We start from the raw sequence: 57671 nt of genomic DNA, 5'->3' as shown, positions 1-57671 counted from the left end.
TTAAAACGTAGCCTAATTGGTCGTAAAAAGAATCATGTAGCTACTGCCAAAGCTTTAGGGTTAACAAAAACTTATAAAACCGTTATAAAACCTGATAATGAAGCTATTCGTGGAATGCTCCAAACAATTAGTCACTTAGTAGAAGTAAAAGAAGCTTAAATCTAGTATACTAGTATAAGGAGGTGCCAATATGAAATTACACACATTAAAACCCGCTGAAGGTGCGCGCAAGGAACGTAACCGTGTAGGTCGTGGACAAGGTTCAGGTAACGGTAAATTAGCTGGTCGTGGACAAGGCGGACATAAACAGCGTTCAGGTGGCGGTGTACGGTTAGGATTTGAAGGAGGACAACAACCTCTATTCAGACGTTTACCAAAACGTGGTTTCACTAATGTTAATCGTAAAGACTATGCAATTGTTAATCTTGAGACATTAAATATGTTCGACGAGGGAACCGTTGTATCACCGGCTTTATTGATTGAATCAGGTGTTATTAAAAAAGAATTATCAGGAGTAAAAATCTTAGGTGAGGGTAACTTAGAGAAAAAATTGACTGTTCAAGCTAGCAAGTTCTCTAAAACTGCAGAGGAAGCTATTACTGCAGCTGGCGGTTCAATCGAGGTGATCTAATGTTCACATTTATTAAGAATGCTTTTAGTTCGCGAGATGTTAGAAGAAGAATTCTTTTCACCTTGTTTATTTTAGCAATCTTTAGATTAGGATCGCATATCCCTATGCCAGGAGTAAATGCGAAAGTTTTAGATTCAATAGCAAGTAATGGTCTTTTGGGGCTCTTAAACACATTTGGTGGAGGAGCCTTAGGCCGGTATTCACTGTTTGCTATGGGAGTCTCGCCTTATATTACAGCTTCCATTATTGTTCAACTCTTACAAATGGATATTATTCCAAAGTTTACTGAATGGGCCAAGCAAGGTGAAGTGGGACGACGTAAATTAAACCAGTGGACGATATACTTAGCCATAGTCATAGGCTATATCCAATCAGCTGGTCTTTCATATGGTTTAAACCGTATGTCCGGTTTAGGTTTAATTAAGAATCCACAACCTTCCACCTATTTAACAATTGCTCTTGTCTTAACAGCTGGCAGCATGTTACTCGTTTGGTTAGGTGAACAAATTACACGTAAGGGTGTCGGTAATGGAATTTCTATTTTAATTATGTCAGGTATTCTAGCACAAATTCCACAGGAAGTTGTCGCTTTTGTGAATACGATGATCATTGGAGCTGGCGATAAATTGGGAATCAATATTCTAATTGGTTTAGGAGTTGTTCTAGCTCTTATTGTTATGACAACCATTGTCGTCATAATGGAAAGGGCTCAGCGTCGCATCCCGATCCACCACTCCAAAAAAGTATCTGGCGCTAGACATATGGCGCATTTGCCGCTAAAAATTAACTCTGCTGGAGTTATTCCAGTCATCTTTGCGACATCATTTTTAACTACGCCTCAAACGATTATCGGTTTAATTAATCCAAATCCTGAAGGTGGCGTGATGGAATTACTTAGCAAGGTATTAAACATTCAGCATCCGTATGGTGCGGTATTCTATACAATTCTTTTAATCGCATTCACCTTCTTCTATTCATTAATTCAAGTGAATCCAGAAAAGGTAGCTGAAAACTTACAGAAACAAGCTGCATATATTCCGAGTGTACGGCCAGGAAAAGATACTGAAGATTACATTACTCGTTTAATTAATCGCTTGAGTGGTGTAGGTTCAATTTACTTAACAGTGATTGCACTATTACCAATTGTCGTGAGCTTCATTTGGAAAGTTCCCGCTAATATTGCTTTGTCAGGTACAAGTTTGCTAATTGTAGTTGGAGTAGCGATTGAAACAGCTAAGCAAATTGAAGGTCGTATGATTAAACGTCGGTATCAAGGTTTCTTGAATTTATAATTGCGTAATAGACAAATATAAAGGATGATTAATTAATGAATATATTATTAATGGGTTTACCTGGGGCTGGTAAAGGAACTCAGAGTGAACAAATTACTCGAGACTATCCGGTTGTCCATATTGCTACTGGCGATATATTCAGGCAAGCGATTAAAGATGAGACGCCACTAGGACTAGAGGCGAAATCATATACCGACAATGGTAATCTCGTTCCAGATGAAATTACTAACGGACTTGTTAAAGAACGTTTAAATCAAAGCGACGTAAAAGAAAATGGCTTTATGTTGGATGGCTATCCAAGAACTTTACAACAAGCCCGCGCTTTAAGTGACAACCTTGAAAGCCTCGATTCTAAAATCGATGCCGTTATTTACATTGATGTGGCTCCTGAAGTTCTAAAAGAACGCTTAAGTGGAAGAATTATCTGTGGATCTTGTGGAGCGAGTTACCATAAGATTTATAATCCACCAAAAGTAGAGAACACATGTGATTCATGTGGCGCTCATGACTTCTATCAACGTGAAGATGATAAACCTGAAAAAGTTGCTCATCGTATTAATCTCCAAATGGAATCGATTCAACCAATTCTAGCTTATTACGAAGAACTTGGATTGTTGCACCGAGTGAGTGGAGAAAATTCTATCGATCAAGTTTATAGCAAGATTCAAGAAGTGTTAAGTAAATTATAAAACTTCGTCCATAGGAGGTAAGTGAATGGCAAAAGATGATGTAATTGAAGTAGAAGGTATTATTATGGAAACTCTACCGAACGCTATGTTCAAGGTAGAACTTGAGAATGGTCATGAAATATTAGCACACGTCTCTGGTAAAATCCGTATGAATTATATCCGTATTCTACCTGGAGATAAAGTCACTGTTGAATTATCCCCTTATGACCTTTCTCGTGGCCGCATTACCTATCGCTTTAAGTAGTCTACGAAATAAGGAGGAGTATAATGAAAGTTAGAGCATCAGTAAAACCAATTTGTGAAAAATGCAAAGTTATTCGCCGTAAAGGAAAAGTTATGGTGATTTGTCAAAATCCAAAACACAAACAACGTCAAGGATAATAATTAAGAAGGAGGAAATTGCATGGCTCGTATTGCAGGAGTAGATATTCCCCGCGAAAAACGTGTGGTTATTTCTTTAACGTATATCTTCGGTATCGGCAACTCAACTGCTAAGAAAATCTTAGAAGAGGCAAATGTTTCTGAAGATACACGTGTAAAAGATTTAACGAACGACGAATTGGATCGTATCCGTGAAATCATTGATAAGATTCGTGTTGAAGGAGACTTACGTCGTGAGGTCAGCATGAACATCAAACGTCTTCAAGATATTGGTTCATTAAGAGGTATCCGTCATCGTCGTAACTTACCTGTACGTGGACAAAACACTAAAAATAATGCACGTACTCGTAAAGGTCCTAAGAAACCAATTAGATAGAACTTAACAAAGGAGGTTAAAATTCATGGCAAAACAACAAGCACGTAGAGGTCGTCGTCGTGTTAAAAAGAATATTGAAAAAGGAATTGCTCATATTCGTTCAACCTTTAACAATACGATTGTTATGATCACTGATGTGAATGGAAATGCTGTTTCATGGTCATCAGCTGGATCACTTGGATTCCGTGGTTCGAAGAAAGCAACTCCATTTGCAGCGCAAATGGCATCTGAGGTTGCAGCTAAAGGAGCAATGGATCATGGCATGAAGACAGTCGAAGTAACTGTTAAAGGTCCAGGTTCAGGTCGTGAGTCTGCAATCCGTTCATTACAAGCAACTGGATTAGATGTTACAGCTATTCGTGATGTTACACCAATTCCACACAACGGATGCCGTCCACCAAAACGTCGCCGTGTATAATGATAATTGTGTAGAATCCGTTTAGAAACGAAATTATCATCGCGACAAACGTTTTGAAAGGGGCAAATAATCGATGATCGAAATTGAAAAACCAGATATTAGAACGATTGAAATCAGTGACGATGCTAAGTATGGTAAAATTGTCGTTGAGCCACTTGAACGTGGTTATGGAACAACCCTTGGAAATTCATTACGTAGAATTTTGTTATCTTCATTACCAGGATCAGCGATTACAAGTGTTCAAATTGAAGGCGTAGTTCATGAATTTGCTACAATAAAAGGTGTGGTTGAAGACGTTCCAACCATCATTTTGCATTTAAAAGAAGTAGCTTTCAATACACATACAGAAGAAGATAAGGTGATCGAATTAAATGTTGCAGGTCCTAAAACAGTAACAGCAGCAGATATTATTCATGATAATGAAATCGAAATCCTAAACCCTGACTTGTATATTTGTACCTTAGCAGAAGGTGCTCAATTGAATATGCAAATGAATGTGTCAAATGGTCGTGGATTTGTTCGAAGTGAACATAATAAGCGAGAAGATACACCAATTGGTGTATTGCCGATTGATTCGATCTACACTCCAATCAAAAAAGTAAACTATCAAGTTGAAAACACTCGGATTGGACAGCGAAATATTTATGATAAGCTTACATTGGATATATGGACCGATGGGTCAATAAGTCCAGAAAAAGCTCTAAGTTTAGCTGCAAAAATTTTAACTGAACATTTAAATATCTTTGTAGATTTGAATGATGAAGCACGTAATACTGAAATTATGGTAGAAAAAGAAGAAGCAGAAAAAGAAAAAGTTCTTGTCATGACGATAGAAGAACTTGATCTGTCTGTTCGATCTTATAATTGTCTAAAGCGTGCCGGAATAAATACAATTCAAGAGCTAACTAATAAATCCGAAGCTGAAATGATGAAGGTTCGTAACCTCGGCCGTAAGTCATTAGATGAAGTGAAAAATAAATTAGCTGGTTTAGAATTAAGCTTACGTGAAGAAGACTAGTAGAGAGTAAAGGAGGAAACTGAATGTCATATCGTAAATTAGGTCGTACGAGTTCACAACGTAAGGCTTTACTACGTGATTTAACGACAGATGTGATTATCAACGAGCGTATCGAAACAACTGAAGCCCGCGCTAAAGAAGTTCGTAAGACAGTTGATAAAATGATCACTCTGGGTAAAAAAGGTGATTTAGCTTCTCGTCGTCGTGCAGCAGCATTCTTACGCAATGAAATTGCAGATGCTCGTATCGAAGGTGATGAGGTAGTGGTTGAGACTGTATTAAATCGTGTGTTTGATACTTATGCTGAGCGTTACGCTGAACGTAATGGTGGATACACACGTATCCTTAAGAAAGGTCCTCGTCGTGGCGACGGTGCACCGATGGTTATCTTAGAGCTAGTTTAAGATAACGCTATTTCTTAAGTTGACTAATTCACTTTGATGATGGAGAGTGTTATGATTTCAAGAGATAATCGAGGAGTCTAGCTCTATAGCAACCAATATAATTGGTGGATTGGGATTAGCCGAATTTCTAATCTCAATCCTGCTATCATCTTCAAGTGTTTTTTTTATACATAAAACTTGTATTAATAGTTAAGGAAAGCAAACGACTTTAACTATTAATATAAGAATATCTTTTAAGGAGACAATAATGAAAGAAGAAATTATCCGAATCGATTCAGTTTCTTTTCAGTATCCTGGCGCCGAGAAAGACGCTATTAAGGATATCTCTTTAAGTATCAATAAAGGGGAATGGGTAGCGCTCATTGGTCCGAATGGATCGGGCAAGTCTACTCTTTCAAAGACGATTAATGGTCTTCTAGTGCCTTACGAAGGAGAAATATACGTTAAAGGCATGAAGTTACAAGAAGAGACTGTTTGGGATATTCGTCGATCAGTTGGTATGGTCTTTCAAAACCCTGATAACCAATTCGTCGGTGCGACTGTCGAAGATGACGTGGCCTTCGGTCTTGAAAATAACGGGGTTAATCGTGAAGAAATGAAAGTTCGCGTAAAAGAAGCTGTTCAACAAGTCCGAATGCTTGATTTCTTAAAAAAAGAGCCAGCAAGACTTTCAGGTGGGCAAAAACAAAGAATTGCCATTGCTGGAGTTGTTGCTTTACGTCCAGACATTATCATCATGGATGAATCAACGGCTATGTTGGATCCTTTAGGACGTAAAGAAGTGGTCGAAGTCGTTCGAGAAATCAAAGAAAAGTATGGATTGACGGTCATTTCCATTACTCATGATATTGATGAAGCCAGTCTAGCTGATCAAATCATCGTTTTAAAAGAAGGAAAAGTAATTTATAAAGATATTCCTGCTAACATTTTTTCTATGGGCACATCCCTAATTGAAATGGGTTTAGATCTTCCTTTTGCTGAGAAATTACGTTTGCAACTAAAAGAAAAGGGAATGGATGTCCCAGACTACTACTTAACAGAGGAGGAAATGGCAGAATGGCTATCTCAATCGTATTTGAACAAGTAGATTTCACTTATTCGCCAGGAACCCCCTTTGAAGTTCCTGTACTTAAAGGGATTGATTTAGAAATCCCACAAGGAAAAGTCACAGCTATTATAGGTCATACAGGATCAGGTAAATCTACCCTTATCCAACACCTAAACGTCTTATTAAAACCAACTAGGGGCAAATTGATTGTTGACGGTCGGGTGATCACATCCGAATCAAAAGATAAAAACCTTAAAGCACTAAGAAAAAAAATCGGTGTAGTTTTTCAATTTCCCGAAAGTCAACTCTTTGAAGAAACAGTGTTAAAAGATGTTATGTTCGGTCCACAAAATTTTGGTGTTTCTAAAGAAGAAGCCGAGCGAATTGCCCGTGATATGCTAAGTTTAGTGGGAATCGATGAAGAACTTTTTGAGCGGTCACCATTTGATTTAAGTGGAGGTCAAATGCGGAGAGTTGCTATCGCCGGTGTACTGGCATTGCAACCAGAAGTTTTAATTTTAGATGAGCCAACGGCTGGTCTGGATCCACTGGGACAAATCACCATGCTGGAAATGTTTATGCAATTGCAAAAGGACTATCATCTTTCTCTCGTATTAGTTACTCATCAGATGGATGATGTGGCCAAGTATGCCGATAATGTGGTGGTTTTGGAAAATGGCCAGATTGTTAAGCAAGGAACTCCTTCAGAAGTATTCTCTGATCCCGAATGGTTGAGAGAAAAGCAATTAGGTTTACCACAGACTTTAGCGTTTATTGATTTATTAGATGATAAAATTCCTGAAGATCTCATGAAAAAAATTAAGCAATCTCCTCTAACAGTAGAACAACTAGCAGAGATTCTAATTGACATTAATCATCAACAAAATGATTGGGAGGCTAGCGCTAATGAATGATAAGATATTAATCGGTCGCTATATTCAAATTGATTCATGGATTCATGCGCTCGATCCTCGCACTAAATTGATTGCTACTTTCTATTTTATTTTACTTGTTTTTTTTGCAAATAATGTAGTAGGATATGGAACTTTATTTCTAGTATTGTTAATAGGCATCAAATTGAGTCGGTTGAAGCTTAGTTTTTTCTTTAAGGGATTAAAGCCTATGCTATGGATTATTCTTTTTACGGTCATTTTTCAGATATTGTTTACAACAGGAGGACAGGTTTATTTTAATTGGGGACCCATTTCGATTACATCGCTAGGATTATTAGGCGGCTTTTATATCTTTATGCGTTTGTTCTTAATTATTATGATGTCAACCATTTTAACTTTAACAACTGCTCCGCTTGAGTTAACTGATGGTATTGAACATCTGTTGCGTCCTTTAACACATTTTGGATTTCCATCGCATGAAGTAGCCTTAATGTTGTCAATTGCCTTACGTTATGTACCGACACTTTTAGATGAGGCTCAAACTATAATGAATGCTCAACGTTCAAGAGGAGTGGATTTTGATGAAGGGTCTATGATGGAACGGATGAAAGCAATTGTTCCTATACTTGTTCCACTATTTGTTTCCGCTTTTAATCGAGCAGAGGAACTAGCTACGGCCATGGAATCACGTGGGTATCATGGTGCTGAGGGGCGAACAAAGTACCGTTACTTAGATTATGATCGCAACGACGTGATTGTTTTAATTGTCATGATTTTAATCACCGTAATCATTCTAACTATTCGGTTTTATATTTAATTTAAAACCACAATCTTATTGCACCCTAAACCTAGTGTTTAGGGATTTTTAATAGTTTAACAATATTAAAATCAAGCCCTTACAATTTAATAAAACACTCATTTATTTCTTATATTCACTATCAAATTTAAAAAAAATCTGTTAAAATGTATCCATATGAAAACGTTTGAGGAGGAATTTTATGAATAATCGATTGAAGGTGCTTAGTTCTTGTGGGCTTGCGTTAATGATGATGGCACAGGCTAATCAAGTTAATGCTGAAGAACAAGAAGTAAAAGTGGATCAAGTTCAGCTTCAAGAAAACAGTCATCAACAGACTACTAGGGAGTCGGATCAAAAAGTTACCACGAATTCAGTGGAGGAAAAACAGCAAGCGAAAGAATTTTCAAATGAAAAATTGAAAGCGATTCCTAAAAAAGAGATCATAGAGACAAGTGAAATAGTGGAGACATCAACTTCAATTGAAAAAACTGAGACTATTGAAAACACTGAGATAGTTGAAACAAGTGAAACGGTTGAAACAAGTGAAGCTGTTGAAACAACAGTCTTAGAAGAAACAGCAGAGCCAACTAAAACAACAGAAGCTAAAGATGATGAAGCAGTAGCCGAAGATAAAGTTAAGATAATTGTGCGCACCAATAACCTAGCAGCTATTGATCGAGCAGACTATCGTGACGAGACACTCTATCAGTTAGCTATTAAAGAAAGTGAAGAAGAAGTAAAGAAAACCATCAAAGAAATTACTGATCTTCTCGCTGGTCAAGGGCTTACTTTAGAAGGTGAACAAGAATATTCAGCTTCATTTACAGGTTTCTCAGCTGTAGCTAACCAAGCTACAATTGATCAACTTAAGTCGATGACTCAAGTCTTGTCTGTAAATGTATCGCAAAGTTACACACGCCCAGTAGCCGAAGCTAATATGATTAATTCTGGTCCTTTAATTGGAATGGATTTATTAGCTGATTACCAAACAGAATATAAGGGTGAAAACATTGTTGTGTCAGTTATTGATACAGGCTTTGATCCTTATCATCGTGATTTCATTTTAGCTGATGATATCGAAAAACGTTATGATGAAGCAGAAATGAATGAAATGATTCAAAAATTAGGATTACCAGGTAAATGGTACTCTAATAAAATTGCATATGGTTATAATTATGCTGACAATGTAGACACTTTACAGTCTAAAGATGAGCATGGAAACCACGTAGCTGGTACGATTGGAGCGAATGGTGACCCAGAAGAGGGTGGTATTCGTGGAATCGCGCCACATGTACAATTACTATTAATGAAAGCCTTCTCAGAAGATCAAGTAAACGCAACAGTTTATGAAGACATTTGGATGAAAGCGTTTGATGATTCGGTTAAATTAGGTGCTGATATCATTAATATGTCTCTAGGTATGTCAAGTGGCTTTAACATTATGGGTGATACTCCAATGGCAAAAGCCGTTCAAAACGCTCGCGATAAAGGAATTCTTCCAATGATTGCAGCAGGTAATGACCGTAACGCTACTTGGGGGACAGATTATACTCAACTAGGTAAAAATCCAGATAATAGCACGATGGGCTATCCAGCCAGTGTGGATCCTTCCATGTCGATTGCTTCATTCGATAACTTAAAAGAAATGAAACGCTATGTTCAAGTAAAAGCAGGAGAAGAAGTTAAATACTTCCCAGGCTCCTTTACCTATCCTGAAGGATTCAGTGAAGAATTACCACTTGTAGAATTTGGCAAAGGTAATGTAGAAGATTACGAACTGTATAAAGATACCAACAATGCAGAGGTCGATTTTACTGGGAAAATTGTTCTGGTCCAACGTGGGGATGCTTCATTTAATGAGAAATATCAGTTAGCTAGAGAACGCAATGCGGCAGGACTAATTATTTATGATAATTTAGAAAGCCCTTATACTATGGAAATGACAGGTTTAGAGAATTTAGATATTCCAATTATGTTTGTGACTAAGGAGTCTGGACAGAAGCTTAAGGAAATTGCTAGTTCTAATCAAGATGCCCTTTTCAAAATTTCTAAAGAACTACAAGCATTTGATGCTTTCACGGCAGGTAATCTCAGCGAGTTTTCTTCTTGGGGGCCTTCTACAGACTTACTATTAAAACCGGACATCGCCGGACCAGGTGGTTTCATTTATAGTTTAATGAGTGATGATCGTTATCAGAATATGTCGGGAACATCGATGGCAACACCTCACTTATCGGGCATGGCTGCTCTTGTAATGCAAAGACTTTATGATGAAGGTATTTTAGTCCGTAATGGGAAAGAAAAAGATCCATTACAGGATGACTTAGCAATGCTGATTTTAATGAATACAGCCGTTCCAAAGTTAAATACACTTGAAGAGGGTGCTTCTTATTACACTCCTATTCAACAAGGTGCAGGTCTTGCGAATATCAAAAAAGCCTTAGATAATCTTGTGACTGTTGTGGCAACTAATGAGACAGATACAAAAGAAGACGGAAAGCTTGAAATAAAAGAAGTTCAAGATCAATTTGTAGCTAATCTAAAACTGAAAAACTATGGTAAAGACGATCAGACCTATACTGTTTCTTATGTTTTATTAAAAGATAAGATTAATGAAGAAGGTCGCTATACAGAAACAACCGAAACGATTAAGGAAGAGAGTTTAGGTGAAATTACTGTTAAAGCTGGTCAAACAGCAACAATGGAACAAATCATTTCAACTATGGGTATCGATCAAAATCAATACGTCCAAGGATACTTCTTCTTCAAGCCAGTTGATTCTAAAGCCACTGAATTGTCATTGCCTTTCTTTGGTTTCAAGGGGGAATGGGATAAATTACCGATTATTGATGAAATGATTGATTTTGCCGACGCTAAAGATGTCAACTTCTTACCGATTGAATACGAGGATGGTAGTGTCGACAAAACAGCCTTTGTTCGTAAGCGTTTAGAACAGGGTTGGGATTACTTTAATGCATGGCGAGTTGAAGATGATAAGGTGATTTTTGTTAATAGTAATGAGAAAGATGGCTTTGAAAACAAAGTAACGCCGAAATTAGCTTTCTTACGTGACGCAGTCGATGTAACTTTCCACGTGGAAAATGCTGCTGGAGAAAAAATACGTGATCTTTCCATCATCAATCGTATGTTTAAAGTTGCTCGTTTATACCAAGATCAATATCGATTCTTACAAGATCCTTGGGGAACTGGCTGGGATTTCACCGATACATTTGGTGAGAAAGTAGATGAAGGTGAATATTATTATGTAATCGAAGCACAAATTGATGCGCCAGATGCTGAAAGACAGCGTTATGAGTATAAGTTTGTACTAGATAATAGTGATGCTATGTTAGAAGCCAAACGTGAACAAAACAAAGTAACTTTATCAGTAGAAGATAACTTATCTGGCATTTTTGCAGTAGAGGTTTATAGTGGCGATCAACCTGTATCTTGGCAAGAAGTTAATAAGAATGATAATCCACAATTACTAAAAGAAACATTTACAATTAATCTAGAAGAAGGTTTTGAAGATAAAGACTTAGATATTTGGGTATATGACAACGCTCGAAATATTAAACAATATCGCTTATTAGCTGATGGTACTTTAGAAGAAGTCGAAAGAGGATCTGATATTAAACCAGGAGAAGAACCAGAAGCAGAGGTAACTGAAGAGAACAAAGCTTATGGTGAGGCTCCGAGCAATCCAGAAGAATATATTGCAGAAAAAGGCTTAGATACAACCGACTTACCATCAATTGTTACTAATAGCCCTTGGTACTTCCAGCCATATGGTGAGTATCAAGAATTCATTGACCTTTCAGGTGAAATCTCAAATTATAATGAGCTTCATTATTTAGAGTATCGAGTGAGTGACGAAGACGGAAATATCATTATAGAAAATCACCCAGTCGCTTTTGAAGAAATAGAGGGTATGATCTACTTTAAGGAAGATATATCTACTGAGAAGTTAACCGAAAATAAAGTTTACAGTATTGAAATGATTGCTTATGTTAAGAGTCCTAACGATAAATTAGTTAAGCAGCAAGTGGCTCAAAGAATAAGACGAGATATTGAAGCGCCAAAACTTAAAGTTAACCAAGTCTTTGGTCCAGATAAGGATTTATTATACTTCGAGATCGACTTCAGTGATAACATGAACTATGTTGAATTATGGGCGGATAATGACATGATCGGTCGCGTAGATAAGACATTCGATTCACTATTAAATCCTATCCCAGTCGAAGGAAAAGTTTTATATACTATTCCTAAATCTAAGTTAGGAAAAGAGCTAACCTTTACTGTTTATGATGACTTTGGTAATGAAAGTGAAGCAACATCTATCCCAGTTCAATTAAGAGATTTAAAAGCTATTCCATTTAAAGTTGTGAAACGTTTTAATGCAGATTTAGCTGTGGGTGAAATGAACGTTGTCCAAGAAGGTCAAGAAGGAAAAGCTAATATCGATGAAGATGGTGAATTAGTTATTCTTATAGACGCGACTGATAAAGTTGTGGAATATGGTCCAGTAGAAATTGATTTTGAAACGGATAAAAAATCAGACTCTTATTTATTAGAAGGAATCGAATTAACTATTCAAGAAGGAGTTAAAGGGTTGTTGAATCCGTTAACCGGAGAAGTTATTCGTCCGGCTCAAACAGAGATCATTCTAATGGGTACTAAGGTAAATGATGAGCATTTAAGTCCGAAAGAACCATCCAGTCCAACTGATCCAACAAAACCAGAACAAGCAAAAGAAGACGAATTATCAGAAGAAATTAAAAACTTCAATGCTTACTTTGAAATGTTTAAATATAAGTTAAAGAATATCGAAGATTATCGTAAGCCTAAAGATTTTGATCTTAAGAAAGCTCAAGCTTTAGTGAATGAAATTGAGGCAAGTAACTTAAACGATTTAACAAAAGCTCAATTATTAGAATTGCAAAATCTTGTAATGGGATATTCTAAAGACTTGAAGCCTAAGGCTGGTTCAAGACCACAGCAAGGTGAAAGTTTTGATAAGAATCAAGGTGTAGGATCTGATGCTGAAGGCGCTAGCGTCTTACCAGCTACTGGAGAAACGAGTCAGCATGCTTATCCTATCGTAGCAACAATACTTTCCTTCTTAGGTTTAGGCAGCCTTGCGTATTCAAAGAAAAAATTAAAAGATTAATAACACATTACTTTTTTCTCTCTCATTCAAATTGAATGAGAGAGTTTTTTTGTTAGGCAACCATTAGCCTTTATAATGAAGAAAAGAATGTCTATAATTAAATGAGATGGAAAGGAGTGGGAGTTTGCCACGTTATGTAGCTAAAGTTCAATATGATGGAAGTCACTATCACGGTTATCAAATTCAAAAAAATGGTATATCTATTCAAGAGAAAATTGAAAATGCCTTGCTTCTTATTGCTAAAAAAAGCCCAGAAAACCCTATTAAAATTATAGGTTCCGGTCGAACAGATGCAGGGGTTCATGCCATGGGGCAAGTGATCCATTTTGATTTTCCTGCTTCGATTCCGGCTATCAATCTTTTGCGTGCTTTGAATTCTATTCTTGAAAAAGACATTCGTATTATTCAATGTAACCAGACGAAGATAGATTTTCATGCCCGCTACCATGCTATTGGAAAGTCCTATCGCTATCGCGTGGATACTCAAGCTTTCCCAGATCCTTTTAAACGAAATTTTACCACTCACCATGGTTATCCTTTTGAAATTGAGCGCATTCAAGAAGGTTTAGCTTATCTACAAGGAGAACACGATTTCACAAGTTTTTGCTCTACTAAAACAGATAAAGAGAATAAAGTGAGAAACTTATATGAAGTAAAGGCTAATCTAGACGTTCCTAATCAAGAGTTAGTTTTTGATTTTAAAGGGAACGGATTTTTATACAATATGATCCGTATTATTGTGGGAACTTCCCTTCAAATAGGTGACGGCCTTAAAGAACCTATCGAGATGCAACGACTTCTAGATATAAAAGATCGCAACCAGGCAGGTCCTACAGCGCCTCCACAAGGTTTATATTTAATGCATGTAGAATATGAGGAGGATCCTTTTGAGTAAGATAAAAAAAACAAGTGACTGGCAGGTTCGTCGAGTAGAATTAAAAGATATCGATAAGTTGCAAGCCATTTATGATCAAGCACGTCGATTTCAATTGGCTACTGGTAATCTCAATCAATGGATTGATGGCTATCCTGGCAGAGAGGTCATTCTAAATGATTATCGTTCAGCACATTCTTATATAGTAGAAGATAGGCTCGATCATGAAATATTAGCAGTGATGGCTTTGCTAGCAGGGGAAGACCCTACTTATAAAAACATTCAGGGACAGTGGCTGAATGATGAAGAGTATGTGACTATTCATCGACTAGCATCTTTACCATCAGCAAAAGGTAGTGGGCAAGCATTATTAGACTGGACCTTGGAACATTATTCGAATATCAGAATTGACACACATGAGGAAAATCAACCAATGAAACATATTTTAGCAAAGCTAGGATTTCAGTTTTGTGGCATTATTTTTTTAGAAAATGGCGATCCTAGAGATGCTTACCAATATTACAGAAAGAAGGAGAATCCATGTTAAAAGACTTTGATTTTGAAAAAATTGACCAACGCTTTGATAACTATAAAAGATCAGAGTTGGGTGAAAGGCTCGATCAATTACAACGAACAGTTAAAGGACTTGAAATTCCAGTTTTAATTTTAATTGATGGCTGGGAATCGGCAGGTAAAGGCTATGTGATCAACGATTTAACGCGTGAACTCGATCCACGTTATGTGAGAGTAGAAGTCTTTGACAAGGCCAATCAAATGGAAAAAGCGCATCCTTCTGTTTGGCGTTTTTGGCAAAAAATTCCCTCTAATCAAGAAATAGTTGTCTATGATCGTTCCTTTTACTATCAAGTCTTTAATCATGATCAAAAAAATGATGAAAAACTAGAGCAGCGTGTTCGTGAATTAACAGAACTAGATAGTACTTTGATAAATAACGGTATGATTGTTATTAAGTTTTTCATAAATATAACGGAAAAAACACAAAAAAAACGCATCAAGAAACTTGAAGAGACAGTTGAAGGAAAGCATTTGTTATCTGAGGTAGACTATGAACAAAATAAAAACTACCAAGACCACCAAGAATGGTTTGAAAAGATTCTTACCCAAACTAATAATAAACGATCACCTTGGCATATCGTTGCAGCTGAGGACAAAAAATATGCTTCTAAAATGGTCTTAGGGACGGTAATTGATGAAATTCATCGTGGTATAGAACGGATCGTTCAGTGCCGGACTAGGGATGAAGCGATTAAAAGAGATCGTGATCAGGTTTACGATGTTCTTGACCAATTTGACTTAAGTAAGAGTCTTTCAAAAGATGATTACCACAAGGAGTTAGCTAACTTACAAGAGCAAGCGGCTAAATTGGTTTACCAATGCTATGATCAGAAAATCCCCATTGTTTTAGCCTTTGAAGGAATGGATGCAGCTGGTAAAGGTGGGGCAATTAAGCGGTTGACCCGGCACATTGATCCTCGTTCTTATAAAATATTTGGAATTAACGCACCAGACCCTATAGAAGAAAAATTTCATTATTTATGGCGTTTTCAAAAAGAAATGCCCGAAGATGGTCAGATGGTTATTTTTGATCGTTCTTGGTATGGGCGGGTCTTAGTTGAGAGGGTAGAAAATTTCACCCCTGAAAGAGATTGGGAACGCGCTTATGAAGAAATTAATCAAATGGAAAGAACCTTGGCCGACCACGGCACGGCTGTCATGAAGTTTTTCTTATATATTGATAGTCAAGAACAATATGAAAGATTTGAAGATCGGGTAGAAGATCCAGCCAAAAACTATAAAATAACAGCTGAAGATTGGCGCAATCGTGAGAAAATGCCACAATATTTAGAGGCTATGAATGAAATGTTGGTTCGCACAGATACCGAATATGCTCCTTGGTATATCGTAGCCAGCAATGATAAACGCTATGCCCGTATTCAAGTCTTGAAATACTTCATTGAGCACTTAGAAAAAATAATAGCTAAATAAAAGCAACTCTGAAAGATACCTACCCTTTGACTGTTTATCCAGCAAAAGTGGTAGGTATCATCTATGAGTTGCTTTCGTTTTATTTTAAGTGTTTACGAAGCATATCGTGCTTAGCAACAGGTTGACTGACTTTCATAGTAACAATTTGCATAGCGTGAGGAGCCACTTTGATTTCAGCTCCTGTGTCATCCCACATTTGATCTAATGTTTCTTGATGACGGCGCATGCCAGGACCATAAAATTCAATGGTTTCACCAACTTTAAAGTTATTGCGTTGTTGAATAGTAGCGATGGTTGTATCAGGGTCATAATCTAAAACTTCCCCTATAAAGGAATACTCTGGTCGACGTCGACGCTTGCCAAACAATTGCTCTTTTTCACTTGGTGCGTCGTAATAAAAGCCAGTTGAAAGCTCGCGTTGAGCAATTTTCCATAATTCATCAGACCATTCTTTTTTTACTTCATAATTTTTAGGATCAGCAAAGAAGCTATCAATAGCCTTACGATAAACGTTAACAACGGTTGAGATATAATGGATGGATTTCATACGGCCTTCAATTTTCAGCGAATCAATCCCTGCCTCAATGATTTCAGGGATATGGTCTAACATCCCCATATCAACAGCTGACATCGAGAAAGGTTCTTTAATACCCGGTTCACCTGCCCCCACCATTACTTTTTGGTCCAACTCAGGCAGTTCGAATAAGCCATAGTGCCAACGACAAGATTGACAACAGCCGCCTCGATTAGCGTCACGATTAGCCATATGGTTGGAGAGAGTACAACGACCGGAATAAGATATACACATAGCACCATGAATAAAAGCTTCGATTTCTACATCCGTATTAGCACGGATTTCTTTAATTTCTGCCATAGAGACCTCACGTCCTAAAACGCAACGTGTCAGTCCGGCTTCCTGCCAAAAGTTCAAGGTTTCATAATTGACAGCTGATTGCTGGGTGGAAAGGTGAATGTCTAGTCCCGGAGCTTCACTGGCACATATTTGCATAAGAGTCGGATCAGACACAATGACCGCATCAATGCCAATATCCCTTACTTGCCGGAAAAAATCACCAGCACCTATCTCATCATTTTCATGAGTAACCATATTAGCAGCGACATATACCTTCGCATCTCTTGCATGGGCAAAAGCGACTCCCTCAGCCATATCCTCAAAAGAAAAATTACCGGCTCTTTTACGAAGTCCGTAATCATTACCGCCAATATATACTGCATCTGCTCCATAGTGAATCGCAGTTTTTAGTTTTTCGAGCGTTCCTGCGGGTGCTAATAATTCTGGTTTTTTAAAAGTTAAGTTTTCCATAAGCGCCTCCTATTGTACCTGGTCTGCTTCATATAAGAAGAAACCTGTACCCAATTCCCGATTTTTAGTGTGATATTGTTCAACCGCTACACGATGTAGTTTTAGTCCTTCTAAAGTCACTTGGTCTTGTTCAATTAATTCCTTCACACGTATAAAATGTCTTGCGACTTGTTTGAACGCTTCTTCGGGTGTAAATAATCCATCTAAATACCAATGCGTTTGTTGAACATTTGCTAAATCGGGTAAATATTCAATTAAATTTAAATCTTTATTGGCAAAGATATGTGTACCGTGTTGATCGGTGTAGATCGAATAATGGCTATCCTTTTTATTAGGCTCAGACAAGAAAAGATCACGATCGGTTAACTCCTCAACATCCTTATGAATATAGTTAAAGTAATTATTCAATAAGCGTCTTCGACTTTGATGAATACAAGTAGAGCCATAGACTTGATAAACAAGAGGAATTTGACTTTCAGCTAACATATCCTTTAATTCAACAAATGGCACTTCACTTGCGACAAAGGCTCTCTTTGCGCCATATTTGGCCCAAAAATTTACTTGACCGGATGAGGTCATTAAAACAGAAGCATTATAAATATATGGTAAGTAGAGGTCTTCATCTTTAAGAATTTGAATTAAGCCAGTATCGCCAACCATAATTTGGTCTGCACCGATTTCTTTGATCTTCTTTAGAAAAGATCGTGCTTGCTTAATTTGTTCATTATGCAAAATAGCATTCATGGCAATGATGACTTCTTTTTTGTATTGGTGGGCGTAATCGATAACCTCTTTCATTTCGTCAAAGGAGAAATAAGCCGGCAAGCGCAAACCAAATACTTCCTCACCAATAACAACTTGATCGATCCCAAGATCGATTAGTTTTTTGGCTTGTCCTATCGATTCAGCTGTTGCAATCAACTTGATCATTAGAACCCTTCTTTCTAATCGTTATTTTATTCATCTATCAATTATATACGAGTAAACAGAGATAATAAACAGCATTTTAATACATAGTAACTTTTTCACAAACTAAATAATATTGGAAACGGAATCAAAATTCATGTTATAATATCAGTGTCGCTAATTATTTATTTCCTATTTGAAATAGGAAAAGAAGGGTGGTGAACGAATGGCAAATTTAATTGAGACAGTTAACGAATTAGAGGCATTAAGTGCTGAAAAAGTTGCTGATTATCAAAAAAAATTGCAAGAAATGCAAGAAAACTTTGAAGATCAAAAACTCACATTTAAAAGGCAGGTTGATTCGGAATTCGCTCAATTTAAACAAACGACTAAAGAAAAATATAATCATCAATTTCTTGAGGTTGAAAATGACTTAAGAAATGAAAATCAATTGTCGGTTGTTCAAATTGAATCCGATATTGCTAACCGCCGTGAGGATTTGACGCAAAAAATTGCTGAAAAGGTGGTGAAAGAAATATGGCAATAGCTAAAATGGCTAAGGTTTTAGCAATTGTTGAGAAAGAAAATCGTGACGACTTGATGCAGGCATTTCAAAAAATGCAAAACATTCAAGTGAAGACAATTAACTCTGAATTGTTGGACCAAGAGCCAAAAATGGAATCAAAACAACTGACAGAATATCTCGATCAGTTAGAAAATGTCCGATCAGCAAAAAAATATTTAGAAAGTTATCTAACAGCTGAATCCTTTAAAGACAAGTATCTAACGCCATTACCAGAAATGAGTATGGCTGAAATTGAAGAAAGTCAAATGGATGAGCAAGCCAAGAAGATTACTGATAAAGTATGGGAAAAGAAAAAGATGCTAGAAGAAATTGATTCCCAAATTCAAATTTGCGAGAATGAAGCCGATTTTTATCATAAGTGGCGCAATCTAAAAGCACTTCCAGATTACGCTAAAGATTATCGCTATACACGCTTGTTATTAGGGACAATTCCTCAAACAGCGGATAATGAATATTACAATGCTTTGAAAGAAGACCGAATTGCACTGGAAGAGGTCTATCAGTCTAAAGAAGAAATTGGCCTGGCAGTTGCTTTTGATAAGGATGATGCCTTCGAAGTGAATCAATTTCTTAATCAAAACCGCTTCCAGATCTTAGATTATCGCTTCAAAGACCTTCCGGTTAAACTGCTAGAAGAATCCCATATAGAAGCGGAAAACTTAAGAAACAAAGCCAGAGATCTAAGAAAAGAATTGGGAAGTTTCAGACAAGAATATAACCAATTAAAAATCGCTGAAGAAGTTTTTTATGCCAAAGTAGAAAGACAAAAAGCAACAGAATTAGGATTAAACAAAGGGGAGTTGTTCGCTCTAGAAGGTTGGATTGAAGAGCAACAAGCTCAAGCAAGCTTAGAAGAAGTTATAAAAGCGCTAAATGGAGAAGTTTATTTAGACTATGTGACACCAACTGAAGAAGAAAGCGAAGAAGTACCCATTCAATTAAAAAATCACCCTTTGGTTGAACCTTTTGAAACAGTTACTTCAATGTATGGTCTACCTGGATATAAGGGGTTTGACCCGACATCCTCTTTAACGCCTTATTATTGGACATTCTTTGGAATGATGATTGCCGATTTAGGTTATGGAATTTTACTCTGGTTAGGAACCTTTATCCCATTAAAATTCTTTACGATCGATAAAGGGATGAAAAAAAACATACGTTTCTTCCATCTCTTATCATATGCTGTTTTGCTATGGGGCTTAATTTACGGGTCGTTTTTTGGTGAATCCTTGCCTTTCAAGTTGCTATCACCTACTGAAGACGTCATTCAGGTATTGGCCTTGTCGATTGGTTTAGGATTTATCCAAATCATTCATGGACTCATCCTAAACACACTCCTAAATTGGGAAAGTAATCGATTAGATGCAATTAAGGATGGACTATCATGGATTATCATGCTATTTGGCTTTTTAATTGCAGTCCTTGGACCAATGTTATTAAACATTGAAAGTCTACAACAATTAGGCCTATATTTAGCTGGGTTTGCAGCCATAACAATTTTGGTAGTAGCTATTATTAAAAGTAAAAATAAATTTGCCGGTTTCGGAGCCGGTTTATACGATTTGTATGGCATCTCTTCTTATTTAGGAGATTTAGTATCGTATAGTCGACTAATGGCCCTTGGTATAGCTGGAGGATCAATTGCCTTAGCCTTTAATATTTTGGTGGCATATTTACCTCCTGCAGCAAGATTTTCAGTGGGTATTCTATTAATCATTGCTTTACAGTTATTTAACTTTGGCTTAACGGTCTTAAGTGCTTATGTTCACTCTGCACGTTTAATCTTCGTTGAGTTCTTCGGTAAATTCTATGAAGCTGGGGGTCAAGCCTTTGCCCCATTAAAATACTTAGGCAAATACATTAATATTAAATAAATTTACTAGGAGGTAATATAATGGAATTTTTACAAGAGTATGGTGGTTATTTATTCGCCGTTTTAGGGATAGCAGTGGCAGTTATTTTCTCAGGTTTTGGTTCAGCTAATGGGGTTGGTACTGCAGGTACATCCGCTGCAGCTTTAACTAAAGATCAACCTGAAAAATTCGTTCAATCTTTAATCTTACAGTTACTACCAGGTACACAAGGCCTTTATGGATTTGCGATTGGCTTCTTAATTTTCTTACAGTTACAACAAGGCATGGAACTACAAACAGGACTTAATCTATTAATTGCTGCTATGCCTGTTGGTTTTGTAGGTTGGGTATCAGGTATTCACCAAGGTAAAGTAGCTGCAGCAGGTATGCAGATTTTGGCTAAACGTCCTGAAAAAGTTATTAATGCAATTATTTATTCAGTAATGGTTGAAACTTATGCAATTTTAGCATTCGTATTCTCATTCTTACTTGTTCAAGGATAGGAGGTCAAACTTGTGGGAAACATTGAAACTTTACAAAATAAAATCTTAGGGAAAGTTCAAGCCACAGGTGAAGCACAAGTTCAAGATCTTCAAAAAGAGTTGTCCCAAGCAATGGACGATTACAAAAATCGGATTAATAAACAATTTGAGCATGATAAAGAAAACTTTATTCGTAAGCAAGAGCAACAATTTGAAATTCGTAAGCAATCATTGGCTAATGAATTGCGCAACTCACAGCTTACTCATAAGCAAAAATTATTAGAAGAAATTATCCAAGACGTTCCTGAAGAAATAAACCATTCGATAGCTAATAATTTGGGTCAAATGATTCAAGCGGCAATGCAAAAGTTGGATTCAAATCAAGCTTTTGAACTAAGAATCGGTGAAAAATCACGTCAATTTATTTCTGATGATCAAGCGAATAAATTTCATGCAGATTATAATATGATGCAATGGGGCGAAAACGTTGCGGATAAATCTGGTTTTATTCTTACCCAAAAAGGGATGAATATGAATTATTTATTTGAAGATATTATTAATGAACTGAAGCCTCAACTGCTTATTGAACTTGAAAAACAACTGAAAGCATAAGGGGGGCTTATAATGAAAGAATTAGAGTATGCTGGTTTAAATACGACCCTGCGCCTCTATGAAGCTCAACTTCTCAGTCAATCAGACTATGAAACGTTATTACAAATGGACCATTCTGATGCTGTTTTAGACTACTTAGGTAAGACGGCTTATTCTATTCCGGAGGAAGTGCGTTTAAATCGTAGTTTTGAGCCAATCATTCAACAACGTTTGGTTTATGTATATGAAGAATTACTTGAGGCATCACCTGATAGGCGTATAATCGAAATCTTCTCATTAAGATATACTTATCATAATTTGAAGCTTTTAATTAAAGAAAAATATCTGGATGAAGATTTGTCTCATTTGTACATTCCGATTGGCAGTTTTTCAAAAGAGGAACTTGCTCAAGTTGTGTCTACAAAAGGACAAAATGAAGACCTTCATCCTGTATTAGAAGAAGCTGTCTATGACGCTATCACAGCAGTAGAAGACACAGGCGATACCCATTCGATTGATGTCATTTTGGATACAGCCTATCTAAGACATATCCGATCTCATGCCGATGCAATGAAGCATGAAGAACTCAGTCGATTTGTAAAAATGAAAATTGATTTTCAAAATTTATTAACTTTTGTCCGTGCTTTTAAACAAGGTCAAAGTACATCATTTATTTTCACCTCTTTATCAAGTCAAGGGGCAGTGAGTCGTGATGATATCATTGAAAATTGGCGAGAAAAAGATTTGAACGGTTTAGTTGAAACTTATCAAACAGCTGAATACATGATTAATTTAGACCCTGTTTGGGATCAATTGAATGATGAAAAGGTCAACCCAACTGAACTAAATGCTTTAATTCAAGGCGAGTTTAGTCGGATTTTAAGATCATTCTCATTTGATGCCTTCGGGCCGATGCCAGTACTTACTTATCTATATTTCTTGGAAAATGAGAGTGACAACGTACGTCTCATCTTAATTGGGAAAGAAAATAATTTAGACAATCAACTAATTAAAGAAAGGATGCGACCTATTCATGGCATATAAAATAGCAGTAATCGGTAACCGTGACGTCGTATTAGCCTTTAAACTATTAGGATTTGAAGTCTATCCAGCAAGTAGTGGCGAGGAAGCTAGAAAAATTCTACACGATTTAAAAGAAGAAAATATTGGTGTCGTATTATTGACAGAAAATCTAGCTCATGAAATACCCGATACGATTAGTCACTTTGACACTTTACCAACCCCTGCGGTTATTCTAATTCCAACTCATAAAGGATCTCTTGGAATAGGTAAAGCCAAAGTCAATGACAACGTTGAAAAAGCAATCGGACAGAACATATTATAAAAGGAGGAAAAAAATGACAACTGGAATTATTCAAGAAATTTCAGGACCTTTAGTGAAGGCTAAAGGAATGAAAGACTCCTCAATTCGTGAAATTGTTTTGGTTGGAGAAATGCAACTTACTGGCGAAATTATTGAAATGCACCAAGACGTTGCATCCATTCAAGTATACGAAGAGACCTCGATGTTGAAACCGGGCGAAATCGTAAGACCTACAGGACATCCTCTTTCAGTTGAATTAGGACCAGGTCTATTAACCAAGATGTTTGATGGGATTCAAAGACCATTAGAAGATTTCATGCAAAAAACAGAGAGTAATTTTTTAGTAAGAGGAAGTAACATTGATGTTTTAGATCGAGACAAGGTTTGGGAATTTGAAGCCCGTAAAGCAGTGGGTGACCATGTGGTAGCTGGCGATATTATTGGGGTCGTTCAAGAAACCAAAATTATTGAGCACCGCATTATGGTTCCTGTTGGCATTGAAGGAACAATTAAATCCATCGAATCTGGCTCTTTCAAAATTGAAGATACCGTTTGTGTGGTTGAAACAGAATCAGGCGAACATGAATTAAATATGGTTCAAAAATGGCCGGTTCGTTTGGGACGCCCTTATAAAGCTAAATCAACTCCCAAAGCACCACTAAAGACAGGACAACGTGTAATTGATACATTCTTCCCAATCACTAAGGGTGGGGTAGCTGCTGTTCCTGGACCTTTCGGGGCTGGAAAAACGGTCGTTCAGCACCAAATCGCTAAGTATGCTGATGTTGACGTAGTGGTTTACGTAGGATGTGGTGAACGTGGAAATGAGATGACGGACGTTATTAACGAGTTTCCAGAATTAATTGATCCTAAAACGGGCGAGTCTATCATGCAACGTACTATTTTAATTGCTAACACTTCCAATATGCCGGTGGCGGCTCGTGAAGCTTCAATCTATACAGGTATCACTATTGCGGAATACTTCCGTGATATGGGCTATTCAGTGGCCATCATGGCGGATTCTACTTCACGTTGGGCAGAAGCATTACGTGAAATGTCAGGACGTATGGAAGAGATGCCAGGGGATGAAGGTTATCCAGCTTATTTAGGTTCACGTATTGCAGAATACTATGAGCGTGCCGGCTTGGTCCAAGTATTGGGATCAGATGAGCGCGTTGGTTCAGTTTCTGCCATTGGAGCGGTTTCACCTCCAGGTGGGGATACTTCAGAACCCGTTACCCAAAATACTTTACGTATCGTAAAAGTATTCTGGAGTTTAGATTCTAAACTTTCACAACAACGTCACTTCCCAGCTATTAACTGGCTAGATTCTTATTCTCAATATTCAACCGATGTTCAAGCACATAATGATGAACACATTGACCCAAGTTGGGGTGAGAAAGTACGTCATTGCTTATCCCTTCTTCAAGAAGAATCAAGCTTGCAAGAAATTGTTCGTTTGGTTGGTTTAGATTCACTTTCTGAAAAAGATAAATTAACGCTTGCCATCGCAGGGATGATTCGTGAAGACTTCTTACAACAAAATGCTTTTGACGATGTTGATACGACAACCTCTGAAGAAAAACAATTGAAATTATTGAATTTAATTATTGATTTTGAAAATGAGGCAAGAGAAGCAATGAAACTGGGTGCTTACTATAATGAAATTATGGAAGGTACTCAAGAAGTTCGTGAGCAAATTGCTCGAGCTAAATTTATTCCAGAAGAAGAAATTCACCGCTTGGATGAGATTAATCAGCAAATTGCTACCTACATGAAACAAGTATTAGAACAAGGAGGTGGAGCAAATGCTTAAGGAATATACAAATATTTCTGACCTATATGGTCCTTTGATGATTGTAGATGGCGTCGAAGATATAGCCTATGACGAACTAGTTGAAATTGAGCTCCACGATGGTGAAATTCGTATGGGTCAGGTGTTAGAAGCTAAAGAGGGTAAAGCCGTTGTTCAAATCTATGGTGGTACTTCTTCAATGAAGCTATCCAATATTAAAGCGCGTTTTAAAGGCAAGCCCTTAGAATTTGCTTTATCCGAAGATATTGTGGGACGCATCTTTGACGGTATGGGTAATGTGATGGATGGCGGACCGCAAATCATTCCTGAAAAGTTTGCTGATATCAATGGTCAAGCGATTAACCCAATGGCGCGTGACTATCCGGATGAATTTATTCAAACAGGTATTTCAACCATCGACCATTTGAATACACTGGTTCGTGGACAAAAACTACCCGTTTTCTCTGGTTCTGGTTTGCCGCATAAAGAGTTAGCAGCCCAAATTGCACGTCAAGCAACTGTTTTAAATTCTGATGAAAATTTTGCAGTTGTCTTTGCAGCCATGGGAATTACTTATGATGAGGCTGAATACTTTATGGATTCTTTCCGTGAAACCGGAGCAATCGATCGTTCAGTAATGTTTGTTAACCTAGCTAATGACCCAGCAATTGAGCGGTTAGCGACTCCAAAAATCGCCTTAACTGCTGCCGAATACTTGGCTTTTGAAAAAGATATGCACGTTTTAGTTATCATGACAGACATGACGAACTATTGTGAGGCCTTACGTGAAGTGTCAGCAGCCCGTCGTGAGGTACCAGGCCGTCGTGGCTATCCAGGTTACTTATATACCAACCTATCTACACTCTATGAACGCGCAGGACGTTTAGTAGGATCTAAGGGATCGGTTACTCAAATCCCAATTCTTACCATGCCTGAAGATGATATTACTCATCCAATCCCTGACTTAACCGGTTATATTACTGAAGGACAAATCATCTTAGACCGTTCATTAGATAACCAAGGTATTAAGCCGCCTATTAATGTTCTTCCTTCCTTATCGCGTTTGAAGGATAAGGGAACCGGTGAAGGAAAAACACGTGAAGATCATGCACCGACAATGAACCAGCTATTTGCAGCTTATGCCAAAGGTAAAGAAGCAAAAGAATTAGCGATTGTATTGGGTGAGTCAGCCCTTTCAGATATCGATAAACAGTATGTTAAATTTACTGATGAATTCGAGAAACGCTATGTTAACCAAGGCTTTGATAAGAACCGTGACATCTTTGAGTCGCTTGATATTGCCTGGGACTTATTAAAGATTTTACCGAAGAGCGAATTGAAACGGATCAAGGATCCAATGATCGAGCAATACTTACCGAAAGGAGAGTAATGCACTATGGCAAACGTATTAGGGGTAAAGCCCACCCGGATGGAGCTGTCAGCTTTAAAGAGTACGCACGCACTGGCTAGTCGCGGGCATAAGTTACTTAAAGATAAGCAAGATGAATTGATGCGCCATTTTATTGATTTGATTCGTAAAAACAATGAACTAAGAGATCAAGTGGAAGCAGAACTTTCAAATGCCTTACAATCATTTGTATTAGCGAAGTCTTTAATGAGCGATCATTTTATTGAAGAGATAGCGGCCATTTCAGGTGAAAACATTGATCTTTCAATTGACCTTAAAAATATTATGAGTGTCAATGTTCCTAAAATGGATTTTAATTTAGATGATGATATTGATGATGAGCCTTTACGCTATGGTTATTTGAATTCCAATGCGGAATTAGATGAAGCTTTAGAAGGTTTAAGGTCCATTTTGCCCAAGTTATTAGATTTAGTCGAAATTGAAAAGACTTGTCAGCTTTTAGCCGATGAAATCGAAAAAACAAGAAGACGTGTTAACGCTCTTGAATATCGAATGATTCCGGATACCGAAGAGACAATCAACTATATTTCAATGAAGTTAGAAGAAAATGAGCGAGCAAGTATCACTCGTATGATGAAGGTTAAAGATCTATAATTAGTAGAAAGATTAATAAATTAGTCTTATGAAAAAATCCGAATAGTATGTAGAAAGATTGTCAAATAAATCAATGGATTTATTACTCACTCCACTGATGCTTCTCTAAACGTTTAATCTATAAGAGAGCATCAATAGTTGGATTGAATGTTCTTTCTATAACTATTCGGATTATTTTTATTTATGAAGAGCAATTCCTTTATTAATACCTTTTATTTGGTGGAATTATTTATTGTATTATGATCGTATCGTGTACAAAAATATAAATAATAAGATTGATATTTAAACGGATGTTAACAAACAATCTCCTATTCAACGGATAGGAGGCTATTTGTTAACATAGGAATATAGACCTTTAAATTTACGTGAATTAATTACACATTCACATTATGATAAACCTTTTGCACGTCTTCATCATCTTCTAATGCATCAATTAACTTCTCAAAAGTTTCCAAGTCTTCTGCGTTGAGGTCCACTTCAGTCTGGGCAATCATTTCAGTTTCAGCCACTGAAAAGTCAGTAATACCAATACTTTCCAGGCATTCTTTAATAGTGCCGTAATCACCAGGTTGACCATATACAACCACAGATCCTTCTTCAGTATAAACATCTTTGACATCGAGATCTGCTTCCAATAAAGCCATCGTAATGGTTTCTTCATCTTGGTTTTCCATCACAAAAACAGCCACATGATCAAACATATAAGAAACGGATCCAGCAACCCCCATATTTCCACCGTTCTTATTAAAGGCCATGCGAACATTGGCGGCAGTGCGGTTTACGTTGTTTGTTAAAGCATCCACGATAATCATTGAACCATTCGGGCCAAAACCTTCGTATCGCAATTCTTGGAAGGTCTCATCGGCCGAGCCTTTGGCCTTGTCAATGGCTTTGTTGATGACGTGAGATGGTACATTATAGGTTTTAGCACGATCGACAACAAATTTTAGTTTCTGGTTGGTCTCCGGATCTGGGTCTCCTGATTTGGCTGCTGCATAAATTTCAATGCCAAATTTTGCATAAATTCTTGAGGTTTGTTGATCGGTTTTCGCTTTTTTTTCGCGAATGTTCATCCATTTACGACCCATTTAATTCACTTCACTTTCATTATAGTCTGTTTGTATTATAGCGAAAAACAAGCTTCATTTATAGAATTTTTTTCAAAAATTTTTAGCTTGCAAGATTTCTGTCAAACTTTTGATAGCAAAAGAAAAAAAGCGACTGCTGAGTCGCTTAAAATTAATCTTTTGGATACATTTTATCTATTCGCGCTTGTAAATCTTTATCATTGACAAATTCCTCATAGCTGGTATTCATGCGATCAAAGGCCCCAGTTGGAGTAATTTCAATTACACGATTGACTGTTGTATTTAAGACTTCGTAGTCATGTGAGGCGATGAGAATAGCGGATTTAAATTTAATTAAACCATCGTTTAAAGCAGTAATGGATTCAAGGTCTAAGTGGTTGGTTGGTTGATCCATCACTAAAACGTTGGCTTTCGATAGCATCATTTTTGAAAGTAAACAGCGGACTTTCTCACCACCAGAAAGGACGTTGACAGGTTTTAAGACATCATCTCCTGTAAAGAGCATGCGTCCTAAGAAGGAGCGTAAGAAGGTATTGTCACTTTCTTCTTTAGAAGCATATTGTCTTAACCAATCGACAATTGACAACTCGACTCCATCAAATTCATCGCCCGAATTACGTGGCAGATAGGTTTGTGAAGTCGTAACACCCCATTCAAAGCTTCCCTTATCTGCTTCCAAGTTTCCCATCAAGATTTCAAAAAAGGCTGAAATGGCATTGTCATTGCGGGAGACAAAAGCCACCTTATCATCACGATTCAAAGTGAAAGTAACATTATCAAAGAGGGCTTCACCGTCAATTGATTTTGACAGTCCTTCTACGCTAAGTAAATCATTACCGATTTCACGTTCAGGTGAAAAGCCGACAAATGGATAGCGACGGCTGGAAGGTTGAATGTCATCCAGGGTAATTTTTTCTAAAAGTTTCTTTCTAGAGGTCGCTTGTTTTGATTTAGAAGCATTAGCAGAAAAGCGCGCAATAAAGTTTTGTAATTCTTTAATTTTTTCTTCTTTTTTAGCATTTTGATCCGCTTGCAATTTAGCGGCTAATTGACTGGATTGTAACCAAAAGTCATAGTTTCCCACATAAATTTTTATTTTACCGAAGTCGACATCCGCCATATGAGTACATACTGTGTTTAGGAAGTGACGGTCGTGAGAAACAACGATGACAGTGTTTGGGAAGTCCATGATGAAGTTACTTAGCCAATCAATAGCTTGAGCATCTAGACCGTTAGTTGGCTCGTCTAGGAGCAGATTGTCCGGTTTACCAAAAAGTGCTTGAGCCAGTAAAACTTTGATTTTATCAGCTTCGATAAGCTCACTCATCTTGGCTGTATGTTGTTCAGTAGGGATTCCTAAGCCTTGTAACATATTAGAAGCTTCTGATTCAGCTTCCCAACCACCCATTTCGGCAAACAAACCTTCTAATTCGCCAGCGCGCACCCCATCTTCATCAGAAAAATCAGCTTTCATATAGATGGCATCTTTTTCTTTCTTTACTTCATAAAGTTCCTTATAACCCATCATCACGGTTTCGATCACTTCATAGTCTTCGAATCCGTAGTGGTTTTGGTTAAGAACAGCTAATCTTTCATTAGGATCCATGGACACATTTCCCGTTGTAGGTGCAATGTCACCTGATAAAATTTTTAAAAAGGTTGACTTACCAGCACCATTGGCTCCGATCACACCATAACAGTTGCCAGGTGTAAAATTAATATTGACCTCATCAAATAATTTCCGGTCTGGGAATTGTAAACTAACATTCGATACATTGATCACAAACATAACCTCCATCTTAGATTCATAGACATACGCCTTCATTCTAGCATGATAAGGACTAAAAAGCATTAAGAAATATAGTTTATTGATAAACTTATTAGAAGATAAAAAACTCTGTCCATTTAGGGACAGAGTCAAAATTTTATAGACTGCGTAACCAAGCTAAGAAGCGTTTGATTATAGAAGGATCTTGCGGACTTGACAGTTTAGTCTGATTATCACGAGCGGGATTTAGTTTACTGAGTCGAATTTTGCGACTCTGTTTTTCTTTAGCTAAGCGCTCATCGAGATCTTTTTGACGTTGGCTGGCTCGCTCGATTAAAATTTCTTGCGAGTTGATTTTTTGGTCTTCAATGATAACTGGGCGGATATATTCGCCGTTTACTTGCAGTTCACGTGCTTTCATATTATCAGCTAATTGAAGCTCTAAATAGTCCACTATATCGGCCTCGATATCCTTATCTAAGATCGGGAATTCAATTTCGACACGCTTAATCATATTGCGCGTCATCATATCAGCTGAAGAGAGGAATAGGTGGTTATCACTATTATGGTTAAAGTAATACACACGGGAATGTTCCAAAAAGCGACCAACAATTGAACGTACACGAATATTATCAGATATTCCAGGAATGCCCGGTTTCAAACAGCAGATACCTCTAACAATTAGATCAATTGAAAGACCCGCTTGACTGGCTTCATAGAGCTTTTGGATGAGGGGAAGATCGGTTAAGGAATTCATTTTAGCAATGATACGACCATTACCGTATTGTTTTTGAAAAGCAATTTCCTCATCAATATAATCCATTAGAGAATCCCGAATGGCAAAAGGTGAAACATGTAAATGTTTATAATCTGGCAAGCTGCTATAACCACTTAAATAGTTGAAGAAATCAGTAGCATCATCCGTTAAACCAGGGTGCGTCGTAAATAAGCCCATATCGGTATAAATTTTTGCTGTTTTGTCATTGTAATTACCTGTTCCTAGATGAAGGTAAGGTTGGATTTTATTATCCTCCTTGCGAATGACCAGTGAAATTTTGGAATGGGTCTTTAGTTCACTAACACCATATAAAACGTGACAGCCTGCTTCTTCTAATTCTTTGGCCCAATAAACATTATTTTCTTCATCGAAACGTGCTTTTAGTTCCACCAACACGGTAACTTCTTTTCCGTTTTCGGCAGCGGTTTTTAAGGCTGAGATAATGGGAGAGTTTTTAGAAACTCTGTAAAGGGTCTGTTTAATGGCAATGGTTTGAGGATCTTGAGCAGCGTACGCTATTAAGTTAACTACCGGATCAAACGAATCATAAGGGTGGTGGAGGAAGATGTCATGGTCTTTGGCCTGGGTGAATAGGTCTTCTCCTAAATGTTTGGGATTCAGGTAGGGTATATGCTCCTCAAATAAGAATTGAGGGTTATTTTCACCAATTTCTTCTCTTAAGGCAAAAAGGAAAGTTAAATCGAGCGGCCCGTCAATTAAGTAAACAGCATTTTCTTCCAACTCAAAAACTTCTTGTAGATAAGTAAGGTTTTGTTCAGAAAAATTCATTAAGCGTGAGCGGTCAATTTCAAGCCGGACAGCCATTCCATTTTTTCTTTGTTTGACATAGTCTTCAATTAGAACTAACAAATCGGAAGCACCGTCTTCTGCAATTGAAAAATCTGCATTACGTGTAATTCGAAAAGGATAAGCAGCCACAACTTCATAGCCTTCAAAAATACGATCAAGGTGGTGGATGATAATGTCTTCCACTAAGACGATGGTATGGACTTGTCCTTCAATAATGAAATAACGTTCAATCAGCTGAGGAATAGGAAGAATCGCTCGATGCTCTTTGCCATCCTTTTCCAGCTTAACCATAATATTTAAAACTTTATTGACAAGGTGAGGGAAAGGCCGGTAGGCATCGATTCCTAAAGGAGAAAGAGTCGGTAAGAGTAAGGTCTTAAAGTAATAGTCTATTTCTGCTTGTTCAGATACGGATAATTCACCGATGGACTTCATTTGGTAGCCAGTATTTGGCAAGAGAGGCATTAATTCATGGTAGCGTTGGTATTGTTTAGCGACATTGCGTTGATTGCGCTGACTAATGTTTTCTAATAATTCTTCGGGTGTTTGGCAGGTTTTATTTTCAGAAACCTCCACACCAGCAAGGTATTGATCGTAAACTCCCGAAACTCTGACCATAAAGAATTCATCGAGATTTGAAGAGGCAATGGCTAAGAAATTTATTTGTTCCAGTAAAGGATTGGTCATATCATAAGCATTGTCAATACAACGTAAATTAAAGTCTAGCCAAGATAATTCGCGGTTAAAATAAAAGTCAGGATTATCAAATTGTCCGCGATTTTTTCTTGAGTTAGAAATGCGCTTATCCTTATTCACTGTTTTCTTTTTCTTTTTTTTGGTCTCAGTCATTTCATTTCTCCTCTCAGTTTTCTTTAAGCCTCTAAGTCAACATACTTTAGTTTTAAGCTTCCATCTAAGCTACGAGCAATATGTTTGGCGTGACGATCTGCTCGATATTGCTCGGCTACCACAGGGCCATTGTGATAAAGGGTTAGGATATAGTCTTTTTTCTTTTTTTCTAATTTAATATTTTTAATCGGAGAAGTTTTAGAATCGTTTAATGATTGGCTAAATTTTAAAATACCTCCTAAAGCTTGTAGTTCTTTTATATCTTCACTACTAAACCAATTGCTGAAAGACTGACAATATTGATTGAGTAAAGATTTATTACGATAACTGCTTAATAAAGCTAAGCGGACACGGTCGCGATGTGAAAAACCGGCCAAATCCATATTGGATAAAAGATAGAAAGTTGTCTGGGAATCAGCTTCTTTAGAGATGAATTGGCCACATCGGTAGAGATAACTTGCCATTTCTAATTCAACTTGCTGAGCATAGGAATAATCCATTTGTCCTAAATCAGTCAGTTGTTTATAAAGATCGATCGCTATTTTACTCCGAATTTCTGCAACCTTTGGATGCACTTTGAAATCACGACATACTTTGGCGACACTTCGAACGTGAATATGCTCAGGATTAATAGGCTGGTTAAAATGATCATTCAAGTAGTAAGTAATAACACCATCTCTCAGCCCTTGTCTAGAAATGAATAGGGTAGGCGCATTGACGATTTGAAAAAGCTCAATTAATGCTAAGTTAGCTGGAATAATGATGTCAGTTCGATCAGAACTTAAACCGTCAATATCTTGCATATCTTGGTAATTTGTTGACTGGAATAGGTCGAGTGTGGTGTTTAGATTTTTTTCAGAGAGTCGATAACCATGTAAGCCAGCAATGGGATAATTCTGTAGGCGTTGATGAACTTGAGCGATATTACGCGCAGAACCACCGACCGCAACGATCGGGTACTTAACCTTCTTTAGCCAATCCAGTGACTTAAAAGTTTTTTGTAAATAGCGTCTTGTCTTTTCAATGGCTGTTGAATCATTATGGTCTTTATCTTTAAAGAACTTTTCCTTCAAGCTGACTACGCCAAATGGAAAGGAATGGTATTGTTTAATCTCTTTGTTTTCTGACAAGGTTATTTCACAAGACCCTCCGCCCATATCGATAGTCACCATATTACGATTAGGTAAGGAGTGCGAAATAGCGTACTGGCCCAGCGAAGCCTCTTCTTTTTCTGATAAGATGCGAATTTCAATGCCAGTTTCTTCTAATACCCGCTGTATGATTTGCTCTTGGTTAGCTGATTGACGAATAGCTGCTGTAGCAAAGACAATTAACTCCTCAATTTTATGTGCTCGAGCGGCATAGTTAAAACTAGCTAGCGTTTCAGTTAGTTTCTGAATCCCTTTATCAGACATCATTACCTGGTCGTTTTCATCTTTATTCAAGTATTGAGATAAACGTGCAGGCGCTTTAAGGTTAGTAATTTCATGAACATCATAATATTGATCGATTGCATAAATCACCATACGAATAGTATTTGAACCGATATCAATTAAACCTACTTTATTGGAATACATATATTTCCACCCATCTATTGTGACTTAGTAACATCTTGGTCTTTATTTTTTATTTAAGACTTCTTCAATGGCAGCAGCAATCTCGGAAGAGTGAGAAACAACCTTTCCGTTAAGTTTGATCAATCCCACAGTGTATAAGTTAACATAGGCGAACTGTGATTCTGCAACTTCTTTGAGTGCTTCAATTTTTTGAGGGTTATCCGCGCCTTGTTGACGGGAGTCTGAAAACAGACCAATAATAGGAATGCCGGCTTGGTAGGCAATACCAATTTCACTGGCTACACCTGGATCAATGGTTTGTCCATCTAAGACGGCCAAAACGATATCACTTGCTAGCACTGCTTCCGTATCCAAACGAGCAATCATCTTTGAATCGGCATAGGCTTGCTTATCGTTAATTTCAGCTTGTTCTTGTGGTAAGAAAATATCTAAAGAAGGTATGGCTTGTCTTAATTCATTAGCAACTTTTTGGTTGAAGGCTAGTTCCATTTCATTAAAAAGGGGACTTGCAAAATATAATTTAGTCATGATTAAATCCTTTCTTTAAGTAAGTTTTTTAATTGCTGATACTTCTATTATAGTAAATTTTTTTAGTTTGGTGTATCAATTCTAGGAATTCCATGAAAATTAATTGATTCACAAAAAAGGAGTGGCTCAACTTGAGCCACTCCTCGAATGAGTTGTTAATTATTCAGCAAAAAATTTTAAGCGTAGAGCATTAAGTAAAACAGAGATAGAAGAAAAGCTCATAGCTAAGGCGGCTATCATTGGGTTAAGTAAGGGACCACCAAATAGATAGATAATGCCCATCGCAAAAGGAATGCCTATCACATTATAGAAGAAAGCCCAGAAAAGGTTCTGTTTGATATTGCGGATAGTCGCATGACTCAAATTAATAGCGGTCGGAATGGTGGTTAAATGGTTATTCATTAACACAATATCAGCAGATTCAATCGCAATGTCGGTCCCAGACCCGATCGCCATGCCGATATCAGCTTGTGCTAAAGCAGGGGCATCATTAATGCCATCACCGACCATAATCACTTTATTGCCGGTTGCTTGTACTTCCTTCACAATACGTGACTTATCTTCAGGCAAAACTTCGGCAAAGACTTTATCCACTCCTACTAATTGACCGATATGTTCTGCTGTGGCTTGATTATCACCTGTCACCATCATCACCTTAAGACCCATTGCTTTGAGAGTTTTTATTACTTCCATACTCGATTCTTTTATCGGATCTGAAATGGCTAATAAGCCTTGGAAATGGCGGTTAATTGCATAGAAAATAACAGTTTTGGCTTCATGACTCAGTTTATCTGCTAGTGAGAGAAAATCTTGAGGGATGGGTTGGCTTAATATTTCTTCCATTAAACGCTGGTTACCAATATCTATGTTTTCGCCATTAATTTCAGCAGTAATTCCCTTACCTGTAATTGATTGGATTTGCTTCAAAGCCTGATATTCTATGCCGAAACTTTCGGCATAATCGACAACTGCCTTGCCAAGAGGGTGTTCTGAGTTGGCTTCAACACTTGCTAACTTACTTAATAGAATAGCTTTATCTTTTTCATCAACAGGATAAAAATCAGTCACACTCGGTTGACCTTGGGTGATAGTCCCTGTCTTATCAAGCAAAATAGTATCTGCTTGGTGAGTAGTTTCTAGACTGGCACTACTTTTAATTAAGATCCCTTTTTGTGCAGCATTACCTGTTCCCACCATGATAGCTGTTGGAGTGGCTAAACCAAGCGCACAAGGGCAAGCGATAATTAAAACACTAATAAAAATCTGTAAACTGAAAGTTAAGGATTGATTCATTATAAAGAACCAGAATAAACCACTGATTAAGGCAATCACCATAACTGTTGGGACGAAATAAGACGCTACCACATCAGCAAATTTAGCAATTTGAGCTTTGGAAGATTGAGCTTCATTAACTAATTGAATAATTTGAGAAAGTGTAGTGTCTTGCCCTACTCGTTCTACCTCCAGGGTAAAGCCACCGGTTTTATTTAAACTAGCTCCAGTTACGCAGTCGCCTTTACTTTTATTAACCGGCATGGCTTCACCAGTTAACATCGATTCATCGACACTGGATTGACCCTCAAGAATGATTCCATCCATTGGAATGGTATCTCCAGGTCTAATTTGCAAATGATCTCCTGGTTGAATGCGTTCGGTTGGAACAATTTCAATGGAGCCATCCTCTTTAATTCTACGTGCCTCTTTAGGTGCTAAATCCATTAGGGTTTTAATCGCTGAAGAAGTTCGTCCTTTAGCAATGTCTTCTAAATACTTGCCGATTGTCATTAAAGAGACAATTACTGCAGCTGATTCAAAGTATAATTCAATCTCTTGACTATTTTGAAGAGGATTGATGAATAGAAAGAGCGTTACGACTAGACCTTGAACAAAAGCGGCTCCACTACCTATTGCGACTAAGCTGTCCATGTTGGGGTGGCCATTCAAAAGACTCTTGAATCCACGAATAAATAAATCTTTACCTAAATATAAAACAGCACTACTTAAAATCATCTGAATGAGGGCATGAACGCTTGGATGTTGCTTTATTGAAAGAGAATCCGGAATAGGAAGGCCAATCATTGGACCCATTGCTAAAAGAAAGAGTGGCAGAGTGAACAGGACCATACCCATAATTTTTTGCTTGGACTTTTTTAAATATTGCTGTTCTCGCTCTAAATCTTTTTGATATTGTTCTTCAGGAGAAATAATTAAACTGGCATTATAACCCGCTCTTTGCACCGCCTCAATCGCTTTATCTGGCTGGGCTTTATGATCCCACTCAACATTCAATGTTGAAGTAGCAAAATTGACTTGAGCAGACTGAACGTCCGACAGTTGATTGGCTGCTTTTTCAACTGTTTGCGCACAAGAAGCACAAGACATTCCCTCAATCCGAAAGTTTTGAATGAGCGCTTCATTAATCGAAGGTAATAGCTGATAGCCTGCCTTTTCTACTCGATCAGCCAGTGTCTCAAATGTGACCTTTTGTGGATCAAAATTGACTTTTACAGAGTGGTTCAGTAGATTTACTTCGGCTGTTTCAACACCCATTGTTTGATTAAGCGTTTTTTCGACTGTCATTGCACAAGAAGCGCAGGACATTCCATCAATAGTATAAGTGCTTGATTGCATTTTAGCCCTCCTTTAGGGATCGATTATTTGCTTAAATGATAGTGAGTATCTTTAAGCACATGATTAAAATCTTCCATAGCTAAAAAGTCTTGATGCTCAATAGTAAGCTCTTTAGTATCCACTTGGATATTTACTTTCTCAACTCCATCCATTGATAAAAGCAAATCTTGAATAGTTTGAGCGCAGTGGCTGCAAGACATACCTTGGACTTTAAAATCTTGTTTTTTCATGATAATTCCTCCATTAATTAATGAGACCATGAGTGACATTGACATTGACCGACTGGGCAATTACATTTTACTTGGCTTGGAGCCTGCTTGCCCTTATCCTGCAATTGTTTTATCAGCTGTTGACAATCAGCTTGTGATAAGATGACATCATTAATTATTTGATGAATAAAAGGAGCCTTATCTTTATTGCAAATGCGGTTCAGTAGCTTACTTATTTCTGCATGAACCGCCTCTTTTTCAGAAATATTTGCTTGATATTGATAGGGTTTATGTTCTCCTTCAAGAGTCAAATGTTCTTTTTGCAATAAGCGGTTAATTAAAGTTTTTATAGTAGCTTCTTTCCAATCAGAAAATTGACTAGCAGTATCGATAATTTGGCGTGAAGTAAGTGAATGATGGGCCCAGACTATCCGCATAATTTCCCATTCTGCATCAGTGATCGATGGGACTGAAAGACTTTCTTGCATAAGAAAACTCCTCTCTGATTACACATGTAACTTCACTTAAAGTTTACAACTGTAGACATCAAATTGCAAGTCATAACTTAGTCTTTCATTAAATTTACTAGTATAATAAAGAAAAATATCTGAAGGAGTAAATAAAATGAAAAAGTACTACAAATTATTGATTTTAGTAGTAGCAGTTACAATGAGTTTAGTAGCTTGTGAAAATTTTAATCAAAGCTCTTTTAAGTCAGAAAAAACCCCAGACCAAATTCTTAATGATTCCATCAATTTGGATAATCAACAGATGAGAATGACTAATGAAACTTATCAAGAAGAAGTAGCTGCTGACCAAGCCTATTTGATTCAAAAGGCAGACTTATATTTTGAGACCTTAAAATATGAGGAGGCCAAACAAGCTTTATTTGAAGTGATTGAAAAAAGCAAAGGCAGCATTCACTATCAAAATGAGTATTTGATAGATGGTGGACAATTTTCTGATAGTGAGCAAGAGTTGCGTGAGTTAATTTTGACTGCGCGTATTCCACAGGCGAACTTTAATCAAACAGTTGAGAAACTCCAAGACCTGCCGGATGTTTCTTTGCAATCGTCAAGTAGAGGGTCCCAAGATGTCACTCGCTCGGTCAATGATATTGACATCCGTTTACAAGCCGTAGAGGATCGTTTAGACCGGTTAAATGCCTTATTAGATCACGCAGAAAAAATTGAAGAAATTGTCCAAATTCAAACTGAAATTGAAAATGCTATTATTCAAAGAGATCAATATTTAGCCGAACAAGCTAACTTGGAAAATCAAATAGAACAAGCCACTATCAATATTACTTTGAGTGAGCGCTATGTTCTAGCAGAAGAACGCAATCAAAATTATTCCTTTATAGGTCGTATAGCTAATACTTTTAAAGAAGCTTTGATTTCTACCAAGTGGATGCTAGAAAATCTTGTTTTATTATTGGTAGCAGCTTTACCCTTCTTAATGATTTGTTTGGCAATCTATTTATTGTATCGCTTATTTTTTAAAAAGATTGCCGATAATTACCGTAAATACTATCCTCAAAATGAGAAAGAAAATCGAATGTTAAATCGTGCTAAACATGAACAGAATATCAAACAGAATTTCCATCCAAGTGAAACAGATGAAAAGTAAATGAATCAGATTATATACCTTATCCCAAAGACTAGATACAATTTTAAATAAAAATATTGAGAACAATTTTATAAAAGTGTATCATTAAGAGTGACAGTGAATATTAAGGAGTGATCGAGCAATGTTTCAACAGTTACAAGAAAAGATAAAAGGAAAAGGCATCAAAATAGTGTTTCCTGAGGGGACTGACCCACGTGTTTTAGGAGCAGCAGTACGCTTGCATGCCGAAGATATTGTGGAACCGATTGTTTTGGGTAATAAGGTAGAAATTAAACAACTAGCCAATGAAAAAAATTGGGTGATTGAAGGGATTACTCTCCATGACCCTGAAGAATATCAAGCAATGGATCAATTGATTGAAGCTTTTGTTGAAAGACGTAAGGGTAAGAATACTAGAGAAGAAGCTATTGAACGCCTAAAAGATCCTGTATACTTTGGAACCATGTTGGTTTATACCAATCAAGCGGATGGAATGGTATGTGGAGCCGTTTACTCAACAGGAGATACAGTAAGGCCTGCTTTACAAATTATCAAAACACGACCAGGCGTAAAATTAATTTCAGGAGCCTTTATCATGGTTCCACCTCATACCAATGGTCAAAAATTAGTGTTTGCAGATTGCGCTATTAATATTAATCCTGATGCACAATCTTTAGCTGAAATTGCGGTAGAAAGTGCTAAAACAGCTGAAATCTTTGGTATTGATCCTAAAGTGGCGATGTTAAGTTTTTCTTCTTATGGATCAGCCAAATCACCAGAAGTAGATAAAGTGGCAGAAGCGACTAAAATTGCGAAGCAATTAGCACCCGAATTGACCATTGATGGTGAAATGCAATTTGATGCGGCTATTGTTCCTGAGGTGGCTGCACAAAAGGTTCCTGGGTCTATTCTTGATGGACAAGCGACTGTCTTTGTTTTCCCAGAAATTCAATCTGGAAATATTGGCTATAAGATTGCGCAACGCTTAGGTAATTTCCAAGCTGTTGGACCAATTTTACAAGGACTGAATAAACCCGTTTCAGACCTTTCAAGAGGGTGTGTAGAAGAAGATGTGTTTAAAGTAGCGATTATCACAGCCAACCAGGCTCTAAATAACTAACCTAAATAAATTATAAACCAAGCTCCTCAAGCAGATTTTTGATTGAGGAGCTTTTCCCATGCAAATCTAATGAGAATCATTTTCACATTTGTGAAGAACATGTTACAATGGATTTTGTGAAAAATTACTTATTGGAGGAAATCAATGAAAAAAAGTTTAATGAAGCGACTCTTATTGTTGTCAACCCTTGCCTTAAATAGTTTCACGCCACTTGCAGTGAATGTAAACGCTATGGAATCAGATGTAGAAAGCTTAAATTCCAGCTTGCAATCTATTCAAGTAAAATCAAATCCAGAGATAGAATCTGACAATGCTGTGATTCCTGGTGAAAGTGAAGAAGAACCACAAGAAACACCTGCTAGAATGGAAGTTGATTCACAAGGTGAAGGCGAAACACCTTCACAAACTCCCTTAACTATTGAAGAATATAAAAAGTTGGACGCCACAACACTTGCTGAAATGGTCAGAAGTGGAAGAACAACAAGTAAAGAATTAATTGAATTTGCTTTTCAAGTAATCGAAGAAACAAATCCTGATTTAAATAACGTTATTTCAACACGCAAAGAAGCTGCTTTAGCTGAAGCTGAAGCGATGGAAGATACTGGTCAGCCTTTTTATGGTGTGCCGATGTTAGTGAAGGGTCTAGGTCACTCTGTGGAAGAGGGTAGCAATACACTCGGCTTCAAGTTTTTGGAAGATCAAACATCTTCTAGAGATGGTCGCCAAGTAAAAGCTTTTAAAGAAGCAGGCTTTATTGTAATCGGTCAAACTTCTTATCCGCAAATGGGTTGGATCAATGTAACTAATTCTGAATTGTATGGTGACACACATAATCCTTGGAATTTAGCCCATAATCCGGGAGGATCTTCAGGGGGATCTTCAGCAGCTGTCGCAATTGGGCAAGTACCAGTCGCAAGTTCCAGTGATGCCGGTGGTTCTACTAGAATTCCAGCTTCTTGGTCTGGTTTAATTGGTTTACATCCATCGAGAGGAATTTTAACATGGGATAGCAGCTCAATAAACAATCAAACCACCCACTTTGCAGAGACTAAATCAATGCAAGATACAATTACACTTTTTGAGACCTTATTAAACGAAAAGACGCGTGAACATGTACTGCAAGGAAGCTTTGACAAGACCACTCCCATAGCCTACACAACCATGACTCCTGCTGGAACGCCGATATCAGAAGATGCTATTCAAGCAGTTCGAGAGGTAGCCAATTTCTTAAAAGGTGAAGGTTATTTAGTCGAGGAAGTAGCTTATCCAGTAGATGGAAAAAAATTAATGGAGCAATACTACATTCTTGCTTCTTCGGCTGCTGGCTCTTTGGACTACATAGCAAAGAGACCACTTGGTCGACCAATTCAAAGAGAAGATGTGGAATTGCTAACTTGGGCTTTATACCAAACATCAAAGGATTTAACTAAAGAAGATGTAGCTGGAGCTTGGGACTATATCCATCAAGTGACAGAAGATATGAACGCTTTCTATTCAAAATATCCATTTTTATTAACAGCTACTAATGCTTACCCAGCTCCAAAGGCTGATTATAATCATATTAGTCCAGAGCTGGCTGAAGTAATGGAAGACATGTCTGGTTTGAGTAAAGTTGAAAAATTACAAGTAATTTATGATCAATGGTTACCAGCGTGGACTTTGACTCCTTACACTCAATTGGCTAATCTAACTGGTACACCTGCACTGAGCTTACCAACATATTTGACAGATAAAGGACTGCCGATGGGTGTAATGTTCAACACATTTGCTAAAAACGACCGCAGTTTACTACAAATTGGGAAACTGTTAGAAGAAAGCAATCGCTTTATTACCTACTATAATCGTCCGAGTGATGATAAGGAATCAAATCCAGATGTGGAGCCAGATACAGACAACATCTTAAATCCATTTCCGGGAGCGGATGAAACAGTAGGAAATGGGGCAGATACTCAAATTGAGGACTTGGATGACCAAAGCAATATTGAAGAACAGGCTGAAGACAATCATTTATCCAATAGCCCTTCTTCACAACCAGTCGTAAAGGATCATCAAGTTCAAGCCACTGATTCAGCGAAGGATACACTTCCAAACACTGGGGAAAGTGATCAGCTGGTCATGTACAGTATAAGCCTTACTTTATTCGGCATCGCCGGTTACTTCGTTCGTAAAAAATAAGGCAATTTAAAACCACTCTTCCAGAAGAGTGGTTTTCTTACATTTATAGCATTTAATAGCTTTTTTGATTATTCTGCTGGAATAATTGTAACAGGAATATCATCGATAGTACCATAATACCATTCGATTTCATCACCGTCTTCTAATTTTTGAGAAACAACACCCAGCTCGGCAAATTGCTTGTTAATTAAATACACCCAAGTGTTTGGAGCGTAGTCATTCTCTACACCATCAATAATATCAACAACACCTTCATCTTCATTGAAGTTGAATTCTAACTCTTCAATCGCAGACATAGCCTCTAGAACACTCACACCACCGATATTATTTACTTCATATTCAAGAGGGGCTCCCGATTCTTGGTTAATAATGATTGTTGCAGTACCTTCTAGTCCCTCAGCATCATTAGCAGCTGTTTCAACAGTAGTTTCTTCCATTGTGGTTTCTTCAGCAGCCATGGTAGTATCTGTTTTTTCTTCTTCATTAGTAGTAACCTCTTCGGTAGGGGCATTTTCTACCTTTGCTTTATCATTTCCAGGCAACATATCGCAAGCGCCTAAAAAAACGGTTAAGATAAGTGCTGTGGATATTTGTAGTATTTTTTTCATCAACTGACCTCCTCGTTTTCTATTACTATAAAATTAGCAATAATCACCTCTAAAGTCAAATAATTCGATGTTTGCCGGAATCTTCGTTATACTTAATCTATCAGCAAGTGAATGGGGAAAAAAGATGATAAACTTTACAAGTCATAACTTAGAGGATACAAAAAGCCTGGCTAAAATATTAGCTAAAGTCATTCAACCAGGAAGTCTTATTTTGCTTTCAGGTCCATTGGGATCGGGGAAAACAGCTTTTACTCAGGCTTTTGGGCGTTCTTTAGGAATTGATAGAGCCATTAAAAGTCCGACTTATACCATAGTTAAAGAATATGAACTTCAGCAAGTAGCTGAGCGAGTGGTCCATATTGATGCATATCGCTTAGAAGAAGGTGGAGCGGATACTGTTGATTTTGATTTGTTTTTCGATCAACAGTCTATTTGTCTGGTTGAATGGCCACAATTTATTACAGATTATTTACCGAAAAGTCATATAGAGATAGCTTTCAAATTATTGGATCAAAACCAACGTCAAATAGAAATAAGTTTATCGCCACAAGCAGATAATAAGCATCAAATCATCTTTCAAAAGTTTAGAGATCATATAGAAAGGGGCGATTAAACAATGTCTTATCGAGAAAATCCAGACCAAGAAAAACAAGTCGAAATGGTCGAAGAAGAGATTCAACTGTCAATTCGTCAAGCCCAAGTCAAAGATGCTCGCGCCATTTTAGGATTAATGAGACATATCGGTAAAGATACCAATTATCTTACAACCGGACCTGAAGGATTATCTCTGGATGTTCAGCAAGAAAAAGAATTGATTCGAAACTACCTGTTGGCTAAAAAATCATTATTATTAATTATTGAAGTTGACGATCAAGTTATTGGAATCGGTAATTTAGCTAATTTCTCAAGTCACAAGCAAGACCATATCGCTGAAATAGGAGTATCGATTGTGAAAGAATATTGGGGCTATGGAATTGGCAAAATGATTGTGCAAGAATTAATTGATTTTGCCAAAAAAGTTGATTTAAAAATTTTAACTTTAGAAGTGGTCACTGAAAATCAACGGGCTGTCCGACTTTATAAATCGTTTGGATTTGATATCAAAGGAACTTTAAGTCAGCGTTTAAGACATGGTCATTTTTATTACGATGTCTATACTATGGAAAAAAATCTTGCGTAAATCGCTTACATAAAAGGATGCCACTTTACAAGTGACATCCTTTTAACTAGAATGGAATGACGATTATACTGAAGGGGAAAATAAAATGAATTTACTAGAAAAATTTCCTAACATCAAAATATTAAAAGATGAGCCTCTATCAAAATATACTTATACAAAAACAGGTGGTAAGGCAGATTATTTGGTCTTTCCTCATGATCGCTTTCAAGTGGAAACCATTGTGAACTATGTAAAAAATCAGCCGTTAGATTTAACGGTTTTAGGTAATGCTTCCAACTTAATAGTAAAAGATGGTGGCATTCGTGGCGTTGTCATCATGATGACTGAGATGAAGTCGATGCGACGCATCGATTCTAACATCCTTGAAGCGGAATCAGGGGCGTCATTGATTAAACTAACTCACTTAGCGCTCGAACATTCACTTACAGGCCTGGAGTTTGCTTGTGGTATACCAGGCTCGATCGGTGGGGCTGTTTATATGAATGCGGGGGCCTATGGCGGAGAAGTCAAAGATGTCATTGATGAAGTCGATGTAATCAGTCGTGATGGCTTAATTAAAACCTTTAAAAATCCAGACTGTCATTTTTCTTATCGCCATTCTGTTTTTCAAGAGCAAAATGATTTGATTTTATCTGTTCGTTTTAAATTGCAAGCTGGTGACTTTGCACATATAGAAGAAGAAATGGATCATCTAACACATTTACGCCAATCCAAGCAGCCTTTAGAATATCCTTCATGTGGATCTGTTTTCAAGAGACCTGAAGGTTATTATACAGGGAAGTTAATCCAAGATGCTGGTCTACAGGGCTATCGTATCGGTGGAGCTGAAGTGTCTAAGAAGCATGCAGGCTTTATTGTCAATGTGGATAATGCAACGGCAACAAACTATACTGACTTAATTGCTTTTATCCAAGCAACTATTTGGGAAAAGAACCAAGTACATCTAGAAACAGAAGTCCGTATTATTGGTGAGGATGTCGAATAATTTATTTATAGATTAGGAGTCACATGTGTACATGTGGCTTTTTTAATGTTTACAGATAGATTACTGAATATTAATGTTTGTCGATTTTTATTTTAAAATCTAACTTACAAAGCGTGAGTATAACATGATATAATCGGGCGGAAGGTTTCCTTCAAAAAATACAAAAGAGGGTGTCAAGCATGAGTGAAGCATTACTAAGTGTCGAGTTAAAGAACGTTTCAAAGCACTTTGATGATCAAATGGTATTAAAAAATATTAATATGGAGTTGGAACAAGGACAGTTTTATACTTTGCTTGGACCATCAGGATGCGGTAAAACAACAATTTTAAGAATTATCGCAGGCTTTACTCAAGCAAGTGAAGGGACAGTATCGATTGAAGGAAATGAAGTAACCAACATTCCTGCTAATAAACGTAAAGTTAATACCGTTTTTCAAGATTATGCACTTTTTCCACATATGAATGTTTTTGATAATATTGCCTTTGGTTTATCTGTCAAAAATGTTGACAAACAAATCATTAAAAACAAAGTTCAAGCTGCGCTTAAGCAGGTGCGGTTAGATGGGTATGAAGAACGAAATATTAATGAAATGTCAGGTGGTCAAAAACAAAGGGTAGCGATTGCACGCGCACTGGTCAATGAGCCGGACGTTCTACTTTTAGATGAGCCCTTATCAGCTTTAGACTTAAAATTAAGAACCGATATGCAGTATGAATTACGTGAATTACAACAGCGTCTAGGGATTACTTTCGTTTTTGTCACACATGATCAAGAAGAAGCTTTAGCTATGTCTGATTGGATTTTTGTTATGGATAGAGGAGAAATTGTGCAATCGGGTACGCCTTCAGATATTTATGATGAGCCGATTAATCGATACGTTGCTGACTTTATTGGAGAATCAAATATTATTGATGCAACCATGATGGCTGATTACCGGGTTAAATTTGTCGGTCATGAATTCGATTGTGAGGATGCAGGGATTCCTAAAGGCGAAGCAGTAGAGGTTGTGATTCGACCAGAAGATGTAAAAATCACTGCTCCTAATCAGGGTCAGATTAACGCAACAGTTGATACTATGCTCTTTAGAGGGATGTTCAATGAAATTATTGCCTATGATGATGAGCAAAACGAATGGATGATTCACACAACAGAGAAGGTTGATATTGGACAAAAAATCGGTTTGCAAATTGGTCCGGATGAAATTCATGTTATGAGATTTAATGAAACAGAGGAGGAATTTGACGCTCGTTTAGAGCAATATGAGGAGGGGGAAAATGAAGAAGACTAATATTCATTTGTTGGCTATCCCCTATTATTTATGGCTAGCCATCTTTGTGATTACTCCCTTACTAGTGCTTTTTCAACGGTCATTTATAGGCATTGATGGACAATTTACCCTAGCTAACTACCAGCATTTTTTCACTTCAATGGAATATATCCGAATGACTCTGTCTTCCTTTTGGTATGCCTTTCTTGTAACTTTATTCACTTTTTTATTAGCCTACCCACTAGCTTATATTCTTTCTAAAAGCAAAAATAAAGACTTGTGGTTGATGCTGATTATTTTACCAACATGGATTAATTTATTGCTTAAAACCTATGCCTTCATAGGCATCTTAGGTAATTCGGGTCCTTTAAATAATTTCTTTGAAGCGCTTGGTTTCGGTAGACAACAGTTGCTGTTTACTGATGTTTCCTTCCTTCTAGTAGCAGCTTATATTGAGTTGCCTTTTATGTTCTTGCCGATTTTCAACTCAATCAATGAGATTCAACCCAGTCTATTAGAAGCGGCCTATGACTTGGGAGCATCTAAGATGACCATCATTCGGCGTGTGATTTTTCCTTTATCACTGAGAGGAGTGCGCTCGGGTGTCCAAGCGGTCTTCATTCCTTCTCTTTCTCTTTTCATGCTTACCCGCTTAATTGGAGGAAACCGTGTAATCACTTTAGGTACGGCTGTTGAGCAGCATTTCTTAGTTACCCAGGATTGGGGGATGGGATCAACCATCGGTGTAGTTTTAATGTTGATTATGTTCATCATTCTATTTACTACTAGGGATCGTTCTAAGGCAGGAGGTGGTCAAGATGCATAAAACTAAAAAAAGAATGGGTTCTACCCTTTATATTGCGTTTGTCTTTTTATTAATGTACGCACCTTTGATTTATTTAATGTTTTATTCCTTTAATGCTGGTGGAGACATGACTAACTTTTCTGGTTTTACGCTAGAGCATTATCAAACCCTTTTTGAAGATAAACGTCTGATGACCTTCATCTTAAACACCTTTATTATCGCTCTTTTATCCGCTTTAATTGCAACCATCATTGGCACTCTAGGAGCGATAGCTATTTATTACTATCGTTCTAATCGTAGTCGTCAAGCTATTCTTAATCTAAATTCAGTCTTAATGGTTACACCCGATGTCATGATGGGAGCTAGCTTTCTCTTGATGTTTTCATTCTTATTAAAGTTTGAATTTGGCTTCACCACTGTTTTGTTATCACATATTGCATTTAATGTGCCGATAGTGGTTTTAATGGTCTTGCCAAGACTTTATGAAATGAATCCAGCCATGATTACGGCGGCTCAAGACTTGGGAGCCAACCAGAATCAGATTCTATCAAGAATTATTTTACCTTCCATTAAAAGTGGTGTTTTAGCCGGTTACTTCATGGCTTTCACCTATTCCTTAGATGATTTTGCTGTTACTTTCTTTATAACTGGGAATGGTTTCTCAACGTTATCAGTTGAGGTATATTCACGTGCTAGAACAGGGGTAAGCTTGGAAATTAATGCGCTCTCTACTTTAATGTTCTTGTTAGCTTTACTTTTAGTCTTTGGCTATTACACGCTCAGGGTCGGAGAACAGCGAAAAGCAGCACTTAAAATGCGTCAAGCTAGAGGAGGTTAGTAATGAAAGCATTAGTAAAAGTAATGATTGCCATTCTACTTGCAGTGGCTTTGATGTTTGTTGGGCGTTACTACCTACAATCTAGTCAAGGATTAACGGGTGAGAGTAATATTGTCAATTTTTATAATTGGGGCGATTATATTGATCCTGATTTAATCGATGAGTTTGAAGAAGAAACGGGTTATGTGGTAGTTTATGAAACCTTTGATTCTAATGAGGCCATGCTCACAAAAATTCAACAAGCTGGTACCAATTATGATTTAATTGGGCCGAGTGAATACATGGTAGAAACAATGATGGAAATGGATTTATTAGAAAAAATTGATCATAAACGCTTACCTAATCTCAAACATATTGATGAAGAATTTATGGACCAGCCTTTTGATCGAGGCAATCAATATTCAGTGCCATATTTTTGGGGTACTTTAGGTATTCTTTATGATAGCAGTCAAATTGCGGAAGACGAAATTACCAGTTGGAATGACCTTTGGCGAGAAGAATATCGTAATAAGATTATGATAATTGATGGCGCCCGTGAAGTGATTGGGATTGGTCTGCAATCAGAAGGGCATTCACTTAATGAAACAGATAGTGAACTTATTGCTAAGGCCACTCAAAAGATGAAACAATTAATGCCTAATATCCTGGCTTTACTTGCAGATGAAATTAAAATGTATGCGACAATCGGAGAAGCCCCAATAGCCGTTACTTATTCAGGCGAAGCTGCCATGGCTATGTATGACAATGAAAATTTAGCCTATATGGTTCCGAAAGAAGGGTCTAACATTTGGTTTGATACCTTGGCCATTCCTAAAGGTGCAAAAAATCTCGAAGGTGCACACGCTTTAATGGATTTCTTGATGCGCCCAGATATAGCAGCTAGAAATGCTGAATATATTGGATACGCTACCCCTAATAAGGATGCCATTGATTTAATGGATCCAGAAGTAATTGCCGATCCGGCCTTTTATCCTCCGCAAGAAATTATTGATCATTTAGAAATTTATCGTAACCTTGGTCAAGAAAAATTGATCGAATATAATGATGAATATTTACGTATTAAATTAGAACCGCGCTAATTCTTTATTGAGAGTATAAATTTACATAAACTTAACAGTAAATAGGCTACAAAATTCATAATCAACGGTTAAACTTATTAAGGATTTATGATTGGAAGGGAGAGATCGTTTTGCAACTTGTTAATAAGCGGTTAACTATTAAAGATTATGAAGACCCATCAGCTTCTTTTATCATTGAACGCTTAGAGCTTCCAGCTACTATTAGTTATTTAGTGTTTGAATTCAATATCTATCTGGGGGATTATGCGATTGACTCATTAATGGCTTATGATTCACACTATAATTTAAGAATCGATATTCAAAATGTTTGTCAAGGTCGACGGATTATTCTAAGTATTGATGAGTTAGAATCAAGCAGTGGAACACGTCCAGGCATTCTTCCATCAGGTGAGTGGATCTTAGTATTTAAATTAGCGGACCCCATACCCAAGTGCGAGTGGTTGTTCGAGTATTCCATTGAAGCCAAAGAGTTGAGTCAGCCATCACTTAAAAACATCTAACTGTTCTTAGCAATTAAGATGGTTTTAATCTTTAACAATAAACTTAAACACTAATTTATTTATGGGTGTTTAAGTTTATTTTTTTGAAAGGGCACCGTGGGATCGACTGTTTTATGAAAAAATTTTAATAATAGACAGTTTGATGTGAATTTGATATATAATAATAGGACAAGTGACTTGCAAATTTAATTAGCAAGTATTAAGAAATGAGGAATCTTTTTGGTTAGAAAAAATGTAATGACTGTTGTTGTTCCTTGTTATAATGAACAAAAGACAATCCAGCCGTTTATTGAGGCAATTTTAAAAGTTCAAAAAGACCTAAAAGAAGTTGAAATTGAATTACTATTAATAGATGATGGGTCAACCGATCAAACCCTAAATGCTATTAAAGAAGTGGTTCAGCAATATCCAGACAGCATTGAATACCTATCTTTTTCACGCAATTTTGGTAAAGAAGCAGGTCTTTATGCCGGCTTGAAACACGCCAAAGGTGAGTATGTTGCAATTATGGATGCGGATTTACAAGATCCACCGATGATGTTAGTAGATATGTATCGAATGATTCTAGATCCAAATGTCGATGTGGTAGCAACCAGAAGGACTTCTAGAGAAGGCGAACCAGTTGTTCGTTCTTTTTTTGCCCGCCTTTTTTACAAATTGAATAATTTAATTTCGCGCCTTGAGTTAGCAGAAGGTACGCGAGATTATCGTTTGATGAAGGCACAAGTCGTAGATGCCGTTGTATCTATGGGTGAGTATAATCGCTTTTCAAAAGGGATTTTCTCATGGGTTGGTTTTAAAGTGAAATATTTAGAATACCCTAATATTAAACGCATTGCTGGTCAATCCTCATGGTCATTTAGAAGTTTGTTCGATTATGCTATCGATGGCTTAATTTCTTTTTCGGACTTTCCATTAACAATTGCTAGTTTCTTAGGTCTTTTCAGTATTGGCACAGCTTTGGTTTGGGGTATCTACTTACTAGTGGCTTTTTTACTTTATCAAGTAAGCGCTTCTGCGAACAGTCTCTTGGCCTTATTAATATTATTTATGGGTGGCTTTCAATTTTTATGCTTAGGTATTATTGGCAAGTACATTTCTAAAATTTTTACCGAAGATAAACGACGACCTATATATTTGGTGAGAGAAGAGAAGCTTTTTGAAGAAGATGACTAGGATAATTATTTAAAAATGAGTCTGATAATATAAAAGAACAGCCTGCACATGCTTGTGTAGGCTGTTCTTGATTTGAGTGTGTAAATTGTTGGGGAATGGTGATAAGACCTATTCTTCATCTAACATTGGCTGACCTGGTCCGGGTTGGTGATTGGCAATATTGCTTGCCCATTCATAGTCCACCATAATAAATTGCCCGAGATAATCGTTTTTTAATTCTTTAGCAAACTTATCAAGAATGAAGTCTGTAAGCGATGGATGGTAATCAACCATAAGCTGCTCATCTTCTGTAAGATAAAGGAATTTATCTTGATTATCTTTGTGAATAAAGAAGCGGTTAAGTACTTTTCGATTCGGTTCTTGTTGAGCAAATAGGCCATCTGTTAATACTTTTACAACTTCCATTACCTGATCATTAAATCCTCGATCAAAAATCTGGATTTTTTCAATCAGTTGAGGGGCTGAAGTTACAACTCTTAAATGATAATCACTAATATCAATCCCTTCCTCAGCTGTCATTAAGCTAAGACCTTTTAATATTTTTTCGCGATTTTCTTTAAAATTAGGTGCTAAATATATCAAAAGCTTGAGTTTTGGATCATGATAGAGAATTTGAGTTTCTATTTGTCTTTTGGCCCCACATTGATCGCATTCAAAGGCTAGAAGCTGACCTTCTAATAGTTGTTGTTTTAATTCGGGGTGTTTTTGACTATTGATAGCAGTTTCGATGATATGTTCCTGCTTAGCTTGGCATACTGGACACTCTAAGTGGATTGTTTGTGGCATTCAATTGCCTCCTTTATCGGATTAATAATTCTAGTATATCAAAAATGAGGAAAGATGCGAAAGAATCATTAATATAATCTTGTAAGCGATTAACACATTGTCTTAAACTGTGCTATAATAGCTAAAGTAATAGGTATAGAGGGGGGAATATATGAAAAGTTTAATTATTTATGAATCACCTTATGGATCTACCTTAATTTATGCTAGAGCCCTCCAAAGAGTCTTTGACTTTCCGATGGTAGCTTTAAGTGAGGTTGATCGAACTACTTTGAACCACTATGATTTAATTATTGTAGGCACCTTTGTTTTCTCCGGAAGGATTTTTAAGTCGACTTTGATTAATCAGTTGATGAATCGCTACCGCGAACCGAGTTGGGTCTTATTCACTGTGGGCATTTCTACCCCAAATCTTACCAACTTTACGAAACTATTAAAAGAAACCTTTACAGCTAGAGTCTATCAACAATTAGCAACCTTTCATTATCGTGGTCGAATTGCCTCTAAGCGCTTTTCTTTAATGTACTTAGCTTCCAAAAGAATGAAGCGTCAACCAGGCACTAGCCTGGATGATGTGATTTTGGGCCCCGAGGAATGGCATTTGTTGGATTATCATGGAGGAACGGCTGAAAAAGAGGATTTAAAGCAAATAGCGAATATGGTAGAGTATATACGTGAAATTGTACAATACATTGGATAATGGAGGAATCGAATAAGATGGAAGAAGCAAAAAAACGAGTGGGCAAATATGCAGCCTCTTATGTTGAAGATGGTATGGTGGTCGGATTAGGGACTGGCTCAACGGCATATTGGTTTATTGAAGAGCTAGGACGCCGTTTCCAAGCAGGAGAACTCAATAATATTTTAACAGTCTCTACTTCTGATCGCTCTTCTGAACAGGCTTTAAAATTAGGCTTACCCTTAAAAGAAATTGAAGATGTCAATCGCATCGATCTGTTAGTAGATGGAGCGGACGAAACAACTCGTCAATTCGCCGGTATTAAAGGCGGTGGTGGTGCGCTTTTGCATGAAAAAATTATTGCTGAAAACAGTGATAAGATTATTTGGATTATGGATGAGAGTAAATTAGTTAACCAATTAGGGAAATTTCCTCTTCCAGTAGAAGTAGTTCGCTTTGGCTCATGGAAAGTTTATGATGCTTTTAAAAGCGCTGGGATGAAACCAAGCTTTAGAAGAATTGAAGATGACAGGCTTTTCATTACCGATTCCGGCAATTATATCATTGACCTCCATTTAGAAGAGATTCCTAATCCCCAAGTGTTGGCAGCCGAGATTAAGTCTAAGGTTGGAGTAGTTGAGCATGGCCTTTTCTTAAATTATGCCGATATCATTCTGGTTGCCCAAGCTGATGGAGAAATTATTAAAATCGAACGTAGTGGTGAAGTAAATTAGACAATATTAAGGATGATGAAGTATGAGAATGGTAGATTTAATCCATAAAAAACAAGAAAATCAAGCATTGACCCAAGCTGAAATCCAATATATTATTAACGGATTTACTAAGGGAGAAATTCCTGATTACCAAATGGCCGCCTTGAATATGGCAGTTTACTTTAATGGCATGAATGCTAAAGAAGTTAGTTATTTGACCATGGCTATGGTTGAATCAGGCGATCAGATCGATCTCTCTGCTATCAAAGGCATCAAAGTAGATAAACATTCGACCGGAGGTGTTGGAGATACAACCACTCTAGTCCTAGCTCCCTTAGTAGCTTCTTGTGGTGTTCCGGTGGCTAAGATGTCAGGGCGTGGTTTAGGCCATACGGGTGGTACGCTGGATAAACTTGAAACAATCAAGGGCTTTAATTTTGAAATCGCTGAAGCTGCCTTTATTGCTCAAGTAAACCAACACCAAGTGGCCGTGGTCGGACAAACTGGCGATTTAACCCCAGCTGATAAAAAGCTGTATGCTTTAAGAGATGTCACTTCTACTGTCCAGTCTATTCCTTTAATTGCTTCTTCCATTATGTCTAAGAAAATTGCTTCGGGTGCTGATGCAATTGTCCTAGATGTAAAAGTAGGCGATGGCGCCTTTATGAAGACAATCGAGATGGCCGAAGAGTTGGCCAACACCATGGTTGAAATAGGCAATCATTTAGGTCGTAAAACAGTAGCCATCTTATCTAATATGGATCAGCCATTAGGCTTTGCAATTGGTAATACCTTAGAGGTCAATGAAGCTGTGGAAACCTTAAAAGGTAAAGGTCCGCAAGATCTAACGGAGCTTTGTCTGAATCTTGGAGCACAAATGCTCTTGTCTGCTGAGAAAGTAAAAAGTTTGCCAGAAGGTATTGAAATGTTGCAAGCGCAGATTGACTCAGGAGCAGCCTTAGAAAAATTCCGTGAATTTATTGAGATTCAAGGAGGAGATGCTTCATTCATTGATAATCCGGAACAATTAGGTAAAGCCAAGTATCAAATTCCGTATTTAGCTAAAAAATCAGGTGTAGTTAGTCACTGGGTAGCCGATTTAGTGGGTGAAGCAGCGATGGTTTTAGGAGCGGGTCGTGCGGTTAAAGAAGATGAAATTGATCCAGTAGTAGGCATTGTCTTAAAAGCTAAGGTAGGAGATCCTGTTCAAGAAGGAGATCCACTCGCAATCATCCATTCCAATCGGGAAGATATTGATGACTGCTTGAAGCGACTAGACCAAGCTATTCAAATCGCTGATACAGCTAAAGAATTACCTCTAATTTATAAAACAATTGATTAAAATACGCAAGAAGAAGGAAGTTACTATGTCAAATAACAAAACGTTTAAGTATGTTCAAATCGGGATTTATGCTGCTTTAATCATCGCTGCGATTACCTTTATCCGTGTCCCGATGCCATCCGCCATCTCTAATTCTTTTGTTCATCCAGGGAATGCCTTGGTGATTTTAGCAGTTTTACTAATGGGGTTCAAACGTGGTACGGCTGCTGCTTTAATAGGGCTTTTCCTCTTTGATAGCTTGAATGGTTATTTCTATGTCGTTCATTTTACCCTTTTAGAAAACCTCTTGGTTTTGATTATGGTCTCATTCATATATAATAAATTCTTCCATAAAAAGGATAGTATGAGTCATATTGTGACATTAGGAATCGTAGGAGCATTAACTAAGATTGTATTAATCTTTGGTAAGCATATTATCAATCAAATGATCTTAGGAGCCACATCTTCTGCAGCAATTGCGATGGCGATTTCAGCCATGCCAGCCAGTCTTTTTACAGGACTTGTTACAGCAATTTTAGTGCCAGTTTTATATTTCCCTTTAAAGAAAATTTTCCAACGCTATCATACAATTGGTGAGTAAATTTACCACTTGGGGTTCAGTCTTTAAGGCTGAACCTTTTTAATTGGTAAAATTTAATGGCCCTCGACGCTTTAAGTCGAGGGCTTTACTAAATTGTCTTAAACTTTAGCTGGTTCAAGTGCAGGGCTGTTTGTATGGATGGTTTGATATCTCTCTTGCTTGAGGTTTTTAATCGAAATCATAAAGCAGAAGGATATAATATATAGACTGGCTAGGAAAAACATAACTGCACGCATCGCATAGTTTTCTAAAATCATTCCAATGATGAGAGAAGAGAAACCACCGATTGCACGACCAACATTTAAAATGATGTTATTAGCTACTGCTCTGACTTGAAGGGGGTATAAGCGCGTAACCATAGCGCCATAGCCGGCAAACATTCCATTAACAAAGAAGCCCATTAAAGCACCGCCAAGTAAAAGGCTTAAGGCAGAATGGACATAAGTAAAAGCGAAAACCGAGATAGCTGATAGGATGAGGAAAATGCCATAAACTAAACGTGGACCAAACATATCTAGAAAATAACCGAAGACTAACATACCGATCGACATTCCTACAATAGTAGTAATCATCCAAAGGTTAGAGTTACCCAGGCTGATCCCTAATTTACCTTGCATCATAGTTGGTAACCAGTTCATCATTCCAAAGTAACCAGCAATTTGAACAGAAGTCATCACCATTAAAGCAATGGTTTGATGGGCTAGAGCAGGTGTTTTGAAGAGGTCAGAGATTTTACCTGCTTGTTGACGGTCGACTTTCTGGCTACCACGATCAGTGATTTGATCTTCTTTAATCATAAAGTGCATGTAAGCCACTAAGATTAACGGCAGAACACCTAGAGCGAAAAGTCCTCTCCAACCAAAGACGGGTGCAATTAAGCTGGCTAAAACAGCGGATGTAATCGAACCGATTTGTCCCATGACACCATTCAGTGAGGAGATACGACCCATTTTGTTGCTTGGTACAATACCCGCCATGATTGCTAAGGCAACACCGTACTCACCACCAACTCCAATACCAGCTAAGAAGCGTAAAGCTAAAAGGCTATTGATGCTTTGACTAAAGAAGATAAGGGCTGTGGCTGCAGAAAAAATTGCGACGGTCCATTTTAATACTTTATATTTGTTATAGCGGTCTGCTAAGACCCCAAAGACAAGTCCCCCAAACAGCATTCCGAAGTTAGTAATGGTTCCAATCCAACCGGCTTGAGTAGAGGAAATATTCAAATCAGCAATAATAGAGGATAGGGAAAAGGCCAAAAACATCACATTGACATCATCTAAACCAGAGGCAATCATTGAAGTAATGAGGGCACGACGATCATAATTTATAGTTTTCATAACAACTCTCCTTAATAAAAGTTCACGGACTTTTTTAATTAATATTTTGACTTTAGTTAAAAGCTTGACTCCAAGCTTGAGGATCTTTGTACCAATTGGCTAAGCTTTGCTTATGACTTGCAAAATCAGGTTTTTGGGTAACCGTATCGATCAGAGTGGCATAATCACTCAAGGTGACTAGCGGGAAAGATTCTTTAGCAAAATTTTGACGACCGGCATCTAATAAGTAATTAAAGATAGCTAGGGCCCCAATCACTTGACCACCAGCATTTTGAACGGCGTGAGCCGCTTTAATGACGCTCCCACCGGTTGAAATCAAGTCTTCAATCATTAGGACTTTTTGTCCTGGATTTAAGTGGCCTTCAATTTGATTGTGCATGCCGTGTCCTTTAGGACTAGACCGCACATAAATCATTGGTAAGTTTAATTCTTGTGCCAAGAAAGCAGCGTGAGGAATACCAGCAGTAGCTGTACCCGCGATCACTTCGACCTGTGCAAAGTTTTCTTTAACGGCTGCTACCATAGCTTCAATTAAAAGCTGCCGGCTTTGCGGATGGCTAATAATTAGGCGGTTATCACAATAAATGGGTGATTTTAAACCGCTTGACCAGGTAAAAGGGGGATCTAAGCTGATTTTAACTGCTTCAATATCCAAGAGGATATTAGCAATCTTTTCTTTACTGCTGGTTTGATGAACGTTTTCCATGATGACCTCCTATTTTAATAATTTTTGTGCTTCAGCTATTTTTTCAACTATGTCCATGTAAGCCGCTTTTGGATTATCTGCCTGGGTAATTGGACGACCAATCACGAGATAATCACTGAGATTTTTAACAGCAGTTTGGACATCAGCGATACGGTGCTGGTCATCCGTACAATTTATCGTTTGTGGGCGTATTCCTGGTGTAACCGTTAGGAAGTTAGTATGAGTGACCTCTTTGATCGCCTTAGCTTCATGGGGTGAGCAAACTACACCGTCAAGGCCTGCTTGGTGACTTAATTTGGCATAGTGTAAGGTTGAAGTTTCTAAACCGGCAGTAATCAGTTGTTCTTCTTCCACTTGTTGGTTAGAAGTAGAAGTCAGTTGAGTGACTGCAATCAAAAGGGGTTCTTTTTGACCAGAAGGTGTCCCTTGTATCAGACCTTCTTTGGCTGCTTCCATCATTTTAAGTCCACCTGCCGCATGGACATTAACCATGGCTACACCCAATTGAGCGAGAATTCGCATGGATCTCATCACGGTGTTAGGGATGTCATGGAGTTTAAGGTCAAGAAAAACAGCATGACCCTGACTGGAAATGGTTTCTAAAAGTTGAGGGCCTCCCAAATAGAAAACTTCCATGCCTATTTTTATATTATGGGGACCTTGGGGTAAAAGCTTTAAAAAGTCTAAGATTTCTTGATCACTGGCAAAATCAAGCGCAATAATGGGTAGTTGAGGATTGAGTTCCATAAAGTCCACCTTTCTAATAAAAAACGCCTAACCACATATTCGGTTAGGCATAAAAGATATATCCATAAAAGCATGCCCAAAGGCATACTCAGGGTGTGGATCTTCTTTCATGCTTCTCTGAACATGTTTAAAGCGATCGTTTCAAATTGTTAAGAGTATAAAATGAATCAAAGGAATTGTCAATAGGAAAATAAACATTAAAAAAATTATGTGTTAAACGTAAATGATAATGTCTCAAGAGAACACAAATCAAAATGTCCCACTATCCTCTATAATAAATGATGAAAAGGATAGGAGGGAAAATGATGGGAGATTAT

At 37.4% G+C, this 57671-nt stretch carries 57 protein-coding genes (1 of these 57 running past the window's edge); 42 read left to right on the top strand and 15 right to left on the bottom strand.

Annotated elements, in window-relative coordinates:
• From rpmD to ACQV2X_RS00900, 17 genes are all read left to right on the top strand, one after another.
• Window positions 1-159, top strand: partial view of a 50S ribosomal protein L30 gene (gene rpmD / locus ACQV2X_RS00980; protein ID WP_428873260.1) — the 3' portion only. 21 nt of this gene lie to the left of the window's left edge; only the last 159 of its 180 coding nucleotides appear in the window; the start codon falls outside the window, past its left edge; its stop codon occupies window positions 157-159.
• Between the two features lie 31 nt (window positions 160-190).
• Window positions 191-631, top strand: coding sequence for a 50S ribosomal protein L15 (rplO, locus tag ACQV2X_RS00975; protein WP_428873262.1), 441 nt, complete (start codon window positions 191-193; stop codon window positions 629-631).
• A complete protein-coding gene (gene secY / locus ACQV2X_RS00970; protein ID WP_428873264.1) occupies window positions 631-1923 on the top strand; it encodes a preprotein translocase subunit SecY in 1293 nt (430 codons plus the stop codon). The genes rplO and secY overlap by 1 nt, the downstream gene beginning before the upstream one ends.
• A 35-nt stretch (window positions 1924-1958) precedes the next feature.
• Entirely contained in the window at window positions 1959-2612 is a 654-nt protein-coding gene (locus tag ACQV2X_RS00965; RefSeq protein ID WP_428873266.1) for an adenylate kinase, read from the top strand.
• Between the two features lie 25 nt (window positions 2613-2637).
• Entirely contained in the window at window positions 2638-2856 is a 219-nt protein-coding gene (infA, locus tag ACQV2X_RS00960; protein ID WP_090289497.1) for a translation initiation factor IF-1, read from the top strand.
• Between the two features lie 23 nt (window positions 2857-2879).
• Complete coding sequence (gene rpmJ / locus ACQV2X_RS00955; RefSeq protein WP_006908512.1) at window positions 2880-2993, top strand: 50S ribosomal protein L36; 114 nt, start codon at window positions 2880-2882, stop codon at window positions 2991-2993.
• Between the two features lie 22 nt (window positions 2994-3015).
• Window positions 3016-3369, top strand: coding sequence for a 30S ribosomal protein S13 (rpsM, locus tag ACQV2X_RS00950; protein ID WP_428873267.1), 354 nt, complete (start codon window positions 3016-3018; stop codon window positions 3367-3369).
• Window positions 3370-3394: 25 nt separating this feature from the next.
• Window positions 3395-3787, top strand: a complete 393-nt coding sequence (rpsK, locus tag ACQV2X_RS00945) for a 30S ribosomal protein S11 (protein ID WP_090289495.1) — start codon at window positions 3395-3397, stop codon at window positions 3785-3787.
• A 73-nt stretch (window positions 3788-3860) separates the two neighbouring features.
• Window positions 3861-4805, top strand: a complete 945-nt coding sequence (locus ACQV2X_RS00940) for a DNA-directed RNA polymerase subunit alpha (RefSeq protein WP_428873268.1) — start codon at window positions 3861-3863, stop codon at window positions 4803-4805.
• Window positions 4806-4828: 23 nt separating this feature from the next.
• Window positions 4829-5209, top strand: a complete 381-nt coding sequence (gene rplQ / locus ACQV2X_RS00935) for a 50S ribosomal protein L17 (protein ID WP_258436808.1) — start codon at window positions 4829-4831, stop codon at window positions 5207-5209.
• 247 nt (window positions 5210-5456) lie between these two features.
• Complete coding sequence (locus tag ACQV2X_RS00930) at window positions 5457-6296, top strand: energy-coupling factor ABC transporter ATP-binding protein (RefSeq protein WP_428873269.1); 840 nt, start codon at window positions 5457-5459, stop codon at window positions 6294-6296.
• Window positions 6266-7171 (top strand): energy-coupling factor ABC transporter ATP-binding protein, encoded by a 906-nt coding sequence (locus ACQV2X_RS00925; RefSeq protein ID WP_428894175.1) that lies wholly within the window; start codon window positions 6266-6268, stop codon window positions 7169-7171. The genes ACQV2X_RS00930 and ACQV2X_RS00925 overlap by 31 nt, the downstream gene beginning before the upstream one ends.
• Window positions 7164-7967 carry an energy-coupling factor transporter transmembrane component T family protein gene (locus ACQV2X_RS00920; RefSeq protein WP_428873272.1) on the top strand — a complete coding sequence of 268 codons (804 nt, stop codon included), beginning with the start codon at window positions 7164-7166 and terminating at the stop codon, window positions 7965-7967. Before ACQV2X_RS00925 ends, ACQV2X_RS00920 begins: the two co-directional genes overlap by 8 nt.
• A gap of 181 nt (window positions 7968-8148) precedes the next feature.
• Window positions 8149-13119: a S8 family serine peptidase gene (locus ACQV2X_RS00915; protein ID WP_428875092.1), complete on the top strand. Its 4971-nt coding sequence runs from the start codon at window positions 8149-8151 to the stop codon at window positions 13117-13119.
• A gap of 124 nt (window positions 13120-13243) precedes the next feature.
• The gene (gene truA / locus ACQV2X_RS00910) at window positions 13244-14014 is read left to right on the top strand and encodes a tRNA pseudouridine(38-40) synthase TruA (protein ID WP_428873274.1); all 771 of its coding nucleotides are present in this window, start codon (window positions 13244-13246) and stop codon (window positions 14012-14014) included.
• On the top strand, window positions 14007-14540 hold the full coding sequence (locus ACQV2X_RS00905) for a GNAT family N-acetyltransferase (protein WP_428875094.1): 534 nt from the start codon (window positions 14007-14009) through the stop codon (window positions 14538-14540). Before truA ends, ACQV2X_RS00905 begins: the two co-directional genes overlap by 8 nt.
• The gene (locus ACQV2X_RS00900; RefSeq protein WP_428876133.1) at window positions 14534-16000 is read left to right on the top strand and encodes a phosphate:AMP phosphotransferase; all 1467 of its coding nucleotides are present in this window, start codon (window positions 14534-14536) and stop codon (window positions 15998-16000) included. Before ACQV2X_RS00905 ends, ACQV2X_RS00900 begins: the two co-directional genes overlap by 7 nt.
• 79 nt (window positions 16001-16079) lie before the next feature.
• Here the strand turns inward: ACQV2X_RS00900 and ACQV2X_RS00895 are convergent, their stop codons facing one another.
• Both ACQV2X_RS00895 and ACQV2X_RS00890 read right to left on the bottom strand, forming a co-directional pair.
• Window positions 16080-17324 (bottom strand): peptidase U32 family protein, encoded by a 1245-nt coding sequence (locus tag ACQV2X_RS00895; RefSeq protein ID WP_428875097.1) that lies wholly within the window; start codon window positions 17322-17324, stop codon window positions 16080-16082.
• A 9-nt stretch (window positions 17325-17333) separates the two neighbouring features.
• A complete protein-coding gene (locus ACQV2X_RS00890) occupies window positions 17334-18254 on the bottom strand; it encodes a peptidase U32 family protein (protein WP_428873281.1) in 921 nt (306 codons plus the stop codon).
• 202 nt (window positions 18255-18456) lie between these two features.
• Here ACQV2X_RS00890 and ACQV2X_RS00885 point away from each other — a divergent pair, with 202 nt between their 5' ends.
• The 9 genes from ACQV2X_RS00885 to ACQV2X_RS00845 are packed head-to-tail and all read left to right on the top strand — an operon-like array spanning window position 18457 to window position 26884.
• On the top strand, window positions 18457-18777 hold the full coding sequence (locus tag ACQV2X_RS00885) for a hypothetical protein (protein ID WP_428873282.1): 321 nt from the start codon (window positions 18457-18459) through the stop codon (window positions 18775-18777).
• Window positions 18768-20690 (top strand): V-type ATP synthase subunit I, encoded by a 1923-nt coding sequence (locus ACQV2X_RS00880; protein WP_428891927.1) that lies wholly within the window; start codon window positions 18768-18770, stop codon window positions 20688-20690. Before ACQV2X_RS00885 ends, ACQV2X_RS00880 begins: the two co-directional genes overlap by 10 nt.
• 17 nt (window positions 20691-20707) lie before the next feature.
• Complete coding sequence (locus tag ACQV2X_RS00875; protein ID WP_428873344.1) at window positions 20708-21172, top strand: V-type ATP synthase subunit K; 465 nt, start codon at window positions 20708-20710, stop codon at window positions 21170-21172.
• A 12-nt stretch (window positions 21173-21184) separates the two neighbouring features.
• On the top strand, window positions 21185-21763 hold the full coding sequence (locus ACQV2X_RS00870; protein WP_428876134.1) for a hypothetical protein: 579 nt from the start codon (window positions 21185-21187) through the stop codon (window positions 21761-21763).
• Between the two features lie 12 nt (window positions 21764-21775).
• Window positions 21776-22786, top strand: a complete 1011-nt coding sequence (locus ACQV2X_RS00865; protein WP_428873286.1) for a V-type ATPase subunit — start codon at window positions 21776-21778, stop codon at window positions 22784-22786.
• The gene (locus ACQV2X_RS00860; protein ID WP_258436826.1) at window positions 22776-23087 is read left to right on the top strand and encodes a V-type ATP synthase subunit F; all 312 of its coding nucleotides are present in this window, start codon (window positions 22776-22778) and stop codon (window positions 23085-23087) included. The genes ACQV2X_RS00865 and ACQV2X_RS00860 overlap by 11 nt, the downstream gene beginning before the upstream one ends.
• Window positions 23088-23100: 13 nt before the next feature.
• Window positions 23101-24882, top strand: coding sequence for a V-type ATP synthase subunit A (locus ACQV2X_RS00855; protein ID WP_428876135.1), 1782 nt, complete (start codon window positions 23101-23103; stop codon window positions 24880-24882).
• Window positions 24875-26251 (top strand): V-type ATP synthase subunit B, encoded by a 1377-nt coding sequence (locus ACQV2X_RS00850; RefSeq protein WP_428873289.1) that lies wholly within the window; start codon window positions 24875-24877, stop codon window positions 26249-26251. The genes ACQV2X_RS00855 and ACQV2X_RS00850 overlap by 8 nt, the downstream gene beginning before the upstream one ends.
• A gap of 6 nt (window positions 26252-26257) precedes the next feature.
• Window positions 26258-26884: a V-type ATP synthase subunit D gene (locus ACQV2X_RS00845; protein ID WP_428873290.1), complete on the top strand. Its 627-nt coding sequence runs from the start codon at window positions 26258-26260 to the stop codon at window positions 26882-26884.
• Between the two features lie 374 nt (window positions 26885-27258).
• Here ACQV2X_RS00845 and ACQV2X_RS00840 read toward each other — a convergent pair whose 3' ends face one another.
• From ACQV2X_RS00840 to ACQV2X_RS00805, 8 genes are all read right to left on the bottom strand, one after another.
• Window positions 27259-27972 carry a YebC/PmpR family DNA-binding transcriptional regulator gene (locus ACQV2X_RS00840; protein ID WP_428876136.1) on the bottom strand — a complete coding sequence of 238 codons (714 nt, stop codon included), beginning with the start codon at window positions 27970-27972 and terminating at the stop codon, window positions 27259-27261.
• A gap of 151 nt (window positions 27973-28123) precedes the next feature.
• Entirely contained in the window at window positions 28124-29755 is a 1632-nt protein-coding gene (locus ACQV2X_RS00835) for an ABC-F family ATP-binding cassette domain-containing protein (RefSeq protein WP_428873293.1), read from the bottom strand.
• A 142-nt stretch (window positions 29756-29897) separates the two neighbouring features.
• On the bottom strand, window positions 29898-32177 hold the full coding sequence (locus tag ACQV2X_RS00830; protein WP_428894174.1) for an RNA degradosome polyphosphate kinase: 2280 nt from the start codon (window positions 32175-32177) through the stop codon (window positions 29898-29900).
• Window positions 32178-32200: 23 nt separating this feature from the next.
• Entirely contained in the window at window positions 32201-33754 is a 1554-nt protein-coding gene (locus tag ACQV2X_RS00825) for a Ppx/GppA family phosphatase (RefSeq protein WP_428875099.1), read from the bottom strand.
• 42 nt (window positions 33755-33796) lie between these two features.
• On the bottom strand, window positions 33797-34282 hold the full coding sequence (locus tag ACQV2X_RS00820; protein ID WP_428875100.1) for a nucleoside 2-deoxyribosyltransferase: 486 nt from the start codon (window positions 34280-34282) through the stop codon (window positions 33797-33799).
• A 159-nt stretch (window positions 34283-34441) separates the two neighbouring features.
• On the bottom strand, window positions 34442-36913 hold the full coding sequence (locus ACQV2X_RS00815) for a heavy metal translocating P-type ATPase (protein WP_428873299.1): 2472 nt from the start codon (window positions 36911-36913) through the stop codon (window positions 34442-34444).
• Between the two features lie 23 nt (window positions 36914-36936).
• Window positions 36937-37143, bottom strand: a complete 207-nt coding sequence (locus ACQV2X_RS00810; RefSeq protein WP_428873300.1) for a heavy-metal-associated domain-containing protein — start codon at window positions 37141-37143, stop codon at window positions 36937-36939.
• A gap of 17 nt (window positions 37144-37160) precedes the next feature.
• A complete protein-coding gene (locus tag ACQV2X_RS00805; RefSeq protein ID WP_428873301.1) occupies window positions 37161-37610 on the bottom strand; it encodes a CopY/TcrY family copper transport repressor in 450 nt (149 codons plus the stop codon).
• Window positions 37611-37746: 136 nt separating this feature from the next.
• Here ACQV2X_RS00805 and ACQV2X_RS00800 point away from each other — a divergent pair, with 136 nt between their 5' ends.
• From ACQV2X_RS00800 to ACQV2X_RS00790, 3 genes are all read left to right on the top strand, one after another.
• Window positions 37747-38751, top strand: a complete 1005-nt coding sequence (locus tag ACQV2X_RS00800) for a DUF4349 domain-containing protein (RefSeq protein ID WP_428876138.1) — start codon at window positions 37747-37749, stop codon at window positions 38749-38751.
• Window positions 38752-38872: 121 nt separating this feature from the next.
• Window positions 38873-39850 carry a phosphate acetyltransferase gene (pta, locus tag ACQV2X_RS00795; protein ID WP_428876139.1) on the top strand — a complete coding sequence of 326 codons (978 nt, stop codon included), beginning with the start codon at window positions 38873-38875 and terminating at the stop codon, window positions 39848-39850.
• A 144-nt stretch (window positions 39851-39994) separates the two neighbouring features.
• Entirely contained in the window at window positions 39995-42025 is a 2031-nt protein-coding gene (locus ACQV2X_RS00790; RefSeq protein ID WP_428876140.1) for an amidase family protein, read from the top strand.
• Between the two features lie 68 nt (window positions 42026-42093).
• Here ACQV2X_RS00790 and ACQV2X_RS00785 read toward each other — a convergent pair whose 3' ends face one another.
• A complete protein-coding gene (locus tag ACQV2X_RS00785; RefSeq protein ID WP_428873308.1) occupies window positions 42094-42633 on the bottom strand; it encodes a DUF4430 domain-containing protein in 540 nt (179 codons plus the stop codon).
• Between the two features lie 124 nt (window positions 42634-42757).
• Here ACQV2X_RS00785 and tsaE point away from each other — a divergent pair, with 124 nt between their 5' ends.
• The 9 genes from tsaE (at window position 42758) to ACQV2X_RS00740 (ending at window position 50464) form a co-directional block, all read left to right on the top strand.
• A complete protein-coding gene (gene tsaE / locus ACQV2X_RS00780) occupies window positions 42758-43246 on the top strand; it encodes a tRNA (adenosine(37)-N6)-threonylcarbamoyltransferase complex ATPase subunit type 1 TsaE (protein WP_428873309.1) in 489 nt (162 codons plus the stop codon).
• 3 nt (window positions 43247-43249) lie between these two features.
• Window positions 43250-43813 carry an N-acetyltransferase family protein gene (locus tag ACQV2X_RS00775; RefSeq protein WP_428873310.1) on the top strand — a complete coding sequence of 188 codons (564 nt, stop codon included), beginning with the start codon at window positions 43250-43252 and terminating at the stop codon, window positions 43811-43813.
• Window positions 43814-43898: 85 nt separating this feature from the next.
• The gene (gene murB / locus ACQV2X_RS00770; RefSeq protein WP_428873312.1) at window positions 43899-44798 is read left to right on the top strand and encodes a UDP-N-acetylmuramate dehydrogenase; all 900 of its coding nucleotides are present in this window, start codon (window positions 43899-43901) and stop codon (window positions 44796-44798) included.
• A 179-nt stretch (window positions 44799-44977) separates the two neighbouring features.
• The gene (locus ACQV2X_RS00765; protein WP_428875104.1) at window positions 44978-46087 is read left to right on the top strand and encodes an ABC transporter ATP-binding protein; all 1110 of its coding nucleotides are present in this window, start codon (window positions 44978-44980) and stop codon (window positions 46085-46087) included.
• Entirely contained in the window at window positions 46074-46892 is an 819-nt protein-coding gene (locus ACQV2X_RS00760; RefSeq protein ID WP_428873315.1) for an ABC transporter permease, read from the top strand. Before ACQV2X_RS00765 ends, ACQV2X_RS00760 begins: the two co-directional genes overlap by 14 nt.
• On the top strand, window positions 46885-47709 hold the full coding sequence (locus ACQV2X_RS00755; protein WP_428873316.1) for an ABC transporter permease: 825 nt from the start codon (window positions 46885-46887) through the stop codon (window positions 47707-47709). The genes ACQV2X_RS00760 and ACQV2X_RS00755 overlap by 8 nt, the downstream gene beginning before the upstream one ends.
• Window positions 47710-47711: 2 nt before the next feature.
• On the top strand, window positions 47712-48788 hold the full coding sequence (locus ACQV2X_RS00750; protein WP_428875105.1) for an ABC transporter substrate-binding protein: 1077 nt from the start codon (window positions 47712-47714) through the stop codon (window positions 48786-48788).
• Window positions 48789-48898: 110 nt separating this feature from the next.
• Window positions 48899-49288: a hypothetical protein gene (locus ACQV2X_RS00745; protein WP_428875106.1), complete on the top strand. Its 390-nt coding sequence runs from the start codon at window positions 48899-48901 to the stop codon at window positions 49286-49288.
• A 219-nt stretch (window positions 49289-49507) separates the two neighbouring features.
• Window positions 49508-50464 carry a glycosyltransferase family 2 protein gene (locus ACQV2X_RS00740; RefSeq protein ID WP_428894173.1) on the top strand — a complete coding sequence of 319 codons (957 nt, stop codon included), beginning with the start codon at window positions 49508-49510 and terminating at the stop codon, window positions 50462-50464.
• 108 nt (window positions 50465-50572) lie between these two features.
• Here ACQV2X_RS00740 and ACQV2X_RS00735 read toward each other — a convergent pair whose 3' ends face one another.
• On the bottom strand, window positions 50573-51250 hold the full coding sequence (locus ACQV2X_RS00735; protein WP_428873321.1) for a CpXC domain-containing protein: 678 nt from the start codon (window positions 51248-51250) through the stop codon (window positions 50573-50575).
• A 151-nt stretch (window positions 51251-51401) separates the two neighbouring features.
• Here ACQV2X_RS00735 and ACQV2X_RS00730 point away from each other — a divergent pair, with 151 nt between their 5' ends.
• The 4 genes from ACQV2X_RS00730 to ACQV2X_RS00715 are packed head-to-tail and all read left to right on the top strand — an operon-like array spanning window position 51402 to window position 54561.
• Window positions 51402-51947, top strand: coding sequence for a flavodoxin domain-containing protein (locus tag ACQV2X_RS00730; protein ID WP_428873323.1), 546 nt, complete (start codon window positions 51402-51404; stop codon window positions 51945-51947).
• Between the two features lie 17 nt (window positions 51948-51964).
• Window positions 51965-52660 carry a ribose-5-phosphate isomerase RpiA gene (rpiA, locus tag ACQV2X_RS00725; RefSeq protein ID WP_428875107.1) on the top strand — a complete coding sequence of 232 codons (696 nt, stop codon included), beginning with the start codon at window positions 51965-51967 and terminating at the stop codon, window positions 52658-52660.
• Between the two features lie 22 nt (window positions 52661-52682).
• Window positions 52683-53981: a pyrimidine-nucleoside phosphorylase gene (locus tag ACQV2X_RS00720; protein ID WP_428875108.1), complete on the top strand. Its 1299-nt coding sequence runs from the start codon at window positions 52683-52685 to the stop codon at window positions 53979-53981.
• 25 nt (window positions 53982-54006) lie between these two features.
• Window positions 54007-54561, top strand: a complete 555-nt coding sequence (locus ACQV2X_RS00715; protein ID WP_428875110.1) for an ECF transporter S component — start codon at window positions 54007-54009, stop codon at window positions 54559-54561.
• A 98-nt stretch (window positions 54562-54659) separates the two neighbouring features.
• Here ACQV2X_RS00715 and ACQV2X_RS00710 read toward each other — a convergent pair whose 3' ends face one another.
• Genes ACQV2X_RS00710 through pyrF form a run of 3 tightly spaced genes read right to left on the bottom strand, consistent with a single transcriptional unit; the run spans window position 54660 to window position 57354 of the window.
• Entirely contained in the window at window positions 54660-55901 is a 1242-nt protein-coding gene (locus tag ACQV2X_RS00710) for an MFS transporter (protein WP_428876584.1), read from the bottom strand.
• A gap of 52 nt (window positions 55902-55953) precedes the next feature.
• On the bottom strand, window positions 55954-56607 hold the full coding sequence (pyrE, locus tag ACQV2X_RS00705) for an orotate phosphoribosyltransferase (RefSeq protein ID WP_428873329.1): 654 nt from the start codon (window positions 56605-56607) through the stop codon (window positions 55954-55956).
• A gap of 9 nt (window positions 56608-56616) precedes the next feature.
• On the bottom strand, window positions 56617-57354 hold the full coding sequence (gene pyrF / locus ACQV2X_RS00700) for an orotidine-5'-phosphate decarboxylase (RefSeq protein ID WP_428876586.1): 738 nt from the start codon (window positions 57352-57354) through the stop codon (window positions 56617-56619).
• Window positions 57355-57671 lie beyond the last annotated feature (317 nt).

Origin of the sequence: Facklamia sp. P12945, from assembly GCF_050409485.1 — a bacterium.
GTDB lineage: Bacteria > Bacillota > Bacilli > Lactobacillales > Aerococcaceae > Facklamia.
Note: the sequence above shows the minus strand (reverse complement) of the source record. Positions and strands in the feature narration are given on the sequence as shown.

Coding starts and splice junctions, on each gene's coding strand:
- rpsM (WP_428873267.1), top strand. CDS start 3,016: ATGGCTCGTATTGCAGGAGTAGATATTCCCCGCGAAAAACGTGTGGTT.
- ACQV2X_RS00775 (WP_428873310.1), top strand. CDS start 43,250: ATGTCTTATCGAGAAAATCCAGACCAAGAAAAACAAGTCGAAATGGTC.
- ACQV2X_RS00710 (WP_428876584.1), bottom strand. CDS start 55,901: ATGAAAACTATAAATTATGATCGTCGTGCCCTCATTACTTCAATGATT.
- secY (WP_428873264.1), top strand. CDS start 631: ATGTTCACATTTATTAAGAATGCTTTTAGTTCGCGAGATGTTAGAAGA.
- ACQV2X_RS00930 (WP_428873269.1), top strand. CDS start 5,457: ATGAAAGAAGAAATTATCCGAATCGATTCAGTTTCTTTTCAGTATCCT.
- ACQV2X_RS00805 (WP_428873301.1), bottom strand. CDS start 37,610: ATGCAAGAAAGTCTTTCAGTCCCATCGATCACTGATGCAGAATGGGAA.
- murB (WP_428873312.1), top strand. CDS start 43,899: ATGAATTTACTAGAAAAATTTCCTAACATCAAAATATTAAAAGATGAG.
- ACQV2X_RS00720 (WP_428875108.1), top strand. CDS start 52,683: ATGAGAATGGTAGATTTAATCCATAAAAAACAAGAAAATCAAGCATTG.
- ACQV2X_RS00895 (WP_428875097.1), bottom strand. CDS start 17,324: ATGGAAAACTTAACTTTTAAAAAACCAGAATTATTAGCACCCGCAGGA.
- ACQV2X_RS00925 (WP_428894175.1), top strand. CDS start 6,266: ATGGCTATCTCAATCGTATTTGAACAAGTAGATTTCACTTATTCGCCA.
- ACQV2X_RS00915 (WP_428875092.1), top strand. CDS start 8,149: ATGAATAATCGATTGAAGGTGCTTAGTTCTTGTGGGCTTGCGTTAATG.
- ACQV2X_RS00800 (WP_428876138.1), top strand. CDS start 37,747: ATGAAAAAGTACTACAAATTATTGATTTTAGTAGTAGCAGTTACAATG.
- rpmJ (WP_006908512.1), top strand. CDS start 2,880: ATGAAAGTTAGAGCATCAGTAAAACCAATTTGTGAAAAATGCAAAGTT.
- ACQV2X_RS00920 (WP_428873272.1), top strand. CDS start 7,164: ATGAATGATAAGATATTAATCGGTCGCTATATTCAAATTGATTCATGG.
- ACQV2X_RS00860 (WP_258436826.1), top strand. CDS start 22,776: ATGGCATATAAAATAGCAGTAATCGGTAACCGTGACGTCGTATTAGCC.
- ACQV2X_RS00885 (WP_428873282.1), top strand. CDS start 18,457: ATGGCAAATTTAATTGAGACAGTTAACGAATTAGAGGCATTAAGTGCT.
- pyrF (WP_428876586.1), bottom strand. CDS start 57,354: ATGGAACTCAATCCTCAACTACCCATTATTGCGCTTGATTTTGCCAGT.
- ACQV2X_RS00750 (WP_428875105.1), top strand. CDS start 47,712: ATGAAAGCATTAGTAAAAGTAATGATTGCCATTCTACTTGCAGTGGCT.
- ACQV2X_RS00900 (WP_428876133.1), top strand. CDS start 14,534: ATGTTAAAAGACTTTGATTTTGAAAAAATTGACCAACGCTTTGATAAC.
- ACQV2X_RS00815 (WP_428873299.1), bottom strand. CDS start 36,913: ATGCAATCAAGCACTTATACTATTGATGGAATGTCCTGCGCTTCTTGT.
- ACQV2X_RS00810 (WP_428873300.1), bottom strand. CDS start 37,143: ATGAAAAAACAAGATTTTAAAGTCCAAGGTATGTCTTGCAGCCACTGC.
- ACQV2X_RS00890 (WP_428873281.1), bottom strand. CDS start 18,254: ATGATCAAGTTGATTGCAACAGCTGAATCGATAGGACAAGCCAAAAAA.
- ACQV2X_RS00730 (WP_428873323.1), top strand. CDS start 51,402: ATGAAAAGTTTAATTATTTATGAATCACCTTATGGATCTACCTTAATT.
- ACQV2X_RS00865 (WP_428873286.1), top strand. CDS start 21,776: ATGAAAGAATTAGAGTATGCTGGTTTAAATACGACCCTGCGCCTCTAT.
- ACQV2X_RS00880 (WP_428891927.1), top strand. CDS start 18,768: ATGGCAATAGCTAAAATGGCTAAGGTTTTAGCAATTGTTGAGAAAGAA.
- ACQV2X_RS00715 (WP_428875110.1), top strand. CDS start 54,007: ATGTCAAATAACAAAACGTTTAAGTATGTTCAAATCGGGATTTATGCT.
- ACQV2X_RS00820 (WP_428875100.1), bottom strand. CDS start 34,282: ATGACTAAATTATATTTTGCAAGTCCCCTTTTTAATGAAATGGAACTA.
- ACQV2X_RS00965 (WP_428873266.1), top strand. CDS start 1,959: ATGAATATATTATTAATGGGTTTACCTGGGGCTGGTAAAGGAACTCAG.
- ACQV2X_RS00790 (WP_428876140.1), top strand. CDS start 39,995: ATGAAAAAAAGTTTAATGAAGCGACTCTTATTGTTGTCAACCCTTGCC.
- infA (WP_090289497.1), top strand. CDS start 2,638: ATGGCAAAAGATGATGTAATTGAAGTAGAAGGTATTATTATGGAAACT.
- pta (WP_428876139.1), top strand. CDS start 38,873: ATGTTTCAACAGTTACAAGAAAAGATAAAAGGAAAAGGCATCAAAATA.
- rplQ (WP_258436808.1), top strand. CDS start 4,829: ATGTCATATCGTAAATTAGGTCGTACGAGTTCACAACGTAAGGCTTTA.
- rpiA (WP_428875107.1), top strand. CDS start 51,965: ATGGAAGAAGCAAAAAAACGAGTGGGCAAATATGCAGCCTCTTATGTT.
- ACQV2X_RS00755 (WP_428873316.1), top strand. CDS start 46,885: ATGCATAAAACTAAAAAAAGAATGGGTTCTACCCTTTATATTGCGTTT.
- ACQV2X_RS00825 (WP_428875099.1), bottom strand. CDS start 33,754: ATGTATTCCAATAAAGTAGGTTTAATTGATATCGGTTCAAATACTATT.
- ACQV2X_RS00830 (WP_428894174.1), bottom strand. CDS start 32,177: ATGACTGAGACCAAAAAAAAGAAAAAGAAAACAGTGAATAAGGATAAG.
- ACQV2X_RS00785 (WP_428873308.1), bottom strand. CDS start 42,633: ATGAAAAAAATACTACAAATATCCACAGCACTTATCTTAACCGTTTTT.
- ACQV2X_RS00850 (WP_428873289.1), top strand. CDS start 24,875: ATGCTTAAGGAATATACAAATATTTCTGACCTATATGGTCCTTTGATG.
- ACQV2X_RS00855 (WP_428876135.1), top strand. CDS start 23,101: ATGACAACTGGAATTATTCAAGAAATTTCAGGACCTTTAGTGAAGGCT.
- pyrE (WP_428873329.1), bottom strand. CDS start 56,607: ATGGAAAACGTTCATCAAACCAGCAGTAAAGAAAAGATTGCTAATATC.
- ACQV2X_RS00765 (WP_428875104.1), top strand. CDS start 44,978: ATGAGTGAAGCATTACTAAGTGTCGAGTTAAAGAACGTTTCAAAGCAC.
- ACQV2X_RS00940 (WP_428873268.1), top strand. CDS start 3,861: ATGATCGAAATTGAAAAACCAGATATTAGAACGATTGAAATCAGTGAC.
- rpsK (WP_090289495.1), top strand. CDS start 3,395: ATGGCAAAACAACAAGCACGTAGAGGTCGTCGTCGTGTTAAAAAGAAT.
- ACQV2X_RS00735 (WP_428873321.1), bottom strand. CDS start 51,250: ATGCCACAAACAATCCACTTAGAGTGTCCAGTATGCCAAGCTAAGCAG.
- ACQV2X_RS00840 (WP_428876136.1), bottom strand. CDS start 27,972: ATGGGTCGTAAATGGATGAACATTCGCGAAAAAAAAGCGAAAACCGAT.
- rplO (WP_428873262.1), top strand. CDS start 191: ATGAAATTACACACATTAAAACCCGCTGAAGGTGCGCGCAAGGAACGT.
- tsaE (WP_428873309.1), top strand. CDS start 42,758: ATGATAAACTTTACAAGTCATAACTTAGAGGATACAAAAAGCCTGGCT.
- ACQV2X_RS00760 (WP_428873315.1), top strand. CDS start 46,074: ATGAAGAAGACTAATATTCATTTGTTGGCTATCCCCTATTATTTATGG.
- ACQV2X_RS00845 (WP_428873290.1), top strand. CDS start 26,258: ATGGCAAACGTATTAGGGGTAAAGCCCACCCGGATGGAGCTGTCAGCT.